48 protein-coding genes and 1 pseudogene are annotated in these 44,287 nt (G+C 60.5%); 19 read left to right on the top strand and 30 right to left on the bottom strand.

The features are described from left to right. Positions 1-341, bottom strand: a 341-nt coding sequence (locus EN861_RS00245) for an aminotransferase class I/II-fold pyridoxal phosphate-dependent enzyme (RefSeq protein ID WP_135862935.1), incomplete at its 3' end; no start/stop codon positions are given. A 136-nt stretch (positions 342-477) separates the two neighbouring features. Then, a complete protein-coding gene (locus EN861_RS00240; RefSeq protein ID WP_127275550.1) occupies positions 478-1,302 on the bottom strand; it encodes a universal stress protein in 825 nt (274 codons plus the stop codon). Positions 1,303-1,515: 213 nt separating this feature from the next. Between EN861_RS00240 and EN861_RS00235 the strand changes: the two genes are divergently transcribed. Continuing rightward, positions 1,516-1,899, top strand: coding sequence for a phasin family protein (locus EN861_RS00235; protein ID WP_127275551.1), 384 nt, complete (start codon positions 1,516-1,518; stop codon positions 1,897-1,899). Between the two features lie 76 nt (positions 1,900-1,975). Further along, positions 1,976-2,266: a cytochrome c gene (locus tag EN861_RS00230; protein WP_127275552.1), complete on the top strand. Its 291-nt coding sequence runs from the start codon at positions 1,976-1,978 to the stop codon at positions 2,264-2,266. Between the two features lie 99 nt (positions 2,267-2,365). On the opposite strand, the gene EN861_RS00225 is transcribed toward EN861_RS00230, so the two are convergent. Then, positions 2,366-2,605 (bottom strand): lipoyl domain-containing protein, encoded by a 240-nt coding sequence (locus EN861_RS00225; RefSeq protein ID WP_127275553.1) that lies wholly within the window; start codon positions 2,603-2,605, stop codon positions 2,366-2,368. A gap of 34 nt (positions 2,606-2,639) precedes the next feature. On the opposite strand from EN861_RS00225, the gene EN861_RS35260 reads away from it, so the two are divergent. Further along, positions 2,640-2,894, top strand: coding sequence for a hypothetical protein (locus EN861_RS35260; RefSeq protein WP_127275554.1), 255 nt, complete (start codon positions 2,640-2,642; stop codon positions 2,892-2,894). A gap of 4 nt (positions 2,895-2,898) precedes the next feature. After that, positions 2,899-3,123 carry a hypothetical protein gene (locus tag EN861_RS00220; protein WP_127275579.1) on the top strand — a complete coding sequence of 75 codons (225 nt, stop codon included), beginning with the start codon at positions 2,899-2,901 and terminating at the stop codon, positions 3,121-3,123. Here EN861_RS00220 and fixJ read toward each other — a convergent pair. After that, positions 3,120-3,734 carry a response regulator FixJ gene (fixJ, locus tag EN861_RS00215; RefSeq protein ID WP_127275555.1) on the bottom strand — a complete coding sequence of 205 codons (615 nt, stop codon included), beginning with the start codon at positions 3,732-3,734 and terminating at the stop codon, positions 3,120-3,122. The genes EN861_RS00220 and fixJ overlap by 4 nt on opposite strands. After that, entirely contained in the window at positions 3,721-5,277 is a 1,557-nt protein-coding gene (locus EN861_RS00210) for a PAS domain S-box protein (protein ID WP_127275556.1), read from the bottom strand. The genes fixJ and EN861_RS00210 overlap by 14 nt, the downstream gene beginning before the upstream one ends. A 187-nt stretch (positions 5,278-5,464) precedes the next feature. On the opposite strand from EN861_RS00210, the gene EN861_RS00205 reads away from it, so the two are divergent. The 4 genes from EN861_RS00205 to EN861_RS00190 all read left to right on the top strand — a co-directional run bounded on the left by EN861_RS00205 (position 5,465) and on the right by EN861_RS00190 (position 9,931). Continuing rightward, positions 5,465-6,274: a universal stress protein gene (locus EN861_RS00205; RefSeq protein WP_189343564.1), complete on the top strand. Its 810-nt coding sequence runs from the start codon at positions 5,465-5,467 to the stop codon at positions 6,272-6,274. Beyond that, positions 6,274-8,892, top strand: a complete 2,619-nt coding sequence (gene mgtA, locus EN861_RS00200; protein WP_245511862.1) for a magnesium-translocating P-type ATPase — start codon at positions 6,274-6,276, stop codon at positions 8,890-8,892. Before EN861_RS00205 ends, mgtA begins: the two co-directional genes overlap by 1 nt. Before the next feature lie 113 nt (positions 8,893-9,005). Beyond that, on the top strand, positions 9,006-9,275 hold the full coding sequence (locus EN861_RS00195; protein ID WP_127275558.1) for a DUF6455 family protein: 270 nt from the start codon (positions 9,006-9,008) through the stop codon (positions 9,273-9,275). 107 nt (positions 9,276-9,382) lie between these two features. Further along, complete coding sequence (locus EN861_RS00190; protein ID WP_135861757.1) at positions 9,383-9,931, top strand: hypothetical protein; 549 nt, start codon at positions 9,383-9,385, stop codon at positions 9,929-9,931. 76 nt (positions 9,932-10,007) lie between these two features. Here the strand turns inward: EN861_RS00190 and EN861_RS00185 are convergent, their stop codons facing one another. The 3 genes from EN861_RS00185 to EN861_RS00175 form a co-directional block, all read right to left on the bottom strand. Continuing rightward, entirely contained in the window at positions 10,008-10,706 is a 699-nt protein-coding gene (locus EN861_RS00185; RefSeq protein WP_135861755.1) for a CBS domain-containing protein, read from the bottom strand. A gap of 134 nt (positions 10,707-10,840) precedes the next feature. Further along, the gene (locus tag EN861_RS00180; protein ID WP_135861750.1) at positions 10,841-11,380 is read right to left on the bottom strand and encodes a DUF2231 domain-containing protein; all 540 of its coding nucleotides are present in this window, start codon (positions 11,378-11,380) and stop codon (positions 10,841-10,843) included. A 43-nt stretch (positions 11,381-11,423) separates the two neighbouring features. Then, entirely contained in the window at positions 11,424-11,657 is a 234-nt protein-coding gene (locus EN861_RS00175; RefSeq protein ID WP_127275561.1) for a hypothetical protein, read from the bottom strand. A 185-nt stretch (positions 11,658-11,842) separates the two neighbouring features. Between EN861_RS00175 and EN861_RS00170 the strand changes: the two genes are divergently transcribed. Genes EN861_RS00170 through EN861_RS00160 form a run of 3 tightly spaced genes read left to right on the top strand, consistent with a single transcriptional unit; the run spans position 11,843 to position 14,120 of the window. Further along, positions 11,843-12,112, top strand: coding sequence for a hypothetical protein (locus EN861_RS00170; protein ID WP_245464237.1), 270 nt, complete (start codon positions 11,843-11,845; stop codon positions 12,110-12,112). Beyond that, on the top strand, positions 12,112-12,777 hold the full coding sequence (locus EN861_RS00165; RefSeq protein WP_127275563.1) for a response regulator transcription factor: 666 nt from the start codon (positions 12,112-12,114) through the stop codon (positions 12,775-12,777). Before EN861_RS00170 ends, EN861_RS00165 begins: the two co-directional genes overlap by 1 nt. Next, the gene (locus EN861_RS00160; protein ID WP_135861747.1) at positions 12,777-14,120 is read left to right on the top strand and encodes a HAMP domain-containing sensor histidine kinase; all 1,344 of its coding nucleotides are present in this window, start codon (positions 12,777-12,779) and stop codon (positions 14,118-14,120) included. Before EN861_RS00165 ends, EN861_RS00160 begins: the two co-directional genes overlap by 1 nt. 7 nt (positions 14,121-14,127) lie before the next feature. On the opposite strand, the gene EN861_RS00155 is transcribed toward EN861_RS00160, so the two are convergent. Genes EN861_RS00155 through EN861_RS00145 form a run of 3 tightly spaced genes read right to left on the bottom strand, consistent with a single transcriptional unit; the run spans position 14,128 to position 17,145 of the window. Beyond that, on the bottom strand, positions 14,128-15,639 hold the full coding sequence (locus EN861_RS00155) for an RnfABCDGE type electron transport complex subunit D (RefSeq protein WP_135861745.1): 1,512 nt from the start codon (positions 15,637-15,639) through the stop codon (positions 14,128-14,130). After that, entirely contained in the window at positions 15,636-16,358 is a 723-nt protein-coding gene (locus EN861_RS00150) for an FAD:protein FMN transferase (RefSeq protein ID WP_245511969.1), read from the bottom strand. Before EN861_RS00150 ends, EN861_RS00155 begins: the two co-directional genes overlap by 4 nt. Positions 16,359-16,383: 25 nt before the next feature. Beyond that, positions 16,384-17,145, bottom strand: a complete 762-nt coding sequence (locus EN861_RS00145) for an FMN-binding protein (protein ID WP_135861741.1) — start codon at positions 17,143-17,145, stop codon at positions 16,384-16,386. Between the two features lie 381 nt (positions 17,146-17,526). On the opposite strand from EN861_RS00145, the gene EN861_RS00135 reads away from it, so the two are divergent. Beyond that, the gene (locus EN861_RS00135; RefSeq protein WP_127873525.1) at positions 17,527-18,222 is read left to right on the top strand and encodes a VIT family protein; all 696 of its coding nucleotides are present in this window, start codon (positions 17,527-17,529) and stop codon (positions 18,220-18,222) included. Between the two features lie 169 nt (positions 18,223-18,391). Continuing rightward, positions 18,392-18,607, top strand: a complete 216-nt coding sequence (locus EN861_RS00130; protein ID WP_135861739.1) for a DUF1858 domain-containing protein — start codon at positions 18,392-18,394, stop codon at positions 18,605-18,607. Between the two features lie 3 nt (positions 18,608-18,610). On the opposite strand, the gene EN861_RS00125 is transcribed toward EN861_RS00130, so the two are convergent. Continuing rightward, positions 18,611-19,312 (bottom strand): Crp/Fnr family transcriptional regulator, encoded by a 702-nt coding sequence (locus EN861_RS00125; RefSeq protein ID WP_127275570.1) that lies wholly within the window; start codon positions 19,310-19,312, stop codon positions 18,611-18,613. 150 nt (positions 19,313-19,462) lie between these two features. Between EN861_RS00125 and EN861_RS00120 the strand changes: the two genes are divergently transcribed. Then, entirely contained in the window at positions 19,463-19,900 is a 438-nt protein-coding gene (locus EN861_RS00120; protein WP_135861734.1) for a pseudoazurin, read from the top strand. Positions 19,901-19,999: 99 nt separating this feature from the next. Next, complete coding sequence (locus tag EN861_RS00115) at positions 20,000-21,175, top strand: NnrS family protein (RefSeq protein WP_135861731.1); 1,176 nt, start codon at positions 20,000-20,002, stop codon at positions 21,173-21,175. A gap of 57 nt (positions 21,176-21,232) precedes the next feature. On the opposite strand, the gene EN861_RS00110 is transcribed toward EN861_RS00115, so the two are convergent. The 10 genes from EN861_RS00110 to ccoN all read right to left on the bottom strand — a co-directional run bounded on the left by EN861_RS00110 (position 21,233) and on the right by ccoN (position 31,519). After that, positions 21,233-22,102 carry an SUMF1/EgtB/PvdO family nonheme iron enzyme gene (locus EN861_RS00110; protein ID WP_127275573.1) on the bottom strand — a complete coding sequence of 290 codons (870 nt, stop codon included), beginning with the start codon at positions 22,100-22,102 and terminating at the stop codon, positions 21,233-21,235. Positions 22,103-22,155: 53 nt separating this feature from the next. Next, a complete protein-coding gene (gene nirK, locus EN861_RS00105; protein ID WP_135861729.1) occupies positions 22,156-23,262 on the bottom strand; it encodes a copper-containing nitrite reductase in 1,107 nt (368 codons plus the stop codon). Between the two features lie 206 nt (positions 23,263-23,468). Next, positions 23,469-23,624 (bottom strand): cbb3-type cytochrome oxidase assembly protein CcoS, encoded by a 156-nt coding sequence (gene ccoS, locus EN861_RS00100; RefSeq protein ID WP_127275575.1) that lies wholly within the window; start codon positions 23,622-23,624, stop codon positions 23,469-23,471. Beyond that, positions 23,621-25,909: a cation-translocating P-type ATPase gene (locus EN861_RS00095; RefSeq protein ID WP_127275576.1), complete on the bottom strand. Its 2,289-nt coding sequence runs from the start codon at positions 25,907-25,909 to the stop codon at positions 23,621-23,623. Before EN861_RS00095 ends, ccoS begins: the two co-directional genes overlap by 4 nt. After that, positions 25,906-26,403: a FixH family protein gene (locus EN861_RS00090; protein WP_127275577.1), complete on the bottom strand. Its 498-nt coding sequence runs from the start codon at positions 26,401-26,403 to the stop codon at positions 25,906-25,908. Before EN861_RS00090 ends, EN861_RS00095 begins: the two co-directional genes overlap by 4 nt. Continuing rightward, on the bottom strand, positions 26,400-27,959 hold the full coding sequence (gene ccoG, locus EN861_RS00085; protein WP_127873531.1) for a cytochrome c oxidase accessory protein CcoG: 1,560 nt from the start codon (positions 27,957-27,959) through the stop codon (positions 26,400-26,402). The genes EN861_RS00090 and ccoG overlap by 4 nt, the downstream gene beginning before the upstream one ends. A gap of 178 nt (positions 27,960-28,137) precedes the next feature. Continuing rightward, on the bottom strand, positions 28,138-29,001 hold the full coding sequence (ccoP, locus tag EN861_RS00080) for a cytochrome-c oxidase, cbb3-type subunit III (RefSeq protein ID WP_127275984.1): 864 nt from the start codon (positions 28,999-29,001) through the stop codon (positions 28,138-28,140). 2 nt (positions 29,002-29,003) lie between these two features. Beyond that, positions 29,004-29,153, bottom strand: coding sequence for a cbb3-type cytochrome c oxidase subunit 3 (locus EN861_RS00075; protein WP_127275983.1), 150 nt, complete (start codon positions 29,151-29,153; stop codon positions 29,004-29,006). Between the two features lie 12 nt (positions 29,154-29,165). Continuing rightward, the gene (gene ccoO / locus EN861_RS00070) at positions 29,166-29,897 is read right to left on the bottom strand and encodes a cytochrome-c oxidase, cbb3-type subunit II (RefSeq protein WP_127275982.1); all 732 of its coding nucleotides are present in this window, start codon (positions 29,895-29,897) and stop codon (positions 29,166-29,168) included. An 11-nt stretch (positions 29,898-29,908) separates the two neighbouring features. Next, positions 29,909-31,519: a cytochrome-c oxidase, cbb3-type subunit I gene (gene ccoN, locus EN861_RS00065; RefSeq protein ID WP_127275981.1), complete on the bottom strand. Its 1,611-nt coding sequence runs from the start codon at positions 31,517-31,519 to the stop codon at positions 29,909-29,911. Positions 31,520-31,768: 249 nt separating this feature from the next. On the opposite strand from ccoN, the gene EN861_RS00060 reads away from it, so the two are divergent. Beyond that, complete coding sequence (locus EN861_RS00060; protein ID WP_127275988.1) at positions 31,769-32,179, top strand: hemerythrin domain-containing protein; 411 nt, start codon at positions 31,769-31,771, stop codon at positions 32,177-32,179. A 2-nt stretch (positions 32,180-32,181) separates the two neighbouring features. Here the strand turns inward: EN861_RS00060 and EN861_RS00055 are convergent, their stop codons facing one another. Beyond that, entirely contained in the window at positions 32,182-32,910 is a 729-nt protein-coding gene (locus EN861_RS00055; protein WP_127275980.1) for a Crp/Fnr family transcriptional regulator, read from the bottom strand. A gap of 162 nt (positions 32,911-33,072) precedes the next feature. On the opposite strand from EN861_RS00055, the gene hemN reads away from it, so the two are divergent. Further along, entirely contained in the window at positions 33,073-34,422 is a 1,350-nt protein-coding gene (gene hemN / locus EN861_RS00050; RefSeq protein ID WP_127873535.1) for an oxygen-independent coproporphyrinogen III oxidase, read from the top strand. Positions 34,423-34,525: 103 nt separating this feature from the next. On the opposite strand, the gene EN861_RS00045 is transcribed toward hemN, so the two are convergent. The 6 genes and pseudogenes from EN861_RS00045 to EN861_RS36000 all read right to left on the bottom strand — a co-directional run bounded on the left by EN861_RS00045 (position 34,526) and on the right by EN861_RS36000 (position 41,000). Further along, on the bottom strand, positions 34,526-34,861 hold the full coding sequence (locus EN861_RS00045; protein ID WP_127275978.1) for a DUF779 domain-containing protein: 336 nt from the start codon (positions 34,859-34,861) through the stop codon (positions 34,526-34,528). A gap of 62 nt (positions 34,862-34,923) precedes the next feature. Next, the gene (gene adh, locus EN861_RS00040) at positions 34,924-36,441 is read right to left on the bottom strand and encodes an aldehyde dehydrogenase (RefSeq protein ID WP_127873536.1); all 1,518 of its coding nucleotides are present in this window, start codon (positions 36,439-36,441) and stop codon (positions 34,924-34,926) included. Between the two features lie 144 nt (positions 36,442-36,585). Beyond that, entirely contained in the window at positions 36,586-37,554 is a 969-nt protein-coding gene (locus EN861_RS00035; protein WP_127275976.1) for a helix-turn-helix domain-containing protein, read from the bottom strand. 208 nt (positions 37,555-37,762) lie between these two features. Continuing rightward, positions 37,763-38,194 carry a potassium channel family protein gene (locus EN861_RS00030; protein ID WP_127275975.1) on the bottom strand — a complete coding sequence of 144 codons (432 nt, stop codon included), beginning with the start codon at positions 38,192-38,194 and terminating at the stop codon, positions 37,763-37,765. A 128-nt stretch (positions 38,195-38,322) separates the two neighbouring features. Continuing rightward, positions 38,323-40,406: pseudogene (locus EN861_RS00025) on the bottom strand (mechanosensitive ion channel family protein); the annotation flags it as partial. 126 nt (positions 40,407-40,532) lie between these two features. Beyond that, positions 40,533-41,000, bottom strand: a complete 468-nt coding sequence (locus EN861_RS36000) for a DUF1214 domain-containing protein (protein WP_245464257.1) — start codon at positions 40,998-41,000, stop codon at positions 40,533-40,535. A gap of 32 nt (positions 41,001-41,032) precedes the next feature. Here EN861_RS36000 and EN861_RS00015 point away from each other — a divergent pair, with 32 nt between their 5' ends. Together EN861_RS00015 and EN861_RS35995 are read left to right on the top strand one after the other, a co-directional pair. After that, on the top strand, positions 41,033-41,938 hold the full coding sequence (locus EN861_RS00015; protein WP_245464256.1) for an alpha/beta hydrolase: 906 nt from the start codon (positions 41,033-41,035) through the stop codon (positions 41,936-41,938). A 93-nt stretch (positions 41,939-42,031) separates the two neighbouring features. Continuing rightward, the gene (locus EN861_RS35995; protein ID WP_127275987.1) at positions 42,032-42,304 is read left to right on the top strand and encodes a hypothetical protein; all 273 of its coding nucleotides are present in this window, start codon (positions 42,032-42,034) and stop codon (positions 42,302-42,304) included. A gap of 328 nt (positions 42,305-42,632) precedes the next feature. On the opposite strand, the gene EN861_RS00005 is transcribed toward EN861_RS35995, so the two are convergent. Beyond that, the gene (locus tag EN861_RS00005; protein ID WP_127275972.1) at positions 42,633-44,063 is read right to left on the bottom strand and encodes a porin; all 1,431 of its coding nucleotides are present in this window, start codon (positions 44,061-44,063) and stop codon (positions 42,633-42,635) included. Between the last annotated feature and the right edge of the window lie 224 nt (positions 44,064-44,287).

Raw genomic sequence — 44,287 nt, 5'->3', positions numbered from 1 at the left:
CCGGAGGTGAAGACCAGGGCGGCTTCCTTGCCGTGCAGGTCGGCCAGCTCATGCTCGAGTTCGACCAACGGGTTGGACGTGCCGGAAATGTTGCGGGTGCCGCCGGCGCCAGAGCCCATCTTGCCGGCCGCCCTCTGGAACGCGGCGATGACGTCGGCGTGCTGGCCCATGCCAAGATAGTCGTTGGAGCACCAGACGGTGATTTCCTCGGCGCGGCCGTTGGAACGCCAGATGGCGCGCGGAAACTTGCCCGCGATGCGCTCTAGATCGGCGAAGACGCGGTAGCGACGCTCGGCATGGAGCTGGTCGATCGCGTCCTCGAAGAACCGCTGGTAATTCATGTCCGAATTTCCTTATTTGCTCGCGGTTGCGCTGCGGGCATCAGCTACACCGAACTTGGCAAGGTTAGACGTAACCGTTTGCGGGAGCGGAAGACCTTGATTTATGTCAAAACCACGATTTGGAGGTGTCACCTCCTCAGTTCGATATGAACCGATGCAATGATCCGCTGCGCAGCACAGAACGTGTCACGCCGCCAAAGGTCCTCTCCAGTACCCGGCTATGACCGTAGCCACCGAGAACGATGAGATCGGCCGCAATATCCTGTCCGATCTGGAGGAGGATTTCCGCCGGTTCGGAGCGGCACGCATCCAAGATTTCGGATCGCGCCTTCACACCGTGGCGCGTCAGAAAGAGTTCGACATCCGCTGCATTTTCCCTGGGTCCAGTATTCCCATTGTCCACGGTGGCGATCACGACATCCCTGGCGGTGATCAGGAAAGGCATAGCGTCGACGACGGCACGTCGCGCTTCCCGCGTGTCATTCCACGCAATCAGGATGCTTTCGGCTCTTATCGGCGCAAGGGGTTCCGATGCCACGAGTATCGGACGGCCCGCCGCAAGGATGAGACTTGCCGGATCAAGCACACGATGACGGTCGACCACCAGATCGGCCGTCGGCGGGCCAGCGAGGATCAAGTCGGCGGCACGCGCATTGAGTGCAAGTTGGCGCGTGGGATTGCCTACCTCTCCGCGCCACGAGGCACGATTGCTGCCGTTGACGATGCTCAGGAATTCCTCCCTCAGGCAGTCGAGGCGACCTTCTATCTCCTCTACCTGGCGCCACAACGCCTTGGTCGCGGCCTGGTCATCAGTGCTGGTTGGGAGGACAAAATGCGGCTCGGCGGCGCAGAAGCCGATCAGGTCGGCCTCGATCCGTTGAGCAAGATCCCACGCCATCGCGATGCGTGGCGCTGCGATTGCGTCCACGTCCAGTTGAACCATGATCGTCTTGAAAGCCATCGCGTCATTCCATCTGCGGTTGACGCGACTTGGCCATCAAATAGAGGCAAGCACCTTGATGCGGGTCAAACGCAACGAGACCGGTTGGTGCCGGGGCGCTCGTACAGTCCGCAAGGTCAGAGGGTTGATCCTGATCAAGGACACGGCGACGAATGGCGTCAACGTTGCGCTGTGGAGATTATGTTCGCATGCCTCAGGATGGAGTAGTCGATAATGCACACTCAGCCCGAGCCATCCTCATTCGGCACACAATTGTTGCCGATTGCGGGAAATGGCCAGACGTTCTTCCTTGCTGCCGCGTCTCTTCAAGTCCACGCCTTCAAGGTGATGATGCGCTATAACGTCGAAACGCTGGCATTTCTGAAGCATCGTTGCGAACAGGACATCAAGCTGGCCGACGATCTCATCACCTGTCCGGAGTTCAATGACGCTTTCGACATCTTCTCTGCTTTTCTGCAGAATGCGACATCGCAATACGTCAGCGAAGCCGGCAAGGTCGCCGCACTGACCTCCAGGCTTGCTTCGGAAACGGCCAAACGGGTCCGCGAGGAAGCCAGAACCGCGATCGAGGACGCAGCGGCGAAGACAGTCGCGTAGATCGGCAATGCAGAGGTCGTCAGACATGAACAGCTTTTGTGGGCATCGTCGTCTGCCGGCTTCCGTCCTTGCACTGATGCTGCTCGGATATGTGCACCCAGCCCGTGCCGATAGCCTAACGGATCACGGGAAGGCGTTGGTGGAAGTCAATTGCGCCCGCTGCCACGCCATTGGAAAAACCGACAAGAGCAGTCATCCCGACGCCCCGGCGTTTCGCACCTTGTCAAAGCGCTATCCGATCACCGATCTCGAGGAAGCCCTCGCCGAGGGGATTTCGACGGGCCATCCGGACATGCCTGAGTGGATCGCCAGCCCCGACCAGATCGATGCAATAATCGCTTACATCAACACCTTGCAGAAACCGTGATCGGAGCTGCGGACGCAGCTGGCGACCAAGCCTGATACTCTCCTTGAGACTACAAGTGAGGAATGAGCGCAATCAGCCCGGTGAGGCGTCCTCACAGGGCTAAGACTCCAGCGTTGCCAGAATCGAGCCTGGTTCGATGACGGTATTCGCGGTGGCGACAATCGTCGCGCGGCCACCTACCGGCGCTACAATCTCGTGCAGCGCGTCTTCAACGCGAACTTCGGCTATTCGCTCGCCGGCCTTGATTGTGTCGCCGCTCGTAATGAACCAGCGCTCCAGGATGCCTTCCGGCAACATGCTGGAGGCCCACAGGGCTTCATCGGCCTTGATATAGTGCATCCCAATTCTCCCTATACCGTCTGATGATATGCGCTTGCGCAGCACGGTCCTTGATCCCGATCAATCGGCGTCCAGCGTCGCGATGGGCGCCGGATCAGGTATCAGCGCTGCGTTGGCAATCAATTGGGCTGCCCGCGCCATGCATGTGATTGGCACCGATGACGATATGGCGTCTGCCGCAGCAGCTATTAGCCAGATCAGCTCGACGCCCGGCAACGCGCATGCCTATTCGGCGATTCCAGAAAATGATGCAGATCAATGCGCAACGCACCGTTTGCGAAGATTTTGATGCGATGTGGAAACCAATCCTAAGCGCTCCGTTTGGTCGCGATCTCGAACTCGCCGTCTTCGACGAAGACGGCGAGCACGCGCTTGTGTTTGCCTGCAGAAGGGTGACGGAGGGTTGGAAGAATGCTGCCAGCGGTGCCCGTGTCGACATCCGGCCGACCCACTGGCGCGATTGGGACTTGGAGCGGGCCCAGGTCGGAATTCGCAAACCTCTTGAAAACTCTTCCTAGGGTCGGGATTCCACGATCAGCGCCATGCGCACAAGATGTGACAAGCTGCTTGCGCCCATTTTGCTCATGACATTGGCGCGATGGATCTCGACCGTGCGCGGGCTGATGCCCAGATCGTAGGCGATCGTCTTGTTAGGCAGACCCGAAACAAGTCCATCCAGCACCTGCCGCTCGCGCTCTGACAAGGCCGACAGACGCGTGCGGATATCCGCAGACTGGGGATGCGCCGCGTTTGCTTGGTTCCGATTGGCCAGCGCGGAGCGAATCGCTTCGATCAGCATTTCGTCGTCGAACGGCTTCTCGATGAAATCGGCAGCGCCTTCCTTCATTGCCTGAACGGCAAGCGCCACATCGGCATGGCCCGTCATGACAATGACGGGAATTGTATGCCCGCCCGCCCTGAGTTGCCGCAGGAACTCAATACCGTCTATGCCCGGCATGCGTACGTCGGTGACAATGCAGCCCTCGAGGTTGCCTTTTGCCGTCGAAAGAAATGCCGTGGCCGATTCGTGCAGGCGTACGGCGAAGTCCGCTGTGGCCAGAAGAAAACCGAGCGACTTGCGGACGTCGACATCGTCGTCGACCACGTGCACCAGATCACTGTCGGCCATTTGTGACCTCTTCCTTCTCTACGATGCGCAAGGTGAACCGGAAAGCGGTTCCGCCGGCCGGCGTTACCTCGGCCCATATATGGCCACCGTGCGATTCAACGATGGTACGGCAAATGGAAAGGCCAACACCCATGCCTTGCTTCTTGGTCGTTACGAACGGCTGGAAGAGCTGGGCCGAGACCTCCGGCGCGAGACCCGGACCTGTATCGATTACGCTTACCTCGGCCATCCCATCATCCCGGGCAACGGTTGTGACTTTCAATTCGCGTCGCGTCGCGTCCTGCATAGCCTCCACCGCGTTGCGCATCAGGTTGAGCAGAACCTGCTGAATCTGGATGCGATCGGTCAAGACCAGTTCGGCGGCAGGGTCAAGCTTGTAGCTGACAAGGAGATTTATCTCCCTTGCGCCGACCAGGGCCAGGGACGCGGCTTCCTCGATGAGAACCGGCAGTCGTTCGACCTGGCGCTCGCTTTCGCCCCTGGCCACAAAATCCCTCAGATGACGGATGACGTCGCCTGCTCGCAATGCCTGCTCAGCTGCCTTTTCGACAGCATCCCGAAGCATAGGCGCATTCTCGTCCTGGCTTTTCTCGAGCAGTCGACGACTGCCTTTGAGGTAGTTCGTGATCGCCGTCAGTGGCTGGTTGATCTCATGAGCAAGCGTCGAAGCCATTTCGCCGAGTGCTGTAAACCGCGCCATGTGCAGCAGTTCCTGCTGCTGCTCCTGGATTCTTGCTTCTGCCCGGTGGCGTTCGGTGAGGTCGCGGCAGAAGCCGGTAAAGAAACGTCCGGTTCCCGGATGCATCTCGCCGACGGAAAGCTCCATTGGGAATGTCGTGCCATCCTTGCGCGCGCCGGTAACGGTGCGGCCGAGTCCGATGATCCGGTGCTCTCCCGTCGTCAGATAGCGAAGCAGATAGGCATCATGCTCGTCGCGGTAGGGCGAGGGCATCAGCATTCTCACGTTTTGACCAATGACGTCGCTTGACTGATAGCCGAACAGCGTTTCGGCAGCGGTGCTGAAGGACTGGATCCGGCCCTGTTCGTCAATGACGACCATTGCGTCCGGAACTGTTGCCAGGATGGATCGCAAATGGTCCTCGCGCAGCCGAAGTGCGGCGTTTGCAAAGGAGAGTTCGCTGACATCCGTGCCTTCAATGAAGATCGCGGTGATACGGCCATCGTCAGCCTTGATCGGCTGATAGACAAAATCAAGGATGCGCTCTTCGACCGGGCCGTCGGCTGTGTTGCGAAGGCCAACCTTCACCCCGTAGCCCCTATAGGGCTCGCCGGTCGTGTAGACTTGGTCCAGATGGTCGAAAAACTCATATCCTTCGAGCTCGGGAAAGGCATCCTGCACGGACTTTCCGATCACTTGCCTGTTGCCGATCAATTGCTGGTAGGCGGCATTGGTCAGTTCGAAAACGTGACCTGGCTCGCGCATGAGCGCTATAAATCCCGGAGCCTGATCGAACATTCGCGACAGCAGTGATTTGAGTGTCGTCCCGCCGGGCGACAAACTGAGCGCTTCGTCTTTGATCACCTGAGGTTCCTGAGTTCGAGACGGTGCTACCGGGGCTAATTATCACTTCTCGCCGCTCACGCAAAACGGATCGAGCCGACGTTTTCGTGCGCAGGCGCAGTTGGCGATCTTTGACGCGCGTCAAGGCATTGGACGCTGGCGAATGCAATTCATCACGCATTCCATAGTTCAGCGAAAGGCGTCCGCAATGTCTTACAAGTCAATCATCGTCAACCTCGCCATCGATGCGCCTCCTGCACCTATTGTAAAGGTGGGGGTCGAACTCGCGGAACGGTTCGGAGCCCGTCTTATCGGCTTGGCGGCAGCCGATGTTCCGCCCTTGGTCGCGACCGGCCAAGGCATGGTCTACGAAGGCGAGATCATGCAGATCCAGCGAACAGAAATCGAAAAGCGGCTTGCCGAACTGCGTGCCGAGTTCGAGAGGCTGGTTCCTGCTTCGATCTTTAGCGAATGGGGCCAAGCCGTTTGCAGCCCGACCCGGTTCCTCAGCGTTTCGGCCAGAGCAGCCGACCTTATCGTTACCGGCCAGGCAGGAGACAATGTGTTTCGCGCCGTGGATGTCGGCAGTCTGACACTGGGCGCCGGGCGTCCGGTTCTGGTCGCCGCAACCAACGTCGAGCACGTCCTTGCAAAAACTGTTCTCGTAGCGTGGAAGGACACTAGGGAGGCTCGGCGAGCGATGACTGACGCATTGCCTTTCCTGGCCAAAGCCAGCGAAGTCGTGATTGCCACGATCGACACCGAGCGCGACGAAAGCATTCGCGACAGCCTCGCCGATGTCGCGGTCTTTCTCGAGCACCATGGCATCAAGGCGCGAACCGAGCTGATCGCCGGTAAGGCTGATGGCGACCGGTTGCTGACATTCGCACGCTCGATCCATGCGGATCTCATCGTCTCGGGCGCCTATGGCCATAGCCGCTTGCGGGAATGGGCGTTCGGCGGCGTCACCCGCACGCTGATCGAAGAGAGCGGCATCAACCGCTTCATGTCGTATTGATGATAGGCGAAGCTGGCCAGCAATCCGTCTCGCCAGAGGACGGTGCCTATTGGTCGATCGAGACCAATGACCTCTTGTTAGGTCTTGAGACCTCAGTCTCGGGGCTTGCTTCGTCCGAAGCGGCATCGAGGCTCGCAAAATTCGGCCGAAACACACCCGCGTCGACGTCAGGCGCGTCGGCCCTGGCAGTGTTTGCCCGCCAGTTCCGCAGCCCGCTGGTCCTGATCCTCATTTTCGCGGCCTGCGTATCAGCCTTCGTCGGGGAGGGCCAGGAGGCTGCGATCATCGGCGCGATCGTGCTGGCAAGCTGCGTCCTGAGCTTCACCCAAGAGTACGGTGCGTCGCTGGCGACCGAAGCACTGAAACAGCGCATTTCGCGCAAGGCTATTGTGTTGCGCGACGGCGCCGAGTGCTCGGTCGCCGCCGAAGATATCGTGCCGGGCGACGTGATCCGGCTTTCGGCCGGAAACCTCATTCCCGCGGACGGTATCATTCTGGACGCGCGCGATTTCAATGTCAGCGAGGCTGTACTGACCGGCGAAACCTTTCCCGTCGTGAAGGCACCGGGGCGGTCGGCGCCCGAGGCCTCCATAGCACAGCGCAGCAATGCCGTTTTCACGGGCACGTCGGTCCGCAGCGGCACTGCAACCGTGCTTGCGGCAGCGACCGGCGCCAGCACTGAATTCGCATCGATCGCCGCCGCCCTGGAGCGACAAATCCCCGAAACAGGGTTTGCCCGGGGTATCAGGCTGTTTGGCTATCTGATGACCGAGATCATGCTGGCAATCGTCATCCTGGTGTTCTTCGCCAATCTGCTGCTGCATCGACCGCTGATTGAATCGCTGCTGTTTTCGCTGGCACTGGCGGTTGGTCTCACGCCCGAACTTCTCCCGGCCATCATCAGCGTGACGCTGGCTCGAGGGGCTCGCGCGATGGCAGCCAATGGCGTCATCGTGCGCCGTCTCGATGCCATCGAGAATCTGGGCAGCATGGATTTGCTGTGCACCGACAAGACGGGGACGCTGACGGAAGGCGTTATCCACCTGGATGGATGGCTCGATGTCGACGGCAATCCGTCAACCGATATCCTGCTCTGGGCACGTCTCAACGCGACCCTGCAGACCGGACTGAAGAACCCGCTGGACGAAGCAATCGCCGGCTCGCCGGGCGAAGGCGCATTATTGGCGGCCTTCACGAAAGTCGACGAAATCCCCTATGATTTCATTCGCAAGCGGCTATCCGTTGTGGTCCGGACCAAGGACGCCCAGAACCTTCTGATTACCAAAGGTGCCGTACAAAATGTCCTCGAAACCTGCAGCTTCGCCCGAGCAGCCACCGGGCTGGAACCCCTCGATGAAACGCACCGTGCGGCAATCGACGAAAAATTCCGGCGCTGGAGCGCGGACGGCTACCGCGTTCTGGGCCTGGCAATCCGTCAGTTCGAGAGCCAGAAAACGTTCAGCAGGAAAGACGAGATCGATCTCGCCTTCGCTGGCTTCCTGCTTTTCCTCGACCCTCCAAAGAAGGGCGTCAAGGAGACGCTTGCCGAGCTCGCCCACCGCGGCATCGCGGTAAAGGTCATTTCTGGCGACAACCGTTACGTTGCCGCGCATCTCGCCCAGGCGATCGGCTTGCGCGCCGACAGGATCATGACCGGCGAGGAGCTTTCGAAATTGACGAAGAGCGCGCTCTTCGCGGGCGTGCAGCACACCGACCTCTTCGTCGAGATCGACCCCAACCAGAAGGAGCGCATCGTTCAGGCCTTGCGGAGCAGGAGCCATGTCGTTGGTTACCTTGGCGACGGCATCAATGATGCGCCTGCCCTTCATGAGGCAGACATAGGCATCTCGGTCGACACCGCTGTCGATGTCGCGCGCGAGGCGGCCGATATCATCCTTCTCAAGCAGGACCTCGGCGTATTGGTGCGCGGCGTCGACGATGGCCGCAAGACCTTCGCGAATACGATGAAGTACATTTCAATCACCACCAGCGCCAATTTCGGCAACATGATCAGCATGGCTGTCGCCTCGCTGTTCCTGCCTTTCCTTCCGCTTCTTGCCAAGCAGATCCTGCTCAACAATTTCCTCTCTGACGTTCCTTCACTCGCCATTGCAAGCGACAACGTCGATCCCGACCAACTGCGCCGGCCTCGCCACTGGGACATCCGTTTTGTGCGGCGGTTCATGATCAGCTTTGGCCTGGTCAGTTCGCTGTTCGACTTCGCGACCTTCGTTTTCCTTCTGTTTTTTGCGCACGCCACGGAGGCCGCATTCCAGACCGCCTGGTTTGTCGAGTCGTTGCTGACGGAGCTTGCCATCGTGCTCATCGTGCGCACGCACAGGGCTTTCTGGGCGAGCCGTCCAAGCCCGTTGCTTGCCTGGCTTACATTGGCCGTCGGGATTATGGCGATCATGATCCCCTATCTGCCGTTTGCAGCCTGGTTCGGCTTCGTGCCCCTGCCTCTGCCCGTACTTGTCGCGCTTGTCGCGATTACCGCACTCTACCTATGCGCCTCGGAAGCGACCAAGCGCTGGTTCTTCGGACAAGAGAGCCGGGCCCGCAAGAAGTTGCTTGCCGGTCAGCGGTCCTTTCTCGATCGCCTTGTGGCCAAGGTTTAGCGCCATGCTCCCTGTTTGGGGCTCAGGGATCGGCAACGATACCGCCTGTTGATCGAGATCAACGCCGCTTGCCGCCAACATGCCATGATGGCCAGCAGGCAGGAGTGATTACCATGACCTTTCTCGATTACCTGATTTCAGTTGATGCCAGAACCACCTTGATGGACCGCATGATGCGGAAGCTCGGCGTCGACAGACAGTTGAAAGTCGTAGCCGACCATGCCGCCGTCACCAGCAGGGCAGTGGATCGCTGCCGTTCCTGCGGACATCAGGATGAATGCTCGGTCTGGCTCGACGAACATCAGCAAGCCAATAACCCGCCAGACTATTGCCGCAACGGCGACCTGATCGCTCGACTGCAGCATGCGGCCGGCCAACGCTAGTCATTCGAGTACTCAGCCTGGACGATGTCGTGCTGCCCGTGTTTTGACAGAGTCAACGCAAACCGAGTCTTCCAGTTGACAGGTTTGCATTCCACGGGACCAGGCGGTTGGACACTCTATTTTTTCTGGAAGCATTCCTGCTCTTTGTCGCACCAGGGCCAACCAACGCTCTTTTGCTGACAGGGTCGGTCAAGCGGGAGAAAGCGGTCAGGCTCTTGGCCGCTCAGGCATGCGGATACGGGATCGCATCCGCGTGCTGGTTTTCACTGCGTCCCTTCGTGTCGCCTGACGCCATTCAAATACTCAGGCTGGTAGCGGCCGGGTGGCTCGTCATTCTTGGCCTGCGTCTTACGGCAAGCGCCCGGATCAACGCTGCCAAAAGCGGCGACGCCATTTCTGTTGCGGTGACCAGTGCTCTCAATCCGAAGGCCTTCATCTATTGCCTGGCTATCGTGCCGATGAACATCGAACCGCGCGAACTGGGGATCTTCTGGATTGCGCTTCTGGTGATGACAGCTGCCAGCGGATCGGTGTGGCTTTTGCTGGGGCGGCGCTTCTGCGGAGGCAAAACACTGGCAGAAAAAGTTGCGGGCGCCGCACTTCTTGCCTTTGCCCTGTTACTCCTTCGACCATTGATTCCCCTGGTCGCGCCCTAAGCGCGGCGAAGCCTTGGGCAAGGACCAGCAACACAGAGAGGCAATGGTGCCTCGCTGCGGACCAATGTCAGCTCCGCTACGAAACAAGGACGACCGACACGGGATCGGCGCAGAAGAGATTGTCCTTGACAGCATTGACGCCGGCGACGTTTTCGGCGGCGACTGTCGCTGCCTGGCGCTCGCGTTCGTCGAAGATGGCGCCGCTCAGTGTCACCACACCCTTGTCCACCGTCACGTTGATCAAATCGTTGCCGGCCCATCTCTGCCTCGCAAGCTCGGTAGCGATGTTCTGCCGAATCTGTTCGTCATCGATGACCGTAGCGGCTCCATCCGGAAGGACGCCGAGCAATGCCCGCAGAAGATCAGAGCGGGTGATGATGCCAACGACTTTCCCAGCTTCGACGACCGGAATGCGTTTGACATGGTGACGCGTCATGAGCTCGACGACTTTCGCGAGTGATGCTGCAGGGGATGCCGTCACGACATCTTGCGACATCACCTCTTCAACCCGTCGACCATTGGCGCGGACATATTCGTCGGCGGCCTTTCCGGGGCTGACGAGAAACTCCAGCCAGCGCGAGCGCTTGCGCTCCGTGCCCAGTTCCCCGCGTCGCAGGAAATCGCCCTCGCTGACGATCCCCACCAGCCTGCCGTCGTTGCGAATGACGGGGAGGCCGCTGACCTTTTTGGAGAGCATCAACCCGGCAGCCTCGGCGATCGATGCGGACGGGTCTATGCCGACGACTGGCCTGCTCATTATGGCTTCGGCTTGCATGGTCGTTCTCCAGAGTTTTCCAACCTCCGGCTTCTTAGATTGCACATGCACGAAGCGCCTTGATCTGAATCATTTTTCGGTCGAGGCAAATGGTCATCCAAAATTGGAACCTTGAATGACTGGGCGCGAACCGGTCAACCAGCGACCGCGGTCTTGGCGACGTTCACACCAAGTTCGTAGACAAGCAGCCCACCGTAGTAGGCTGTCGCAGTGACCAGGAATGCACCGCAAACTTCGATCAGAGGAATGGCGATCGTTACAGCCCGCATGTCACGGTTCCGCATCCAAAGCGCGAACCGCACAAGTCCCCAGACCAGGAAGGCAAAGGCAGTGATACCTCCCAGGCTTTCGTGGATCTCCGCGATATCGCTGCTGAAGCCGGCCGCTTCGGCATGATCCAGGGCAAGACCTCCAAAGAACCAGGTCCCAATGGCGAACACTCCGGCAGACAGGGCTACGAAAGTAGAGATCGTACCGGCGCCAGATCTCTTGGTAACGGCGCTGCCGCCAACCAGCGCCACAAGGTCGATAGCCACAAGCATGTAGATCAGAACAATAGGGAAATGAACAAGAATTGGGTGGATATGTTGAATAGGGATCACGAAAACTCTCCAGAAATTGGCAAGGAGCTTGGATAATTTGCCGGCTTTGCAGCGAGCCTTGGGCCACGACATTGGCAACCGTCATATGCGGTGGCGGCCACGCGCCGTGGGAGACCTAGTCGTTTTCGTCGGCCTCATCGCCTTGTTGGTCGTCACACGCATCGTCGCCACCCTTGATGGCTTTCGGGGTGGAGGCGTCCTGCATCGGGATGGCCTGCAGATCGATCGGACCGGATGGGACAACAGACGATGACGCCCCACATGATCCTTCGTCCGATTCAGCGGCCGCCGGCAGCGCGAAGATCGTGAGGCTTGCAAGTGCTGCAAGGACAAGCATGGAATTGCGCATGGTCTCGTATCCTTCTTGGCGCGGCCATGATTGGACGCGATGATGCCCTGATATGGTCCCCTTGCTTGCTGTGGGCTGAGGATAACTGACAGCAAATTGAAAGCTGCAACGTGCGACATGCCTTGCCGATGAAAAGACAATGGAAGCGTTTGGCGGTGCTGGTTCTCGCGGGACTTGTCTTGGCCATGCCTCTCGCTGCCCGTGCCGACGAGGACGATGACGGCGACCATGACCGGGCGCGGGATTTGTACGAACGCGGCGAAATCAAGGGCCTTGCCAATATACTGGACGTTGTCCGCACCAAAGCTCCCGGCGATGTTGTTGCGGTCGATCTCATCCGCAAGGCCGACAGATGGGTCTACCGTTTTCAGGTCGTGGGTGCCGATGGCCGGCGAAAGACCGTCGACGTCGACGCCGGTGCCGGTGTCATCATGCGCGATGGGGAGGGTGACTGATGAAGATCCTCCTGGCCGAAGACGAGCCCCGTATCGCTGCCGATATCGCGACCGCCCTCAAAGCATCGGGAATGGCGGTCGATATCGTAAAGGATGGTGAAGCTGCCTGGTTCGCAGGCGATGTCGAGAATTATGACGCCGCGATTCTGGATCTCGGCTTGCCCAAGCTCGATGGTCTTACGGTCTTGAAACGTTGGCGGGCGAATGCGCGCAGGTTCCCGGTTCTCATCCTGACCGCAAGAGGCATGTGGACCGAACGCGTCGACGGCATCAATTCCGGTGCCGACGACTATCTTCCCAAACCTTTTGAAATGGAAGAACTGCTCGCCCGGTTACGGGCAATCCTGCGTCGCTCGGCCGGGCAGGCGGCACCCGTGTTGAGGTCCGGGCCGTTGCTCTTGGACACACGCCAGATGCGCATTTCGCTTCGCGGCATTCCCGTTGCGCTGTCGCCGCTGGAATACCGGCTCCTGGCGTTTCTGATGCACCACGCCGGCCGGGTGGTGGCGCCGACCGAACTTGCCGAGCATTTGTACGATTCAGGCAACGACCGCGATCCGAACACGATCGAGGTGATCGTCGCGCGCCTGCGTCGCAAGCTCGGGAGCGACGTCATCGAAACGAGGCGCGGATTCGGGTATCTGATGCCCGACGATTCCCGCTGATGGGCAACTCGATCCGGTTCAGGCTCTGGTTGGCGGCAACGATCTCGATCCTGGTTGCTCTTGCCATCGCCGGCGTTGGATTGCGCTATCTGTTCGAACTTAACGTCGAGCGGCGCGTTGTCAGCGAGCTGACAGTCGACCTGAACGATCTTATTGGCGCGACCAATTTTGCCGCCGATGGCCGTCTTTCGGTCCAGGCGACCTTGGCCGACCCACGTTTCTCCATTCCCTTTTCCGGCCACTACTGGCAGGTGCAGGATGCCGGATCCGGCAACCTTGTCCGCTCGCGTTCACTATGGGACGCGACGCTTGCCTTGCCTGATCGCGCAACCAACGGCGAATTCAGGGAGATCAAGGAATTCAAGGGGCCACAAGGGGAGCTCACCATCGCCGTCGAGCGCACGATCATCGACGCCAGTGGGCGATCGTTTCGCGCCGTCGTGGCGGAAGACCATCAAACGGTGAAGGAATCCGTCGATGGGTATGTCCGCGACCTTGCGCCAGCCCTTGTTCTGCTCGCCATTGCCCTCATGGCCGCCTTCTTCATCCAGATCACCGTCGGTCTTGCGCCTCTGGAGACCTTGCGGGTTTCGGTCAGAAACGTGATTGCGCAGCGATCAGCACGGCTCGATGTGGTGGCGCCGAGCGAGGTGCAGCCGCTCGCGGACGAAATCAATCGTCTTCTCGATGCCCAGGAGAAGGCGCTTGCGCGAGCCCGCTCGCGCGCCACCGATTTGGCGCATGGCCTCAAGACACCGCTGCAAGTGCTGTCGGCCGACATCCGGGCCTTGCGCAAGAAAGGCGAGACGGTTCTGGCTGACGAGATTGAAAAGAGCGCCGGAGCGATCCGGCGCCATGTCGAGCGGGAGCTCGCGCGAGCGCGCCTCGCCCCCGGCGTTTCCGGCAAGGCATCCTGCCTTGTGTCGGAGGTCGCGGCTGGCGTCATTGCCGTCGTCAAACGGACACCAAGCGGCAAGCAGCTTTCTTTCAAGCTGGATATCGCGGAAGATTTGACGGCCCCAATCGACGAAGGCGACTTGTCAGAAGTTCTCGGCAATCTGGTCGAGAATGCCGCGCGCTATGCAAAATCGTCAGTCCGTGTCGGTGCATCCACTGCCTGGGACGAGGTGACCGTCAGTGTTGCTGATGATGGCCCAGGTATACCGGATGCCGATCGGGAGTCCGCGATGTCACGTGGTGTCCAGCTCGACAGCAAAGGAGGCAGCAGCGGTCTTGGCCTGGCCATCGTTTCCGACATCGTCGAAGCCTATGGCGGACGCCTTGCCATGGCTAACGCCGATCCGGGCCTTGTGGTGACCATTTCCTTGCCGCGACACAGTTGAGCCTGCTTCAGGCAAAACCCGGGAAATAGTCGACCTTTATCTTCGAGCGGCGAACGCCCATGGCCAGCAGTTTCTGGCGCAGCGCCTTGACCATCGCTTGCGGGCCGGAAATGTAGAAAGTGCGCTCGAGGTAGTCGGGTATGGCCAGACGGATCAGGCGCTCGTCGATATATCCAAGATATTGCCCGCGCTCGCCACCGTGCGCCACAGCGTGGATCGTCTTGATGCCAAGCTCCTGCCTGGCCGCGCCAAGCACGTCGCGATAAGCGATGTCCTGCTGTCTCTCTGTTGCGTAGAGGATGACGATCGGTCGCCACTCCTTGCGGTCGATGAGATATTGCAGCATCGAGCGGAACGGCGTGATGCCGATGCCTCCGGCCAGGAACGCGATCTTGGTTTCACGCCGGGCGGGCAGCGTGAAATTGCCGGCCAGTTGCGCGGCATGGATCGTGCTGCCTGGCTTCATGGTCATCAGCTCGCGCTTGAAGGCACTTGATTGCGGATAGAACTTGACGCCGAGGCGGACTGTTTCCTCCGTCGGCGCCGAGGCGACTGTGAAATAGCGGCGGTTGCCGCGATTGTCGGCACGATCGAGGCCAAGCGTCCATTCGAGGTACTGGCCGGCCTCGAATGCGAGCTTGCGTGGCGACCGGAAGACGAAGTCAAAGCTGTCGACGGCCGATTGCTCAATGCGTTCCAAGGTCAGCACGAAGCGTGCCTTGGGGCCAGCCGCATAGGCAAACACGTTGCCGGCAAGCAGCGCCAGTTCCGGCGTGAAATAGAACGAGCCGATATGGATGTTGGGAGCAAACAGAAAGCCGACAATGGCGGCAAAGGCGATACGCGGCCAACGCATCGTCGGCGCGGTCAGCGGCTCGGTCAGCATCACGAAGGCAAAGAACAGCAACGGCGATGAACCCAGTGTCTCTGCAAGCGCGGTCCAGTATTGCGATGGGTCCGTGGTTGCCAGAATGGTCGCCAGCGCCACGACAACGAAGGTCGAGACAAGGTCAAGCCGGCGCAGTTTCCGGACAATGAGCATGCCGCCGACGAGCACGATCGGAAGCAATGGCAGATTGCCGCCCACCCACCAGGTGGCTGGCTGGTCGAGCAGCAGCGCGGACAGCGCCACGCCCAGCGCAGCCGGGTTGAAAAGGTGCTTCCGGCCGATGGCGAGAATGAATTTGGATGAAATCGCCCAGACGGATGTGAATACCACTGCCGCAATCCCCTTGATGTCCGTGACCGCAACCGGATCGAGGATAAGCGTCAGGATGAGCGCGGTGATGTAGACGGACTCGTTGTTGGCCGGAACTGCGAAGACATGCGCAAAAACCTTGTTGGTGATCCAGCAGGCGGCCAGCGCAAGCGTTGTGGTGAAGGCAAGCGCAATCGGATCGTGTGGCACCAGCTTGACGAAGCCGAGCACGAACGCTGCGCCGACCAGCGTCATCAGATAGTACAGGACCAGCCTGTACATGGTCAGGTGATCGAGAAATCGGTCGATGGTCTTGATCATGGCAGGCAAAGGGCTCCGAACCCGGTTGTCGGCGTGGCGCGGCCATTGGCGTCGACGAGATAGCCTTCCAGGCCAGGCGTCTGCTCGATGAAGAGAATGCCGTCACGTCCCATGGCGAAGGCCGCGGTGGCGAAACGATCGGCTTCGAGCACATCGGCGCCGATCACGGTCAGGCTGACGATGTCCTGTATCTGACTGCCAATTCCATGCGGATTGTAGATGTGTTGACCGCGGACATAGGTGCCGGAGGTTGCGACGCCGCGACCGCGGGGATAGACGATCTTTATGATCTCGTCCGCATTGAAGGGATTGCGGATGCCGACGCTCCAGTCATGGCCCGATGCATTCTTGCCGCAGGACTGGATATCGCCTCCCGCCTCGATGAAGAAATCGCTGATGCCGGCTCGCTGAACAATCTCCGCTGCATTGCGAATGGCCCAGCCCTTCACGATGCCGGAAGGATCGAGCGACCCGTCGGGCTTGCGAATATCGAAGTATCCGTCCGTCTCGTCTTTCGTCTGTCGGGCGAGAGCGAACACTTCCATCATCTCGCCGCTCCAGTCGACGACCGGAACGTCGCCTCGGTTGATGGCCGTGATTTCACTGTCGGCCCGGTAGGTGCTGAAGCGCCGGTCGATGTGCTCGAAATAGCCGAAGACGGCTTCGATCAGTTCAGCATTCGACGCGCCGCCGAGGTCGACGGTAATGGGCATGCCCATCAAAATTCGCGTGTCGCGCATGGACCTACGACGACGCTTTCTTCAGCGCGCCGCGCAGCGACTGGATGAAAGCCCTGCTGGTTAGCGTCGCGCCCGAAATAATATCGACATCGGCGCTCTGGGCGCTGATCGCTTCGTCGCGCAGCATGGGGAGCGCCTGCCTGTTGATGTTGACGGAGGTGCGGCGGTCGGAGGGATATTTCTGCACTTTCAGCGCCGTCAGTTGCCCGCCCTGTACGAGGGCCTGAATCTGGATGATGCCGTAATAGGCATCGGCCGTCGGGCCGGTGTAGACGCCGTCGGCATAGCTCTTTGCGGCGAGCTTCATGCCCACCCGGACGACCCGTGCTGGTGCATCCGGATATGCCGGCCTCGGCTGCGGGACTGGTATGTAGACGGCGGGCGTAACGGCGAAGGAAGGCGCTGACGAGGCAGGATCGGCGACAGACGGCGCCACTGGCGTTGGGGACGGTTGTGGCGCCACCGGAACCACTGTCGGCTTGACTGGATCATTGGGGCGTTCGGCAGGCGCTCCTATGCCAGCTGTCGTTTCCCCGGAAATCGGGAACCTTGTTCTAAACCGGAGATCGAGGGGCGCCGGCGAGGTGCGAAGCAGCGGCAAAGCCGCAGCGGATGCGGGTTCTTTTGGCTGCACGGAAGGCGCTTCGGCCGCGTCGGCCGGCAGCGCCTCGCCGAGCATATCGTTTGCCGAATCCTTGCCGGCCTGATCCCAGACATAAACGCCCGAGGCGGCGATCACCAAAAGTGACAGGGCAATCTCTTTCATCGGAATTGTGCTTCCACATTGAACCTTGCAAACGCGACCCGTCTGGTCCGCTTCGGAGGCAATATCCCACAACCAAGCTGACAACTGGCTGTCAGCCGAGGTCGAACTGCGAGGGGACAGTGAAAGCTTGTCTTATGACTTTCGTTGCCGAAGGGTCGAGAATGGACCGCTGGGAGAGGGTGTCAGCCGGTAGATTGGCTTGTCCTAGATCAAGATTGCCGCATGAGCGGCGATGTAGGAAGGTTCTCTCAAACCAGGTAAACCGCCTATGATTGTTGCCAACAAGCCAGCCGGATACACCGGAACCCAGATATTGCTGCATTGGACAATTGCGGCGCTGGTCAGGATGCTGCGACCTGAAAGGCGGGGCGCCGTGATATCATGAGCCGGCTGCACAATGAAAACCATCTTGTATCCCGCGTCGGCTGGTTGCGCGCTGCCGTGCTCGGCGCCAATGACGGCATCGTGTCGACGGCAAGCCTGATCGTTGGCGTGGCGGCAGCCGATGCCGCGGCCTCCAATGTTCTGGTGGCCGGCGTCGCCGGACTGGTCGCCGGTGCGATGTCGATGGCAGCAGGCGAGTATGTCTCGGTCAGTTCGCAGTCCGACACCGAACGAGCCGACCTTGCGCGTGAGAGAGAGGAATTGGCGACACAACCAGATTTCGAGCGGCAGGAACTTGCAGAGATCTATGTCAGACGAGGCGTCGAGCCGACCCTTGCCTCGCAGGTCGCCGACCAATTGATGGCGAAGGATGGGCTCGGCGCCCACGCTCGCGACGAACTCGGCATCTCCGAAGTCACCACGGCCAGACCAATCCAGGCCGCGCTGACCTCGGCGGCAGCATTTTCGGTTGGCGCGGCCATGCCTTTGGCGATGGTGCTTGTTTCGCCGGCCGCCTGGCTTGCCGCAACGGTGTCTGTTGCCTCACTCCTGTTCCTGGCGGTCCTGGGCGCCATCGGAGCCAAAGCCGGCGGAGCCAATGTGCTGAAAGCAACGGTTCGCGTCACCTTTTGGGGCGCGGCGGCAATGGCGCTGACCGCCGGTATCGGCGCGCTCGTCGGCACTGCCATATGACGGCGCGGCAGCCATATCCGCTCCGATGGCTGCGAGTACTTTTTCGTCACGCAAGATAGTATTGCCTCAAGACGTTTCAGCGCTGGTTCCATGAAGTTGCGAAAGCGCAACGAAGCCGTCCCCTGAGCGAACTATGACGAGGGCTTCGCAAATCGCGGAGGACTGCGTCGTGAAGAAACCCAGGTCTATCACTCCCAATACGGTGGTTGACGAGATGATGAGGAAATGGCCGGCAAGCGTGACCGTGCTGCTCAGCTACAGGATGCTTTGTGTCGGCTGTCCGATCGGCACGTTCCACACCGTGGCCGAGGCGTGCCATGAGCACTGCGTGGATGAGGCGCGTTTCCTGGCCGATCTGGACGCGACTATCCGGGGCGAACGGTGATCGTCAGTGTTTGCCCGGGTTCTCGGCGAGAACCACAAGGCGATGGGCATCCTTGACCGTGACTTTCTGGCGGCCGCTGGCGATTATTCCGATGTCTTCCCACCTGCTGAGCACCCGGCTGACGGTGTGCAGCGTCGTGCCTGTCATCTCGGCGATGTCCTGTCTCGAAATCGGGAAGTCGATTTCGATACCGCTTTCGGTCTTTCGGCCGGTCTGGTTTGCCAGCCGCAACAAGGCATGCGCGATCCTTTGCTCGACCTGTTCGGTCGACATCTCCACCACCCGCGTCTGGGTCTCCTGCAGCCGGGTACCGACGGTTCTGTAGGTGGTTGCCCCAAATGCCGGGAATCGTCGCGCCATCTCCGCCCACAGAGCGTTGGGCCACGTCAGTACCACGCAGTCGACGGCCGCGAGGGCGCTGGCGGGATAGGTCGTTCGGCCGAGCGCTGCGGCGACACCAAAGATTTCGCCTTCACTGATGTATCTGGCAATGACCTGTTGTCCGTCCGGCGTAGTGCGAACGACGCGGATATGGCCAGAAATCAGCACAAAAAACGAATGAGCCTCTGTCTCCTGCTCGAAGATCGCGGATTCCTTGGCATAGCGTGACGACCGTGCGCTTCGCAGGATTTCGCTTTGTTCTTCCGCAGTCATCCCCTGGAAGAGCGGCAGCTGCGATATCAGAGATCGGTCCAGAGCAGCCAAACGTATCTCCTCACGACCCCAAGACACCGCGCCAGGACGCGCCAACCATTCTTATCGCGAGTTTGCGCCAGCGCAAATTGTTCGCGGGGGCATCAGGCTAAATGAGAGGGAACGGCGCAACGCCGCGAACATGAGACAAAGGACAATTCGATGAAACGCACTATCTTCGCCGCCGCAATCTCCCTTCTCGCGGTCGCTGGCGGCGCAAGCGCCGAAGAGCACGTCGTGCAGATGCTCAACAAGGGCGAAAAGGGCGCAATGGTTTTCCAGCCGGCTTTCGTCAAGGCCGCACCCGGCGACACCGTCAAGTTCGTGCCGACCGACAAGAGCCACGACGCCGAGTCGATCAAGGGCATGATCCCGGATGGCGCCGAGCCTTTCAAGGGCAAGCCCAGTGAGGAAATCACCGTCACGCTGACCAAGGAGGGTGTCTATGGCGTCAAATGCGCGCCCCACTACGGCATGGGCATGGTCGCGATGATCGTCGTCGGCAAGCCGGTCAATCTCGATACCGCGAAAGCGGTCAAGCATCCTGGCAAGGCAAAGACGGTGTTCGCGGATCTGTTCACCCAGATTCCCGCCAACTGATCGGCATGAGATAGCCTGCCTGCCACAAACGGGCGGGCATGGGCCGGACGGACCGAGGGCGGCGGTTCATCCGGCCCTGTTCATTTCAGGATGTAGGTCATGGCAATTCCACGTCTGCGGGACTATTCCGGTCCAGCTTTTCTCTCCTATGGGTTCAGACCCTTCTTCTTTCTCGGGTCGCTTTATGCGGGGCTCTCCATTCTGCTCTGGCTGCCGATGTATGCGGGCGGCCTCGAAGCCCATAGTGTGTTTGTTCCGGTCGACTGGCATGTCCACGAGATGCTGTTCGGCTATCTGCCGGCGATCGTGACCGGGTTTCTGCTGACAGCCATCCCCAACTGGACCGGCCGGCTTCCCGTGCAAGGACTGCCGCTGCTGGCGCTGGTCGTCCTATGGCTTGCCGGCCGCGCCGCTGTCTTCTTCTCGGCAGACATTGGCTGGGAAGCAGCAGCTATGGTCGATGGCTCATTTCTGCTTGCGGTGGCTGCCGCGGCAGCCCCCGAAATCGTCGCGGGACGCAACTGGCGAAACCTCAAGGTGCTGCTGCCGCTCGTCGTGCTGGCGTCCGCGAACGGCGCGTTCCACATCGAGGCCCATGTTGAGGGCGTGTCGGACATCAGCCGAAGACTCGGCATGGCTGCGGCGATCCTGCTCATCTCGCTGATCGGCGGGCGAATTATTCCGAGCTTCACACGCAACTGGCTCGTGCGCGAAAATCCCGGCAGGCTGCCGGCGCCATTTGACCGATTCGACATCGCTTCGATAGCCATCTCGGCCATCGCATTGGCAACATGGACGTTCGCCCCCGACAGCGCCACCTCAGGAACGCTCATGGCCATTGCCGCAACCTGCCAGGCGTGGCGTTTGTCGCGCTGGGCTGGCGAGCGCACCTTGCCGGATCCGCTGGTGCTCATGCTCCATCTTGCATACGCCTTTGTGCCGATCGGTCTCGCCTTGGTTTCGGCGGCGATTTTCTTTCCTGTTATCGTGCCGGCCGCTGCAGGGCTCCACGCGCTTGGAACTGGTGCGGTCGGCGCCATGACGCTTGCTGTCATGACCCGCGCGACGCTCGGGCACACCGGCCGAGAGCTGAAGGCTGGAAAGGGCGCCTTGTTTATCTTCGTAGCCATCCTTCTCGCGGGATTATTGAGAATTCTGGCCGCCTTCGTCCCCTATGGCGCGGTAATCGACATGGCGGGCGTCGCATGGGTCGCGGCATTTGCCGGCTTCATCCTGGTCTACGGGATGGCATTGATGACGCCCAAGGCGCGGTGAGGCGGCAGAGCAGGCGACCCCCAAGACGAGAACGGAGCGGAGCTATTCCTGATTTTGTCAGCCGAAGCTGAGGTGGGCGAGGATACGGCCCACCCACCCCCGATGGTCCAAGACCAACCTGAACCCCAGATTGTCGGGAGGCAAACCAACGGCGCAACCTCCGCTTTTCCCGTCGCTGACGAAATTCGACATATAGGCTCTGTGCAGGCCTTCCAGGACGTGAACCCCGCAATTGTTGACCGAGCTCGCAACATCGCTGCCGTCTTCGGCGAGCGTCGTGCGGACATAGCAGGTTGAAGTCCACTCCCAGACGTTGCCGGAAAAGTCGGCAAGACCGCGCGAATTCAGTCCGAAAGAGCCGCGGCTCCTGGGCAACGGGTCCGGTTTGCGATTGAGTTCGACCTCCGCCTGATAGCTGGTCAGCCAACGCCTGGCGGGGTTGTTGGCATCGTTTTCGACACCCTCGAATTCGCCAGCGAACCGCTCGGCTGCCGCAAGGGCCCATTCTTCGTCGGATGGCAACCGCCACTGACTGCCGGTTGCCTCAGTATACCACCGGGCGTAGGCAACGGCGTCGAGGTAACTCACGCCGGTTGCGGGTGCGTCACGCGGGACTGAGCGGGTTTCCTCCGCCGGCCGACAGGCGCCGGCCGACACACAAGCTGCGTAATCGGCCGCGCTGACTTGGTACGCCATGATCTCCAGGGGGCCTTCCAGGTGCCGCTCAACCTTGGGATTGGCCTGAGGGCGTCCGTCCTTAAGATACTCGCCCGGCATCGGATAGACGATCGAATGGGGATCAATGCTGATCGTCCTGGCAACGGCGTCGGGCGGCCGATGACCGCCGGCTGCCTGCATCGAGAGCCAAACCGGCAAGGCTAAGGCTGCCACAGCGATCGGAACGAGCTTCATTATGAGAGGCGGCATGTGTTTTCTCCATGCCCGGAGAGTGTCTCTGTCCGGGCATATCGGAGTGCCATTCAATTGGTGGCGATGGGTTTGGGCGCTTCGACCTGCGTCATCAGGTCGTCATCCCACTCGCCCTCGACCTTGAAATGAGCGGTGGCTCCAAGTTCGACGGCCTCGATCAGATTGTGGTTGACGTAGGCGTAGACGCCCGGTTGCAGGAAGGTGTAGAGCGCCGAGCCGGCAGAACCGCCACGGATGAACCATGTCTCGAGATCCTTGGACGGCGGGTTGGCGAATTTGCCCTGTTCCCAGACGTAATCGCCGTGGCCGCCGATCAGGTGCGGCCGCGTATCGCGGTTGGCCTGTGAATGGACGATAAGCACCGTTTCGCCGACCTTCGACTTCATGGCGTCGTCGCCGGTCAGGGATCCGACCTTGCCGTTGAACACCACATGCGTCGGAACGAGACCGCGCATGACCTTGACGGTGTCGTCGTAGCCGTCGCCGGCGGATTCGTAGCTCTTGAAATTGCCCTTCTCGTCGCGCGGAATATAGAAATCACTCTCGCCGATGTAGAAGATCTTGTCGTACTTGACCGGTTCGCCCTTGTCGTTCCTGAGCCCGTCACGCGGCAGCACCATGATGGCGCCGTTCATGCCGGAAACGACATGCCATGGGATCATCGCGCCCCCAGGTGCGCAGTGATAGACAAACGTTCCCGTCCGCGTCGCCTTGAAGCGAAGGGTCACCTGTTCACCGGGATTGATCAAGGTCAAGCCGCCGCCACCCAGCGCGCCGGTAGCCGCGTGGAAATCGATATTGTGGGCTAGCGAGTTGGTATCGGGATTGATGAGCGTCAGCTCGATATAGTCGTCCTGATGCACGACCATCAGTGGGCCAGGGATCGAGCCGTTGTAGGTCATCGCATTGAGCTTCGTGCCTTCGGCATCGATGACGACAGGCTTTTCCTCGATCGTCATGGTAAATTCGACGATCTTCGGACCGCCCTTGGCGATCTGATCATGCGGATGCACGAACGGTGGTGCTACGAGCGTGATCTTCTCGCGGGGCAGCCCGCGAATCTCTGCCTTTGTAACCGTGGCCGACAATGCGGGCAGTGCTGCAACAGCAACAGCGCCAAGCGCGGCTCCAAAGAGGGCTTCGCGTCGCGTAATCATGTCAATCTCCTGTCTCTCGACCGTTGCGGATGAGCAGAAGGTACATGACCTGACGCTAGCCCTCTTTGCGCTGGCTCAAACTGTGTTGTTAATCGCAGGAACAACAGCTCGGGATACAGAGGTCTTGTGGGTCACGATTTGACATGTGAAAGTCCGGTGTCGCGGTTTTCAGTAACGGTGCGCTGCCACCAGCGTCTTTCTGAATATCAGTCGCCGCTTTTGTCTTCCAGATCAATCAGGATTCGCTCGGCGGCTCCGTCGAGATCTTCGTATTGGCCACTCTTCAATGCCCACAGGAATCCCCCCAAGCCAAGTGCACCAAGAAAGAGAGCGACGGGTATGAGGTAGGTGAGAGTGGTCATGACGATCGGACCAGGTTGTTGAAGTTGGACACCCTGTTGCGGCGAACATCCTTGGCCGTTGAGAACGGTTGCGACGATCGCAGGCGTAGAGCATTGCCAATGACAAGCAGCGATGAGGCGGACATGGCGATCGCCGCGATCAGGGGCGTAACGTGCCCGAGGATCGCTATCGGTACTGCGACCGCATTGTAGACGATCGCGATGACGATGTTCTGCCGGATCAGGCGTCCTGCCTGGCGCGAGACGTCCAACGCCAGCGGGACGGCCATAAGGCTCTCGCGCAGGAAGACGAAGTCAGCAGCGTTGCGGCCAATATCAGCGGCGGTCGCCGGTGCAATCGATACATGCGCAGCGCTTAGTGCCGGCGTGTCGTTGAGACCGTCGCCAACCATCAGAACCCTGTGTCCGTCTTTCGCCAAGGTCTCGATGCGTTCGACCTTGCCGGATGGCAGCAGGCAGGGGACAAAGTCTTCGACACCAAGCACCTTCGCAACGTCGGCGCAGGCTGCCGCTGTATCCCCTGACAGCATTTCGACAGATACCCCGGCGTCGTGTAACCGATCGATGGCTGGTGTGGCATCGGCGCGAAGCACATCGTCGAAAATGAAGGATGCGACAATCATCCCATTCTTTGTCAGGACCGTTCCACCGTATCCGTGTTTGCCTTCGCCGCCAGTTCGAGCCTTCCAGCCGGCCCATCCGCGTCGGCCCAGGCGCCATGTGCTCCCGGCTGCAGTGGCCTCGATTCCGAACCCAGGATGCTCGGTGACGGCCTCGAATTTGAACCGGCCGCCCAGAGTGGCAAAGCCGGCTATGGCCTTTGAGAACGGATGGCGCGAATGCGTGGCCAGGTCGGCTGCCAGGGCCAGCATATCTGGGTTGACCGATGGCGCGTTGACGAGTCGGGGCTGGCCGAGCGTCAGCGTGCCGGTCTTGTCGAACACAGCCGTGTCGATTGTTGCCAGGCGCTCCATGGCCGAGCCGTCCCTGACCATGATGCCGTTCTCGAACAGGCGCCGCGCGGCGACCACCTGAACGATCGGCACTGCCAGGCCAAGCGCGCAGGGGCACGTGATGATGAGAACAGCGATAGCGATCGTCATGGCCCGGTGCCAGTCGCCGGTCGCCGCCACCCAGCCAAGGAATGTCAAGAAGGCGGTGAGATGCACCACGGGGGCGTAGAGCGCCGAGACGCGGTCGGCGATGCGGCGATAGTGCGCGCGGCCGCCCTCCGCGGCCTCCATCAGCCGCACCATCTCCGCCAGGAACGAATCCCTTGCGGCGGCAGTGGCTTCGATGGTCAGCGGGCCGGTGATATTGAGCACGCCGGCCTGCACGGCTTCACCGGGCCCTACGTTTTTTGGCGTGCTTTCGCCTGAAGCCAGCGAGCAGTCGAGATCCGACGCTCCCTGGATGATCTTGCCGTCGACGGGGATTCTTTCGCCAGCTGCGATCAACAACCGCATGCCCGGTTCGATCTCGCCGACTGGTAGATAGTCGCGCGCACCATCGCCGCGAACCACCATGGCGCCACGCGAGGCCAGCTGCGACAGGCCTTTCACCGCGGTGCGGGCACGTTCCCGCATTACGTGATCCAGCGTGCGGCCGACCAACAGGAAAAACAGCAGCGATACCGAAGCATCGAAATAGGCGTGCTCGCCATGGTTGATCGTCTCATAGAGGCTCATCGCGTAGGCAAGTGAAACACCGACCGCGATCGGAACGTCCATGTTCATGCGGCCATGGCGCAGCGCATTCCAGGCCGATCGGAAAAAGATACCGCCGGCGAAGGCGAGCGCCGGAATGGCGATCAGCGCGGAGACCCAGTGAAACAGGTCGCGGGTGGCCCCTTCGGCGCCTGACCAGACCGAGACCGACAACAGCATGATGTTTCCGGCCGCGAAGCCGGCAACGGCGACGGCGCGGATCAGTTCGGCAAGCGTTCTGTCTCTCCTATCAGCGTCGGCTTCGAACAGGTGCGCCTCGTAGCCTAGCCTGCCAAGCGCGGCGACGAAGGGTGGCACCTCGTCCCCACGCCACCGGATCGCGACGCGTTTCGTCGAAAGGTTGACACGCGAGCCTTCGACATTGCCGAGCTTTCCCAGCGCCGTCTCGATCGTCTGGATGCAGGCGGCGCAATGAACCGTCGGCACTGAAAGATCGGTCTGCCGAAGATTGTCGCCAAGCGAGCGGCTGGCGAGCCGGATCTCCTGGCTGGATGGCAGCGTCGATGCGGAGCTGCCCAGGTCCAGCGCCATTTCGGCGCCCGGTGCACAACAACTCATTGCAGCGTTCCATGGGAAATCATGATTCGACGGACGTCTCGGTACGGCCTGTCCAGGCCGGCATCGGCGTCGACCTCGACGATCCAGACGCCGTCCTTTGGCATATGCTGCGCCGCGAATTCCTGGCCTGAAGCAAGGGCCAGCGTGACCGACTTGTCCTCCTTCTCGTATGCGGGATGACGAAACAGCATCTTCACGCCGTGCAGAGGAACCGGCTTGCCGGCTGCGTCGGCGATGCTGTAGCGGACTTCGCCCCATGCGATGGTTAGCTTGCCTGTCCAGCCGAGTGCCGCTTGCGCCCGGCCCTCCTGCGCCTGCTTGTTGAATTGCTGGCTCGCAACATAGGTATTTTCGACGACGAGGCCGGTCCAACTGGTGTTGGCAAGCGTTGCCATGGTCAGGTTGACCGCGATCACCACCCCGAAAAAGGCGAGGACAATGACCAGCATGTGCCGGCCCGTGAATTCCCGAGGCTTCTGGGCATTGGCGGTCATCTGGCGGCCTCTGGAGCGTTGAAAGTGGCGGTGTATTCGTTGGACTCGAAGCTGGCCTTGTCCTCGACGCGGAATTTGAAGGTCTGCGCCGGGGCGCGGATCTGGTCCGCCGGCTGGCGGACGAAGACCTTCAGCATTTTCAGGCGGTCGGGTTCGACCGGAATGGCAAAGGAGCGGCCTGCCGGGATGTCTTCGCCGACCACGCTCATGTCAGCTCCATACAAGCCTTGAATCGTGACGACGATCGTCCTCGGCTCGGGGATCATGTTGAGCAGTTTGACGGTGTAGCCATTGCGGATAGACCCGTCGGAAAGCGTGACGAACTGAGGATTGCGATCATGCAGCACGTTTAGTTCGAGCCGATCGCGCGTCAGCAGGGAATAGAGCAGGCCAAGGCCGATCAGCGACCACAAGCCCATGTAGACATAGGTGCGCGGCCGAAAGATCTTGCGAATGTGAAAATGCGCTACCTTGTCGGAGAAAGCGCCGCCAGCGGTCCTGACGAGCGATGGATTGACTGGGCTGGAGCCGCCTGCTGTCGCCAGCATCATATTGGCGTTGTAGTCGGACAGCGTCGCATAAGCGATCAGCCCATGCTCCCTGCCGAGCTTGTCCATGACACCGTCGCAGGCGTCGATGCAAAGCGCGCAGGTGATGCATTCGAGCTGCTGGCCATCGCGAATGTCGATCCCCATCGGGCAGACCGCGACACAGGCGTTGCAGTCGACACAGTCACCTGCGGGCTGGCCAACCGCCAGCACTTTCTTGGCGTGACGCGAACGCGGTTCGCCGCGCCAGTCGTTGTAGGTGACGGTGAGAGAATTTTCGTCAAGCATGGCCGCCTGAATGCGCGGCCATGGGCACATATAGGTGCAGACCTGTTCACGCATCAGGCCGCCGAACGTGTAGGTGGTTGCCGTCAGCACGGCGATGGTGATGTAGGCCACGGGTGCGGCGCTGCCGGTCCAGAGCTGGCCGAGCAGTGTCGGTGCGTCAGCAAAGTAAAAAATCCAGGCGCCTCCAGTCGCCGCGCCGATGACCAGCCAGATCGCGTGCTTTGATACGCGCAGCACCAGTTTGCGGGCGGTCCAGGGACCCGTATCGAGCTTCATGCGGGCATTGCGGTCGCCTTCTATCGCGCGTTCGACGACGAGGAACAGATCGACCCACACCGTCTGAGGGCACGCATAGCCACACCAGGCACGGCCGACAGTCGAGGTGATCAGGAAAAGACCGACGCCGGCCATGACCAGGAGGCCCGCCACATAGAAGAATTCCTGCGGCCATATCTCGATGAAGAACAAGTAGAAGCGCCGATTGGCGACATCGAGCAGCACCGCCTGGTCGGGTGCAAACGGACCACGGTCCCAACGCAGCCACGGCGTCAGATAGTAGATGCCAAGCGTGATCGCCATCACCAGCCATTTGAAGCGGCGAAAGCTGCCTGAGGCGCGCTTTGGAAAGATCTTCTTGCGCGGCGCATAAAGAGGCTGACGGATCTTGGCGGAATTGACCGCCTCGGCTTCCAACCGCTCTACCTGCGTATTGTCCAGCAACGACTTTTCTCCGCTCTACACGCAGACGGCGATTTGAATGCGCCGGGCAACAATGCCGCCCGGTGGACCTGCCCGCGTTGATGCAAGTCAATCTTGGCGTTGCGGAAAAGAGTCGAGGCCCGGCTGGGCCGGGCCTCGTCGCCTGGAAGGTGAAGGGTCGAGAACAGGTCCCCGCTTCCTATTCCCCACCGCCAAGCGAATGGATGTAGACGGCCAGTTCCTTGACCTTGGTTTCGCCAAGACGCGCTCCCCAGGCTGGCATGACGCCCTGCTTGGGTGCGCGAACCTGGTCGGCGATTGCCGTCTCGCCTGAGCCATAGAGCCAGATCGCGTCGGTTAGGTCGGGGGCGCCGAGCTCCTTGTTGCCTTTCGCGTTGTCACCATGACAGGCAACGCAGTTTTCTGCGAAGACCTTGGCCCCGGGCTGGATCAGACTAGCATCGTGGACCTTGCCGGACAGGCTGGCAACGTAGGCGCTGACTTGGGCGATCTGGTCGGCGGTTATGATGTCGCCAAAGGCAGGCATTTCCGACAAGCGCGTGTCCGGATCGGACGCGAAGCGGATACCATGCGTGATCGTCTGCTGGATCTGCTCAGCCTTGCCACCCCAAAGCCAGTCGTCGTCGTTGAGATTGGGAAAGCCCTTGGAGCCCTGGGCACCGGAGCCGTGACATTGCACGCAATTGACCTTGAATGCGGCGCCACCTGCAGCGACTGCGAATTCGCGCAAGGCATCGTCCGCGGCTATCTCCGAGACGGTCTTGGATTGCACCGCCGCGACATATTTGCCTTTGGCGGCTTCAGCCGTGGTCAGCTCGTTCTTGACCTCGCCGCGGCTGGAATAGCCGAGCACACCCTTCGTCGCCGAGTGCAGCAGTGGCCATGCCGGATAGGCGATCGTGTAGCCGATCGCCCAGACGATGGTGAGGTAGAAAGTCATGACCCACCAGCGCGGAAGCGGATTGTTCAGCTCCCTGATGCCGTCCCATTCGTGGCCCGTGGTTGAGACGCCAGAGATTTCGTCGATGTGCTCGTCGCTCATGATTACTCGTCCTCAAGGGGAATCCGGGCAGCCTCGTCGGCCAGCTTGCGACTGCCAGGGCGGAGGGAGAAGACAATTGCCCCGACAAAGAAAAGCGCCATGGCGACCAGGCCCCAACTGTCAGCAAACTCCCGCATCAAATTGTATTGCATGGATAACTCTCCTCAGCGGTAGCCGGCGGCTTCGTCGTAATTCTTGAAATCGACCAATGTGCCGAGCATCTGCAGATACGCAACGAGGGCATCCATTTCGGTCACCTTTTGCGGATTGCCGTCGAAGTCGCCGACCTTGGCTTTGGGATATCTTTTCTGAAGGCCGGAGGGGTCGGCATTCGGGTCGGCCTGCGCCATCAGATCGGCGTTGGCGTTGGCGATCATGTCATCGCTATAGGGGACACCGACACGCCTGTTGGCGATCAGGTGCGTAGAGAAATCCTTCACCTCGATCTGCGCGTCCTTCAGGAAGGCATAGCTCGGCATGACCGATTCCGGCACCACCGAGCGTGGGTCGGCAAGGTGCGCGACGTGCCAGGCATTCGAATAACGGTCACCAACCCGGGCGAGATCTGGCCCGGTGCGTTTGGATCCCCACTGGAAGGGGTGGTCGTACATCGACTCCGCAGCCAGGCTGTAGTGGCCGTAACGCTCGACCTCGTCGCGAAACGGCCTGATCATCTGGCTGTGGCAGAGGTAGCAACCTTCGCGCACGTAGATGTTGCGCCCGACAAGTTCGAGCGGCGAATAGGGGCGCATGCCTTCCACCTTCTCGATCGTGTTGTCGAGGTAGAAGAGCGGCGCGATCTCGACGATGCCGCCGACGGTCACCACAAGAAGCGAGCCAACGAGAAGAAGCGTGGCGTTCTTCTCGATGAGTGCGTGTCTGTCCATCAGGCTCATTCTCTGGCTCCTTATTCGGCAGGCTGCAGGGAGGGTGCGGAGCCCGGCATCGGCTCTTCCGCGCGCTTGTATCCAAGGATGGTCATGGTGATGTTCCAGGCCATGATCAGGGCGCCGGAGAGGTACATGGCCCCGCCGATGGCACGCATGACATAGTATGGGTGCATGGCGGCGACGGTTTCAGCAAAGGAGTAGACCAGGAAACCCTGCTCGTCGTATTCACGCCACATCAGGCCCTGCATGATGCCGGATACCCACATCACCGCCGCGTAGACAACGATGCCGAGCGTCGCCAGCCAGAAGTGCCAGGTGACCAGCCGCAGCGAATAAAGACGTTCACGGTTCCAGAGCTTCGGCACCATGTAGTAGATCGCGCCGAACGAGATCATGCCGACCCAGCCGAGCGCACCGGAATGGACGTGGCCGACGGTCCAGTCGGTATAGTGCGACAGTGAGTTGACCGTCTTGATCGACATCATCGGTCCCTCGAAGGTGGACATGCCGTAGAAGGCGATGGCCATCACCATCATGCGGATGATTGGATCCGTGCGGATCTTATCCCAGGCGCCCGAGAGCGTCATCAGGCCGTTGATCATGCCGCCCCATGACGGCATCCAAAGCATGATCGAAAACACCATGCCCAATGTCTGCGCCCAGTCGGGCAGGGCCGTGTAGTGGAGGTGGTGCGGACCGGCCCAGATGTAGAGGAAGATCAGCGCCCAGAAGTGAATGATCGACAGCCGGTAGGAATAAATCGGCCGGTTCGCCTGCTTGGGAACGAAATAATACATCATGCCGAGGAAGCCGGCCGTGAGGAAGAAGCCGACGGCATTGTGGCCGTACCACCATTGCGTCAGGGCGTCCTGGACACCCGAGAACGCCGAGTAGCTCTTCGATCCAAGGAAAGAAGCCGGCATCGACAGATTGTTGACGACGTGCAGCATCGCGATGGTGACGATGAAGGACAGATAGAACCAGTTGGCGACATAGATATGCGGTTCCTTGCGCTTCAGGATCGTGCCAAGGAACAGGATGAGGTAGGCAACCCAGACGATTGTCAGCCAGATGTCGACATACCATTCGGGTTCGGCGTATTCGCGGCTTTCGGTGATACCGAGCAGGTAGCCGGTCGCGGCCATCACGATGAAGAGCTGGTAACCCCAGAACACGAACCAGGCGAGATCGCCACCGAAGAGCCGGGCGCGACAGGTGCGTTGCACGACGTATAATGATGTGCACAGCAGCGCATTGCCGCCGAAGGCGAAGACGACGCCCGACGTATGCAGCGGCCGCAGGCGGCCGAAATTGAACCAGGGCTGGATATTGAGATCAGGGTAGGCAAGCTGCAGCGCGATGACAACGCCGACCAGCATGCCGACCACCCCCCAGAACATTGTAGCGATGGCGCCGTAGCGGATGGGTCCGTCCATGTAAGCGGAGGGGTCGACCGGCGCGGCCACGTCGAATTTCGTGTTGCGGAGGAGGATGGCGACAAAACCGAGCAGCACGAAAAAAAGCACCCACATATGCTGTCGGAAAGGCTCATCTGCACCGAAGCCGGCGGCCACCAGAGCCGCAAATGTGAACAGGCCCAAAGCGAAGATTGGTGTGCCGAACTTCATGAGATGCCCCCGACCTTGTATACCGATGCGCGGACGCCAATCCGCGTGGACACCAATTCAGCAGTTGCGTTGTCGCCGCCTTGATCCATGTCAAAGCTCAGTGCTTTCGGATTGGGCAGCGTTGGTCTGCAAATGACTGGAGGGTCGCCGTTGAGCCGGAAGAAAGGGCCAGGATCGTCGCTGTTCGAAGTACGCGATGGAGATGCGGCACCAGTTGACCGATCCACAGAAGTGGTCCCGGCCGCGGTGATGAAGCGCGCGCACAGGGAAAAGTTGCAACTCTGCGATGCCTTGGAGAGAATCGCGGATGCATTGCCCAGCGTCGATCGTCTGAAGTGCCTCGGCACGGCCAACGCCATCGTCCCGCTGCTGCGCGACATCCATCGATATGAAGAGACAGTCATCTTCCCCGCCTACGAGGAGGCCGTGGTGGGCAGTAATGCGAACCTTGCTTCAACCCGGCGACTGCGGGCTGAACATGTGGAAGATGAGTGCTTTGCCGGTGAGGTGACCGAAATTCTGCTGGCCATCGGTCATGGCGAGACAGTCGAGAACCCCGAGGCCATCGGTTTCATGTTACGCGGCCTGTTCGAGAACTTGCGCCGGCACATAGCGTTTGAACGCGAGCACGTCCTCCCTATGATCGGGATCGTCGATTGATCCTAGGCGCCGGAGCGTCGCTGCAGCCGGTCCAAGCTATCCACGACAACATGCCGATTGTTCTCTATCCGGATTACGCTATCTGATCGCAGCCTGGTCAACTGGCGGCTGACGGTCTCGATGGTCAGACCAAGGAAATCGGCGATGTCGGCGCGGGTCAAAGGCAGATCGAAACTTGTCGACTGGGCGGCCGGGTCAAGCGTGGGGTCGATGTTTCTGGCGATCATGAGAAGAAAGCTCGCCACCTTTTCCGAAGCACTCTTGCGGCCCAGCGTCACCATCCAATCGCGGGCGTCATCGAGTTCATTCAGCGTCTGCTTGAAGAGACGGTGCTCCAGTTCCGGCGATTCCTTCATCATCCGTTCGATGGCGGCCTTCGGAAACGAGCACAGGGAGACTGCCGTTGCGGCTTCGGCGTTGATCGCGCTTTCCACCTTGAAGGGCCGGCCCAGAAAATCGGGAGCAAATTGAAGCCCGACAATCTGCTGGCGCCCGTCCGAAAGGCTCTTTGTAAGCTTGACCACGCCGGAAAGCACGTTCGAGTAACTGTCGACGGTTTCGGCGTCGCCAATCAATTCCACGCCCGGTTCAACGGTATGCTTCGACGAGGTCTTGGCGAGGCCGACCAATTGTTCGGGATCGAGCGCTCCGCAAACACCGTGGTGCCGCGCTTCGCATGATTGGCAAAGCACGGGAATGCCGGCGCTGTGTACATCCTGGCGCACTGTCATCGTGGTCGTCCGCGGAACCAAAGGTCCCGTCAGGATATAGCATCGGCCCAGCAAAAAGCCTTGCGGCAGTTTGTCCGCAGCCGATGGGCATTGACCGAGATCAAGGCGGTTGTCGCCCCTGGTGAGCAGTATCGCGCGACACAGCCCGGAGTTGATTGCGACATGCGGCCAGATCTAGTTGCCAGACTTGGTGAGAACGTGCCGCGCTATACCAGCTACCCAACGGCGCCGCATTTTCATCCGGGCGTCGATGCTGCCGCTTGTCGTGGCTGGCTGCAGGCGCTCAACGAGGGCGACGAGATCTCGCTCTATTTGCACATCCCCTATTGCGACAAGCTTTGCTGGTTCTGTGCCTGCCATACCAAGCAGACGCGCCACTACGAGCCCGTGACGGCCTATCTTCGCTCACTGCATGCCGAGATCTCTACCGTTGCCAGTCTTGTCGGAGGCAAGGGCCGCGTGCATGCCGTCCATTTCGGCGGCGGTTCGCCGACGATGCTCAAACCGCAGGACATAGTGGCGCTGGCAACAGTGCTGCGCAACAGCTTTGCATTCCTCCCCGGCGCCAAGATCAGCGTCGAAATCGAACCCAACGACATGGACGAAGCCCGCCTCGACGCGCTTGCCGAAATAGGCATGACGAGAGCGAGCCTCGGCGTCCAGGATTTCGACCCCAAGGTCCAGAAGGCCATCAATCGCGAGCAGACCTTTTTGCAGACCAAAGCCGTCGTCGACGGCGTTCGCTCGCGCGGTGTCGAATCGGTCAACCTGGACCTGCTCTACGGTTTGCCGCACCAGACCAGGGAGAGTGTCCTATCCACGGTCCAACAGGCGCTGTCGCTGGAGCCGGACCGGATCGCGCTTTTTGGCTATGCTCATGTGCCATGGTTCAAGAAACATCAGACAATGATCGACGACGCCTGGTTGCCAGGCCCGGAGGAGCGGTTCGCCCAATCGCAACTGGCAGCGCGCGCCATCCTCGACCAAGGATATGAAGCAATTGGGCTCGACCATTTCGCAAAACCAGGCGATGCGCTGGCGCTGGCCGCGCGCTCAGGGACGTTGCACCGCAACTTCCAGGGCTATACCGAGGATCGCTGCGAAACCTTGATCGGCCTCGGTCCGTCATCCATCAGCCAGTATCGGCAAGGCTATGCACAGAACATGCCTTCGACCACAGAGTATGGCCGCATGGTGGCTGACGGCGGGCTGGCGACCGTCAGAGGCATCGCGTTCTCCGTGGATGATCGCGTTCGCGGCTGGATCATCGAACGGCTGATGTGCGATTTCGCCTTTTCCGCGATCGACTTGGTCGAGCGCTTCGGCGAAGCCGGCCAAAAGCTTCTCAGCAAGGCAAGCTCGACCGCCCTGCTTGATCCAGCGCCGATGCTTGAATTGAACGGTGACCACTTCGTCGTGCCGGTGGAAAGCCGGCCCTTTGTCAGAAGCGTCGCCGCGAAGTTCGACAAGTATTTCGAAACCGGCAAGGCGAGACATTCGGTAGCGGTCTGAGCGGCGGCTTGGTCGCGAACTGAATGCGATGGGACCGAACGTTGTGTCAGGGCCGTCAAGCCTATGACGGCCGTGTCCATGACCCGATGGATGACCCACATCCTCATCTGACAGCGCAAATCGTCGACCGCGTCAGGAATCGCTTCTCGCGTCCATTGTCGAGCGAGAACATGCCGCCGCGACCAGCCACCACGTCGATAATGAGATCGGTGTGCTTCCAGGCTTCGAATTGCGAGGCCCCGATGTAGAATGGCGCCTCACCGATGTGGCCGAGTAACACATCCTGGTCACCGATGATGAAGCCAGCCACCGGATAGCACATTGGCGAAGAGCCGTCGCAGCAGCCACCGGACTGATGGAACAGCACCGGGCCATGATCGGTGACGATCTCCGTGATCAGTTCAAGGGCTGCCGGCGTCGCTGTGACTTTTGCATGCATGGTCTTATCCGGTTTCCAGTCATGCGCGCGGTCCCTTGGGGCCGCGCGCATGGGCGCAGCGATCAGAAGAAGCCGAGCTTCTTCGGGCTGTAGCTGACCAGCATGTTCTTGGTCTGCTGGTAGTGGTCGAGCATCATCTTGTGGGTCTCCCGGCCAATGCCGGACTGCTTGTAGCCGCCGAAGGCCGCATGCGCGGGGTAGGCATGGTAGCAATTGGTCCAGACGCGGCCAGCCTGGATTGCCCGGCCGAAGCGGTAGGCGCGGTTGGCATCGCGTGTCCAGACGCCTGCGCCCAGACCGTAGAGCGTATCGTTGGCAATGCTGAGGGCTTCGTCGTCGTCCTTGAAGGTCGTGACCGATACCACCGGCCCAAATATTTCCTCCTGGAAGATGCGCATCTTGTTGTGACCCTTGAACACCGTGGGCTGGACGTAGTAGCCGCCGGCGAGGTCGCCCGGCAGAAGATTGCGCGCCCCACCGGTCAGCAACTCCGCTCCTTCCTGGCGGCCGATGTCGATGTAGGACAGGATCTTTTCCATCTGCTCAGACGAGGCCTGAGCACCGATCATCGTCGCCGGATCGAGCGGGTCGCCCTGCACGATCGCCTCGACGCGCTTGAGGGCGCGTTCCATGAACCTGTCGTAGATTGATTCATGGATGAGCGCCCGGCTGGGGCAGGTGCAGACCTCGCCCTGGTTCAGCGCGAACATGACGAAGCCTTCGATAGCCTTGTCGAAGAAATCGTCGTCTTCGGCGACGACATCCTTGAAGAAGATGTTGGGTGACTTGCCGCCCAGTTCCAGCGTGACGGGAATGAGGTTCTGGCTGGCATATTGCATGATCAGCCGACCCGTCGTGGTCTCGCCGGTAAAGGCGATTTTGGCGATGCGCGGTGACGAAGCGAGCGGCTTGCCGGCCTCGAGGCCGAAACCGTTGACGATGTTGAGCACGCCTGCCGGCAGCAGATCGCCGATAAGATCGGCCCAGAGCAGGATAGCGGCCGGGGTCTGCTCGGCTGGCTTCAGCACCACGCAGTTGCCGGCCGCAAGCGCGGGAGCAAGTTTCCAGCATGCCATCAGCAACGGGAAGTTCCACGGGATGATCTGACCGACCACGCCGAGCGGCTCATGGAAGTGATAGGCGACGGTGTCGTCGTCGATCTGCGAAAGGCTGCCTTCCTGGCCGCGCACGGCGCCGGCGAAATAGCGGAAATGGTCGATGGCCAGAGGCAGGTCGGCCGCGGTCGTTTCCCGGATCGGCTTGCCATTGTCCCAGGTTTCTGCACAGGCGAGGAGATCGAGGTTCTCCTCCATGCGGTCGGCGATGCGGTTGAGGATAAGCGACCGCTCGGCCACGCTGGTCCGTCCCCAGGCATCCTTGGCGGCATGGGCCGCGTCCAGGGCCGCATCGATGTCCTGGGCATCTGAGCGCGCCACCTCGCACAGCAGCTGCCCGTTTACCGGCGAGTGGTTCTCGAAGTAACGGCCGGACCGCGGTTCGGCCCATTTGCCGCCGATGAAATTGCCATAGCGCTTGTCGAAGGGCGCCTTGACCGAGCGTGAAAATTCAACCTTGTTCATGTGTCTTCCTCCCAAAGCTGACGTCGCGGGATGCGACGCTTCGGAAGAGACTTGCGATTTTCGCCCGTAGTTGTCACCGCACTGGTCACCGCGGTCGGACATGATGTGTCGCAGAATTGCGACAGTCATGGTCGCCAAGGGAGTTCAGTGAGACCGATGGACATCCAGGCGGTTGAGCTTGCGGTGGAGCGTCGCGCGGCTGATCCCTAGCGCCTGAGCTGCAGCCGAGACATTTCCGTCAGCGCGCGCGAGTGCACGCTGGAGAGCCCCGCGCTCTGCCTCAGCGAGAATTTTGGAGCCGCGCTCAGCCCAGCCGAACAAATCGGCGGCGGGCATCGGCTTGTCGAGACACTGCTGGGTAATGCCAAGCGCCAGGCGCGCCGAACGGGTCGCGCCGACCACGAGATCGTCCGCGTCAACGGCGATCAGCGCTCCGGAGCCTTTGTCAGTCACTGGGGCGAGCAGAATTCGCGCCTTTGGGAATGCCATCTTGAAGTTTTCACCTTCGATCCGACGCACCGCGTCGACCACAGCCATCGAGATGAGATTGGCGAAGGCTTCGGTCAGATCAGCCCGGCAGGAAGACACGTCAAGCGCGGCTACAAGATTCCCTTCATGATCGTGGATAGGAGCGGTGGTGCAACTGAGCAGCGTGTTGCGCGTATGGAAATGCTGGTCACGGTGAATCGTGAGAGCGCGCCGCTCGACCAGACAGGTGCCGATCCCGTTGGTGCCTTGGCTTTCCTCGTTCCAGACGGAGCCAGTCCACAAACCCCAGGAACGAAACGTCTCGTCATCGACGGGCGCACCGCGCCGTTCGACCGGCACCCCGTCACGATCGGCAAGCAGGACACAGCACCCGACGCCGCCAACCGCGAGATAGAGCCGGTCGAGACTCGATTGGGCAGCTTGGACGAGAGGTTCGATGCGTTGCCCGGCCTGTCCCAGTTCCGCCTCCGTCAGATAGCGTGGGGGGCTACAGTCGGCTGGATCGAGCCGATGCAAATTGGAAGACCGTCGCCAGGAAGCAACCAGTGCGGACTTCGCTGCAGCGTCCGAGGCAATCGCCGCCTGGATGCGGTCGGCATGATGGCCGTATAGATCCTCGCCCATGCTTAAATCCTCCCAACCTGATGTCTTTCCTCCCGATCTGACCGGTCTGCGGTTCCCGTAGCACATAGTCAATTCGTCGAAAGAAGCAGAAAGCGGATGTCTTCCTCTCGCCTGTCCCTGAGCAATTCGTGGTTACCATCGACAGAAAGCCTACCGACAGATTGACGCGCGTTCATTGATCGGGAGCAAATGGGAGCATCTGCTGCGGTCAAAAATGCTCGCCGGCCTTGAAGGGCCCGATGCGGGTGCCTGCTGCTATCAGGTAGGCTGTCGACCAGCCGATTAGCAGGAACCCGTTCACGCCCTCGAGTGCCGCCAGGACGCGCCACGCATGGGCGGGCACGATGTCGCCGTAACCAACCGTCGAGAAAGTGATGGTGGAAAAGTACAAGGCAGTTTCGAAATCGGCGAAGATGTCGAGCATCCGGTATAGCCCAGCCCAAAGCCAGACCTCCGTGGTCATGACGGCAAAGAGACCCATCACCACGCTGATCATCGCGACGATGCGGCTGCGGCGCCCGTGCATGCGAAAGCGGGACACAAGGTATCCCATCGCATGTGTGACGGCGATAAGGCCAAAGGTATGAACCAGCACCGTCAGGCTTATGACGATTGTGCCGATGAGCAGATTTAGAACCATAGATAATCATACCGATCGAAATCACGACCCAATTTGTGCCAGATCAAATCTGCAGTGCAGGGGGTGTCCCGGCCTTTTTCGCCAAGTCTCGCAGTGGCGTTGTCACAAAGCGGGCCGGATTCGGAAGTGCCATCAGGCGCCGGGTTTGCCGCTAGCTCTTAGCCTGCTTCAGCTTGAGTAGTTGCTGCGCGGCGGCCGCGTTGTCGCCGCCACCCTCCACATGCACGGTGGGAACAGCGAGCTTGATGCCGTTCTCGTCGAATGCCTTCTTGATCATCATGAAGGCTCGCCGCTTGATGCCGAACTGACCTCCCGGCTTGGTCATCAGCTTCATCCTGATGTCGATCCCGGAGTCGCCAAAACTGTCGACACCTTGCATTTTCAGCGGCTCGATCGTATCGGCCGCGAACTCGGGATCCGCGGCCAGCTCCTGACCGATCTTCTTGATGAGCCTGCGAGCGAGGTCTATGTCAGAATCGTAGGTGATGCTGAGAGCCATCTTGTCCATCACCCAGTCACGGCTCATGTTCTGGATGGCGCCGAGCTGGCCGAACGGCACGGTGAAAATTGGGCCGCGGTGATGCCGCAGCCTGACTGATCGCAGGCTGAACGATTCGACGGTGCCCTTATAGCTGCCGCTCTGGATATACTCACCGACACGGAAAGCGTCGTCGAGCATATAGAAAACGCCGCTCAGCACGTCCTTGACCAGTGTCTGCGAACCGAAGCCGATAGCGACGCCGAAAATGCCCGCGCCGGCGATCAAAGGTGCAATCTGCACGCCCAGTCCGGACAGGATTGTCAGCACTGCGACGGCCGCGATGAAGACAGCAAGCACGTTGCGGAATATCGGCAGCAGCGTACGCAGCCGGCCGCTGCGGGCAAGGTCGTCCGCGCTTGACCCGTCTTTTGACGCGAGCTCCATCCGATAAGCGATCAGCGCCTTCGCCAGCTGCCACAGCAGATCCGCTACCAGGAGGATGATGATGCTATTGAGCAGGCCCGAAATCACGATCGCGCCTGTTTCACTGCCGGCAAGGGCAGCAGCCCTGATGCGCCAGACATAGGCGAGCCAAGCGACCGCCGCGCCAATCATCGCTGCCCTGGCTCCCCTGACGATCAGCACGTTCAGCATGATGCCGAGGGCGCCGCTGCGCTGCGCTCTGCTGGCGAAGGCCTGTGCGACGTTGCCAACCCCACGCACCGCCACCGGCAATAGCAGCGCATAGAGGCCGAGCCACAGCACGCCGAGCAGTCCTGCCACCCAGGCCAGCCAAAGCGCGATCAGATAGAGCGTCAGCAGCGAATGCCTGGCAGCGGAAGCTGCGCTGCCCGGCCGCCGCCAGACGATTTCGATGGCGATGGCCAACATGCCCAGGCCACAAAGCAGGGCAACCACCCGCGCCACGTCGACCGAGAAACCGATGCTCGGCATGAGGCTGACCACGGCCCAGCCAAACAGCAGAAAGCCGGCGATGAGGCTCACGCGCCGAAGCCAGAAACGCTGCGCGGTCGAGTTTGCAACAGGAACTGTTGTCAGCGTCTCATCCGGCGTCCTGCTCTCCGCGCCGGCGAGTCCAAACAGCAACCTGACAATTGCGCGGACGACACGCACGGCGATGAAGGCGAGCAGCAAAGTCAGCACGATGCGGCGCAGCAAAGGCGGCCAGTCGAACGCGAGGAACGAGCCGATGGCTGCCAGAGCAAATGTCAGCAAGGCAGCGACCTCGGACAGGGCTGCCTGTCCGGGATCAATTGTTGGGTCAGAACCGCCAGGCGACAAAGCCCGGCGGACCAACCACTCGGCGCCGAAGCCGACGACAGTCAGCACTGCCAGGATCAGGATCACCAGCCCGGGCCTACCTGAATTCACGTCGCGCGAGACGACGCCGGCGGCGTTAGCTGCCTCCTGCGGGATGCGAGGAATGGCATCGGTGAGCGCGACGAGACGTGCGCGAACGGCCAGCTCCCAGTTCGAGATTGCGTCGGCCAGCGATGCGGCAGACGGTTCCTCGGCGGCTACCGGTATCTTTCCTTCGAGCCATACCTTGACCTCCGGATCGGACAGCAGGTCGAGGAATTGCCGTGCCTTTTCGGGCGGCACGCCGTCCGGAGGCTGCTGGGCCCAGGAAGCTCCAAGGAGCACCCAAAGGAAAATCGGAATGACGGCCGACAGTAGAAGACCAATTCGAGTGGGCAGTGCATTGCTCATCGAGCGCTCCGGCAAGTTTCGATCGACAGTACGACCAGACGTTCCCGCAATCGAACGAACCATGCCGGATCGAACGCGGAACCCTGCTACTTGACCACCTCAAACTCGCCCGGCCGCCAGGTCTTGTCAAACCAGGGTTCGAGCGGGCCATAAAGCCGAAGAATCGGATACCATCCATCCCTTCCCGGCGACGGTCTGGACCCAGTTCGCCTCTTTACCTTCAGGGGCCTTCGGGCCGAAATAGAGATCGACCGAACCGTCGGAGTTCTCGGCGAGCTTGTCGCGCTTGTTGTTCTTGCTCGGGAAGGTCTGGCCCGTCTCAAGCTCCGAGCGCGTCTGCGGATCGCCGATCACCACGGACCAGAAATCCTTGACCGGCGGATTAGCGGGAATGTGGAGGCTGTACGTCTTGGCACCGTCCAGATAGTCGCCGTTCACGTCGGTTGAGGCATAGGCGTATTGGGAACCGACGCCGATCATTTTCTGCACCATGGCGGGCGTGTTCACCGTCGCCTGGTAGAAGAACATGGTCCTGGAGTCGAGATTGCGGCCGCCCTCGCCGCCGTCCCGGAGCCATTCATAGCTGCCGTCCACGAAGCCGCGTTCCAGGAGCTGTTTGGATAGAGTTGGGCGCCGTCGAGGCGAGGGCGGAAGGCCAGCGCGCGGGCGGTTGCGTTGCCGATAGCGAGCGCTTCGACCAGCAGCTTCTTCATTCGCTCGTCCGGCGCGAAGGGCTTGCCCTTCTGGATGCCGATGGAGGCAAACAGGCCCAGCATTTCCGGATCGAGCATCGAACTCGGCTCACGCTCGATGACCGTGTGGAGCTCTTCATAGAACTCGTAGTCGATGGCGTGGATGGTATTCACCGGCTTCCGCGATCCGCTGATGAATTCCATCCTTCGGCGGGTTATCGCGTTTGGGCCTCGCGGGGCAAGACGCTGGACTGCGTGTACGACAACAACAGCGCGACCATCGCTCGCGACGGATTGGAGCGGACGCTGCGCCTTTTGCTGGCCAGCGATGCCGATGAAATCAACGTCCTCGCGCATTCGATGGGCAACTGGGTGACCGTCGAGGCATTTCGGCAAATCAAGATATCGGGAAACCTCACTTCCGCCAGCAAGCTTGGTACGGTGATACTCGCCGCCCCCGACATCGACGAGGACGTATTCAAATCGGAAATGCAGCGAATTGGGAAACCAAAAAAGCCGTTTTTGATCATTGTCTCGCGCGACGACAAAGCATTGGGTCTGTCGAGGCTTATCGCTGGCGGCAAAGATCGGATTGGGGCGAGCAGCAACACGGCGGAACTCGCAGAACTCGGCGCGATAGTCGTTGACTTGCCTGATGTGAAAGCCAACGATGCGACCAATCACGGCAAGTTCGCCCAAGTCGCGGAAATTGCGCCGGATCTTCGCAAGGCCCTGGCGCAGGGTATTCCAGATCAGGAAGAGGGCGGGCTGGCCGGCGCCACGACCCGCGTTCTTACTTTACCCGTCGCGGCGCCGATAAAGATCCTGACGGCCAAGTAGCGCTTGCCGCAGGTATTTGATTTATAGAGAGGATGAACGATGACAAGACTTAGCTTGAGATTGGCCGGTGGTGCGGCTGCGATCGCCGTCACCATGATTTTTGGCGGACTGATCGACACAGTTGTACCGCTCCCCTCTTTCGTCGGCGACGCGCAGGCGCGAGTTGGCCATCCGCTCACGCCCGGCAGCGTCGCTGGCGTTGCGAGGCGCACCACCCGCCGAACAATCCGTCGGACGAGTGTCTACGTGAACAGCCTCCCGGCCGCATGCGTGAAAACCACCGTCTACGGCCCCGTACTGTGGCACTGTGGCGGCAGGTATTATCAGGCCTCCAGCGGGCGCTACGTCGTCGTCAACATACAGTGACTTTGGGTGGCTTCTGGCAATAGTGCTCCCGGACAGGCGCGATGCGCCTGTCCGTTGGGGCCGTGCCAGCCTTCTGCGGTCCCACCGTCCCAGTTTGCGCCGAAGGAGCCCCATTTGTTCCGGAGCGCAGCGCTGTTGCTGATCACGGGACGGTCACGCGCGCCTTTCGCTCCTGGGCGGGGATGCCGCCCAGGAGCTTCAGCCGGCGATCCGAAACGGCCACTAATTAGCACGATAGGTTTGTCGGGCTTCTTGCTCTCGTAGCGCGGAGAAAAGTCGAAGATCCCGCGAGGCAACAGCTTTGATGATCGTGTTTACATCGAACCGATCAAAATTCACGTGTAACCCACAGGAAGTCCGTCGTCCCTTTCAAATCGGCACCCGGAATAAGACCGACCGCGCCGTTGAGCGCGACATGTGTGCTAAGCGCATCCACTTCCGTGCCGATCGTCCACTTTTCCGTGGGCTGATAGATCAAATTTACGCCGTATCGCTTCGGTCTGATCGAGGGGTTGGTCGCGAACAGGTCGAGATTCACCGCGACATAGCTTACGAACGCGTTCGACTCCCATTTGTCCGACCATTCATGATGGTACGAAGCCACGGCGCTCCAACCCTGTATCGGGCCGACGGTGGGGAAGCGCGCGGCGAAAGCGGCGGCGTCGGCTTCGGTGCCAAGGAAAGCAGGCGCGCCTACCGAATAGGCAAGGCCGGCGCTAAAATTATCGTCTTCACCGGCAAATCTAACCGGCGCCGTAAGGCCGGCTGTCGCTGCCCAACCGAATCGGCTGCCGGCCGACAAATCGAGCAAGCGCGCGGCCGGCGTCTCTTGCCGACGAGCGGCCGCCGAAACCTGCATGATCCAGTCGTCTTTTTCGTAATGGAGCTGCGCCGTGAAATACGGCGGCGTCTTGGGGAATTCCCAGGTGGTTGCACCGCGGCTGGTCGGAGGACCGGCCTCGACCGCCACAGAGGACGATAGATCGTCGGTGATCTCGTATTTGTAGGAAGCCAGATAACTGCTCAGCGACGGCGACGACGCGGTGAACTGGAAATCGCCCGACCAGGCGTTCATGAGGGATTCAGCGTAGCCAACTTTTACCCCCGCGTATTCGATTGTTGCTTCGGACAAGGTGGGCGCTGCGTCGAAACCATCGTCGGAGTTATAGCTCCAGGAAATACCGAAGACGAACTTGAACGGTCCGGATCCCGTCAGCCGCGCAGCCGCAAGGCGCAAATCCGCTTCGGAGCTGAAAGTCCGGGCGGTTCTTGAACCAGGTCCCAAATGCGGCTCCGGAGCATTGGTGTGTTGCAGGGTGCCCTGCAGGCTTCCGGATAGATCGTAGCAAACGCCGTTGACGAGGTAGCGATGCGACCCCGTGCCATCGGTTGCGCTGAGCGGTTTGCTTTCCGAGCCGGACCCGCCGACATCGATGTCGCACACGGCGCTATCTTCTTCGTCCTCGTCCTCGCCATCGTCCTGCGCGAAGGCCGGCGACAACAAGCGAAAGAGACACAAGCAGATCATGCAAAAGCGGCGAACGTGGCGCCCAAATACTACCTCGCCGGAGTTTTGGCGCAGTCCCATGGATCCCGACACACCGTCATGCGACTTGTTTGCGTCAACGGATGAGCCAGGCACACGTAACACGCCCAGCTTCCGACGGCCCTCTTTGTCATCCTGCGAAAGGCTTGCAGCGTTCGAGAACGACCGTGCCACGGGCGCAACTGGCGACGGGTTCCGCTTGCCAATCAGCATGCCGGGCTTGGCACACGCCAGAGCAGGAAGCCAACGACCCGAACCATGCCAGCGTTCTCCTTCAATCGACGCGTCACTCGTATTCTAAAGCAAAAAGCGTCAGATGCCGCCGCCATTGTCATATTGCTCTTCGGCAATGTCACGCTCGTCCAGCCAGTGTTCCAGGGTATCTACCATCTCTTCGGCCGACTTGCCGAGCGTCTTGAGATGGATCTCCGGTTTCT

The organism is Mesorhizobium sp. M8A.F.Ca.ET.218.01.1.1 (genome assembly GCF_004791165.1).
Taxonomy (GTDB): domain Bacteria; phylum Pseudomonadota; class Alphaproteobacteria; order Rhizobiales; family Rhizobiaceae; genus Mesorhizobium.
The sequence above is the reverse complement of the archived record's forward strand: the minus strand, read 5'-3'. Positions and strand labels throughout refer to the sequence as shown.

Excerpts from the sequence above, each read along its gene's own strand:
- ccoN (WP_127275981.1), bottom strand. The coding sequence starts at position 31,519 with ATGAAGTTCGGCACACCAATCTTCGCTTTGGGCCTGTTCACATTTGCG.
- EN861_RS00195 (WP_127275558.1), top strand. The coding sequence starts at position 9,006 with ATGACCTTTCTCGATTACCTGATTTCAGTTGATGCCAGAACCACCTTG.
- EN861_RS00090 (WP_127275577.1), bottom strand. The coding sequence starts at position 26,403 with ATGACCGCCAATGCCCAGAAGCCTCGGGAATTCACGGGCCGGCACATG.
- EN861_RS00155 (WP_135861745.1), bottom strand. The coding sequence starts at position 15,639 with ATGATCAAGACCATCGACCGATTTCTCGATCACCTGACCATGTACAGG.
- nirK (WP_135861729.1), bottom strand. The coding sequence starts at position 23,262 with ATGATTACGCGACGCGAAGCCCTCTTTGGAGCCGCGCTTGGCGCTGTT.
- EN861_RS00165 (WP_127275563.1), top strand. The coding sequence starts at position 12,112 with ATGAAGATCCTCCTGGCCGAAGACGAGCCCCGTATCGCTGCCGATATC.
- EN861_RS00225 (WP_127275553.1), bottom strand. The coding sequence starts at position 2,605 with ATGCACTATATCAAGGCCGATGAAGCCCTGTGGGCCTCCAGCATGTTG.
- mgtA (WP_245511862.1), top strand. The coding sequence starts at position 6,274 with ATGATAGGCGAAGCTGGCCAGCAATCCGTCTCGCCAGAGGACGGTGCC.
- EN861_RS00120 (WP_135861734.1), top strand. The coding sequence starts at position 19,463 with ATGAAACGCACTATCTTCGCCGCCGCAATCTCCCTTCTCGCGGTCGCT.
- EN861_RS00110 (WP_127275573.1), bottom strand. The coding sequence starts at position 22,102 with ATGCCGCCTCTCATAATGAAGCTCGTTCCGATCGCTGTGGCAGCCTTA.
- EN861_RS00030 (WP_127275975.1), bottom strand. The coding sequence starts at position 38,194 with ATGGTTCTAAATCTGCTCATCGGCACAATCGTCATAAGCCTGACGGTG.
- EN861_RS00150 (WP_245511969.1), bottom strand. The coding sequence starts at position 16,358 with ATGGGCATGCCCATTACCGTCGACCTCGGCGGCGCGTCGAATGCTGAA.
- EN861_RS00170 (WP_245464237.1), top strand. The coding sequence starts at position 11,843 with ATGCCTCTCGCTGCCCGTGCCGACGAGGACGATGACGGCGACCATGAC.
- EN861_RS00060 (WP_127275988.1), top strand. The coding sequence starts at position 31,769 with ATGAAGCGCGCGCACAGGGAAAAGTTGCAACTCTGCGATGCCTTGGAG.
- EN861_RS00175 (WP_127275561.1), bottom strand. The coding sequence starts at position 11,657 with ATGCGCAATTCCATGCTTGTCCTTGCAGCACTTGCAAGCCTCACGATC.
- EN861_RS00205 (WP_189343564.1), top strand. The coding sequence starts at position 5,465 with ATGTCTTACAAGTCAATCATCGTCAACCTCGCCATCGATGCGCCTCCT.
- EN861_RS00160 (WP_135861747.1), top strand. The coding sequence starts at position 12,777 with ATGGGCAACTCGATCCGGTTCAGGCTCTGGTTGGCGGCAACGATCTCG.
- EN861_RS00055 (WP_127275980.1), bottom strand. The coding sequence starts at position 32,910 with ATGACAGTGCGCCAGGATGTACACAGCGCCGGCATTCCCGTGCTTTGC.
- EN861_RS00235 (WP_127275551.1), top strand. The coding sequence starts at position 1,516 with ATGCACACTCAGCCCGAGCCATCCTCATTCGGCACACAATTGTTGCCG.
- EN861_RS00005 (WP_127275972.1), bottom strand. The coding sequence starts at position 44,063 with ATGCTGATTGGCAAGCGGAACCCGTCGCCAGTTGCGCCCGTGGCACGG.
- EN861_RS00035 (WP_127275976.1), bottom strand. The coding sequence starts at position 37,554 with ATGGGCGAGGATCTATACGGCCATCATGCCGACCGCATCCAGGCGGCG.
- EN861_RS00180 (WP_135861750.1), bottom strand. The coding sequence starts at position 11,380 with ATGTCGTGGCCCAAGGCTCGCTGCAAAGCCGGCAAATTATCCAAGCTC.
- EN861_RS00220 (WP_127275579.1), top strand. The coding sequence starts at position 2,899 with ATGTGGAAACCAATCCTAAGCGCTCCGTTTGGTCGCGATCTCGAACTC.
- EN861_RS00135 (WP_127873525.1), top strand. The coding sequence starts at position 17,527 with ATGAGCCGGCTGCACAATGAAAACCATCTTGTATCCCGCGTCGGCTGG.
- EN861_RS00240 (WP_127275550.1), bottom strand. The coding sequence starts at position 1,302 with ATGGCTTTCAAGACGATCATGGTTCAACTGGACGTGGACGCAATCGCA.
- hemN (WP_127873535.1), top strand. The coding sequence starts at position 33,073 with ATGCGGCCAGATCTAGTTGCCAGACTTGGTGAGAACGTGCCGCGCTAT.
- EN861_RS00115 (WP_135861731.1), top strand. The coding sequence starts at position 20,000 with ATGGCAATTCCACGTCTGCGGGACTATTCCGGTCCAGCTTTTCTCTCC.
- fixJ (WP_127275555.1), bottom strand. The coding sequence starts at position 3,734 with ATGGCCGACAGTGATCTGGTGCACGTGGTCGACGACGATGTCGACGTC.
- adh (WP_127873536.1), bottom strand. The coding sequence starts at position 36,441 with ATGAACAAGGTTGAATTTTCACGCTCGGTCAAGGCGCCCTTCGACAAG.
- EN861_RS00185 (WP_135861755.1), bottom strand. The coding sequence starts at position 10,706 with ATGCAAGCCGAAGCCATAATGAGCAGGCCAGTCGTCGGCATAGACCCG.
- EN861_RS00075 (WP_127275983.1), bottom strand. The coding sequence starts at position 29,153 with ATGCAATACAATTTGATGCGGGAGTTTGCTGACAGTTGGGGCCTGGTC.
- EN861_RS00095 (WP_127275576.1), bottom strand. The coding sequence starts at position 25,909 with ATGAGTTGTTGTGCACCGGGCGCCGAAATGGCGCTGGACCTGGGCAGC.
- ccoS (WP_127275575.1), bottom strand. The coding sequence starts at position 23,624 with ATGACCACTCTCACCTACCTCATACCCGTCGCTCTCTTTCTTGGTGCA.
- EN861_RS00145 (WP_135861741.1), bottom strand. The coding sequence starts at position 17,145 with ATGAAAGAGATTGCCCTGTCACTTTTGGTGATCGCCGCCTCGGGCGTT.
- ccoP (WP_127275984.1), bottom strand. The coding sequence starts at position 29,001 with ATGAGCGACGAGCACATCGACGAAATCTCTGGCGTCTCAACCACGGGC.
- EN861_RS35995 (WP_127275987.1), top strand. The coding sequence starts at position 42,032 with ATGATTTTTGGCGGACTGATCGACACAGTTGTACCGCTCCCCTCTTTC.
- EN861_RS00045 (WP_127275978.1), bottom strand. The coding sequence starts at position 34,861 with ATGCATGCAAAAGTCACAGCGACGCCGGCAGCCCTTGAACTGATCACG.
- EN861_RS00230 (WP_127275552.1), top strand. The coding sequence starts at position 1,976 with ATGCTGCTCGGATATGTGCACCCAGCCCGTGCCGATAGCCTAACGGAT.
- ccoO (WP_127275982.1), bottom strand. The coding sequence starts at position 29,897 with ATGAGCCTGATGGACAGACACGCACTCATCGAGAAGAACGCCACGCTT.